This window comes from Streptomyces niveiscabiei (assembly GCF_033794345.1).
Taxonomy (GTDB): Bacteria; Actinomycetota; Actinomycetes; order Streptomycetales; family Streptomycetaceae; genus Streptomyces; species Streptomyces niveiscabiei.
Genome location: NZ_JARAYJ010000014.1, coordinates 1 through 56,266 on the forward strand (window position 1 = coordinate 1; position 56,266 = coordinate 56,266).

General features: G+C 71.4%; 51 protein-coding genes and 2 pseudogenes (1 of these 53 cut by a window edge). 29 read left to right on the forward strand and 24 right to left on the reverse strand.

The annotated features are described in order from the left end of the window. Positions 1–127: 127 nt before the first annotated feature. Complete coding sequence (locus PV682_RS20650; protein ID WP_319731890.1) at positions 128–1,708, forward strand: GMC family oxidoreductase; 1,581 nt, start codon at positions 128–130, stop codon at positions 1,706–1,708. Positions 1,709–1,724: 16 nt separating this feature from the next. Here the strand turns inward: PV682_RS20650 and PV682_RS20655 are convergent, their stop codons facing one another. Continuing rightward, positions 1,725–2,486, reverse strand: a complete 762-nt coding sequence (locus tag PV682_RS20655; RefSeq protein WP_319731892.1) for a DeoR/GlpR family DNA-binding transcription regulator — start codon at positions 2,484–2,486, stop codon at positions 1,725–1,727. A 90-nt stretch (positions 2,487–2,576) separates the two neighbouring features. Here PV682_RS20655 and PV682_RS20660 point away from each other — a divergent pair, with 90 nt between their 5' ends. The 3 genes from PV682_RS20660 (at position 2,577) to PV682_RS20670 (ending at position 5,509) form a co-directional block, all read left to right on the forward strand. Then, on the forward strand, positions 2,577–3,794 hold the full coding sequence (locus PV682_RS20660) for an MFS transporter (RefSeq protein WP_319731894.1): 1,218 nt from the start codon (positions 2,577–2,579) through the stop codon (positions 3,792–3,794). Between the two features lie 75 nt (positions 3,795–3,869). Then, a complete protein-coding gene (locus PV682_RS20665; protein ID WP_319731896.1) occupies positions 3,870–4,859 on the forward strand; it encodes an LLM class flavin-dependent oxidoreductase in 990 nt (329 codons plus the stop codon). Positions 4,860–4,888: 29 nt separating this feature from the next. After that, complete coding sequence (locus tag PV682_RS20670; RefSeq protein ID WP_319731898.1) at positions 4,889–5,509, forward strand: HAD family hydrolase; 621 nt, start codon at positions 4,889–4,891, stop codon at positions 5,507–5,509. 27 nt (positions 5,510–5,536) lie between these two features. On the opposite strand, the pseudogene PV682_RS20675 reads toward PV682_RS20670, so the two are convergent. Then, positions 5,537–5,776: pseudogene (locus tag PV682_RS20675) on the reverse strand (class II aldolase/adducin family protein); the annotation flags it as partial. Between the two features lie 134 nt (positions 5,777–5,910). On the opposite strand from PV682_RS20675, the gene PV682_RS20680 reads away from it, so the two are divergent. From PV682_RS20680 to PV682_RS20715, 8 genes are all read left to right on the forward strand, one after another. Then, complete coding sequence (locus PV682_RS20680; RefSeq protein ID WP_407705709.1) at positions 5,911–6,336, forward strand: alpha/beta fold hydrolase; 426 nt, start codon at positions 5,911–5,913, stop codon at positions 6,334–6,336. A gap of 477 nt (positions 6,337–6,813) precedes the next feature. Further along, the gene (locus PV682_RS20685; RefSeq protein WP_319731900.1) at positions 6,814–7,968 is read left to right on the forward strand and encodes a MalY/PatB family protein; all 1,155 of its coding nucleotides are present in this window, start codon (positions 6,814–6,816) and stop codon (positions 7,966–7,968) included. A 171-nt stretch (positions 7,969–8,139) separates the two neighbouring features. After that, a complete protein-coding gene (locus tag PV682_RS20690) occupies positions 8,140–8,748 on the forward strand; it encodes an RICIN domain-containing protein (RefSeq protein WP_319731902.1) in 609 nt (202 codons plus the stop codon). Positions 8,749–8,848: 100 nt separating this feature from the next. Further along, a complete protein-coding gene (locus PV682_RS20695; RefSeq protein WP_319731904.1) occupies positions 8,849–9,733 on the forward strand; it encodes a PLP-dependent cysteine synthase family protein in 885 nt (294 codons plus the stop codon). Continuing rightward, on the forward strand, positions 9,730–10,452 hold the full coding sequence (locus tag PV682_RS20700) for a serine O-acetyltransferase (protein WP_319731906.1): 723 nt from the start codon (positions 9,730–9,732) through the stop codon (positions 10,450–10,452). The genes PV682_RS20695 and PV682_RS20700 overlap by 4 nt, the downstream gene beginning before the upstream one ends. Next, positions 10,430–11,581: a MalY/PatB family protein gene (locus tag PV682_RS20705; RefSeq protein WP_319731908.1), complete on the forward strand. Its 1,152-nt coding sequence runs from the start codon at positions 10,430–10,432 to the stop codon at positions 11,579–11,581. Before PV682_RS20700 ends, PV682_RS20705 begins: the two co-directional genes overlap by 23 nt. Before the next feature lie 4 nt (positions 11,582–11,585). After that, positions 11,586–12,278, forward strand: coding sequence for an aspartate/glutamate racemase family protein (locus tag PV682_RS20710; RefSeq protein ID WP_319731910.1), 693 nt, complete (start codon positions 11,586–11,588; stop codon positions 12,276–12,278). Further along, a complete protein-coding gene (locus PV682_RS20715; protein ID WP_319731912.1) occupies positions 12,275–13,759 on the forward strand; it encodes a hypothetical protein in 1,485 nt (494 codons plus the stop codon). The genes PV682_RS20710 and PV682_RS20715 overlap by 4 nt, the downstream gene beginning before the upstream one ends. Before the next feature lie 11 nt (positions 13,760–13,770). Here the strand turns inward: PV682_RS20715 and PV682_RS20720 are convergent, their stop codons facing one another. From PV682_RS20720 to PV682_RS20730, 3 genes are all read right to left on the reverse strand, one after another. After that, positions 13,771–16,413, reverse strand: coding sequence for a tetratricopeptide repeat protein (locus tag PV682_RS20720; RefSeq protein WP_319731914.1), 2,643 nt, complete (start codon positions 16,411–16,413; stop codon positions 13,771–13,773). Between the two features lie 170 nt (positions 16,414–16,583). Beyond that, a complete protein-coding gene (locus tag PV682_RS20725) occupies positions 16,584–17,531 on the reverse strand; it encodes an NmrA/HSCARG family protein (protein ID WP_319731916.1) in 948 nt (315 codons plus the stop codon). Positions 17,532–17,647: 116 nt separating this feature from the next. Beyond that, positions 17,648–17,998 (reverse strand): ArsR/SmtB family transcription factor, encoded by a 351-nt coding sequence (locus PV682_RS20730; RefSeq protein WP_055723790.1) that lies wholly within the window; start codon positions 17,996–17,998, stop codon positions 17,648–17,650. 104 nt (positions 17,999–18,102) lie between these two features. Here PV682_RS20730 and PV682_RS20735 point away from each other — a divergent pair, with 104 nt between their 5' ends. Further along, positions 18,103–18,507, forward strand: a complete 405-nt coding sequence (locus PV682_RS20735) for an ASCH domain-containing protein (protein WP_319731919.1) — start codon at positions 18,103–18,105, stop codon at positions 18,505–18,507. A gap of 341 nt (positions 18,508–18,848) precedes the next feature. On the opposite strand, the gene PV682_RS20745 is transcribed toward PV682_RS20735, so the two are convergent. Then, entirely contained in the window at positions 18,849–19,523 is a 675-nt protein-coding gene (locus PV682_RS20745; protein ID WP_319731921.1) for a TetR/AcrR family transcriptional regulator, read from the reverse strand. A 256-nt stretch (positions 19,524–19,779) separates the two neighbouring features. Between PV682_RS20745 and PV682_RS20750 the strand changes: the two genes are divergently transcribed. Together PV682_RS20750 and PV682_RS20755 are read left to right on the forward strand one after the other, a co-directional pair. Further along, the gene (locus tag PV682_RS20750; protein ID WP_319731923.1) at positions 19,780–20,196 is read left to right on the forward strand and encodes a hypothetical protein; all 417 of its coding nucleotides are present in this window, start codon (positions 19,780–19,782) and stop codon (positions 20,194–20,196) included. Between the two features lie 284 nt (positions 20,197–20,480). Further along, a complete protein-coding gene (locus PV682_RS20755; RefSeq protein WP_319731925.1) occupies positions 20,481–21,737 on the forward strand; it encodes an FAD-dependent monooxygenase in 1,257 nt (418 codons plus the stop codon). Between the two features lie 313 nt (positions 21,738–22,050). On the opposite strand, the gene PV682_RS20760 is transcribed toward PV682_RS20755, so the two are convergent. Together PV682_RS20760 and PV682_RS20765 are read right to left on the reverse strand one after the other, a co-directional pair. Next, on the reverse strand, positions 22,051–22,845 hold the full coding sequence (locus PV682_RS20760; protein ID WP_319731927.1) for a maleylpyruvate isomerase family mycothiol-dependent enzyme: 795 nt from the start codon (positions 22,843–22,845) through the stop codon (positions 22,051–22,053). Between the two features lie 331 nt (positions 22,846–23,176). Then, positions 23,177–23,353 (reverse strand): hypothetical protein, encoded by a 177-nt coding sequence (locus PV682_RS20765; RefSeq protein WP_319731929.1) that lies wholly within the window; start codon positions 23,351–23,353, stop codon positions 23,177–23,179. 75 nt (positions 23,354–23,428) lie between these two features. Here PV682_RS20765 and PV682_RS20770 point away from each other — a divergent pair, with 75 nt between their 5' ends. The 4 genes from PV682_RS20770 to PV682_RS20785 all read left to right on the forward strand — a co-directional run bounded on the left by PV682_RS20770 (position 23,429) and on the right by PV682_RS20785 (position 27,251). Continuing rightward, positions 23,429–24,325 carry an alpha/beta fold hydrolase gene (locus tag PV682_RS20770; RefSeq protein ID WP_319731931.1) on the forward strand — a complete coding sequence of 299 codons (897 nt, stop codon included), beginning with the start codon at positions 23,429–23,431 and terminating at the stop codon, positions 24,323–24,325. A gap of 45 nt (positions 24,326–24,370) precedes the next feature. Beyond that, positions 24,371–25,420 (forward strand): NAD(P)/FAD-dependent oxidoreductase, encoded by a 1,050-nt coding sequence (locus PV682_RS20775; RefSeq protein ID WP_319731933.1) that lies wholly within the window; start codon positions 24,371–24,373, stop codon positions 25,418–25,420. Positions 25,421–25,464: 44 nt separating this feature from the next. Beyond that, positions 25,465–26,469, forward strand: a complete 1,005-nt coding sequence (locus PV682_RS20780; protein ID WP_319731935.1) for an NmrA family NAD(P)-binding protein — start codon at positions 25,465–25,467, stop codon at positions 26,467–26,469. Between the two features lie 131 nt (positions 26,470–26,600). Next, positions 26,601–27,251, forward strand: coding sequence for a TetR/AcrR family transcriptional regulator (locus PV682_RS20785; protein ID WP_319731937.1), 651 nt, complete (start codon positions 26,601–26,603; stop codon positions 27,249–27,251). A gap of 407 nt (positions 27,252–27,658) precedes the next feature. Here the strand turns inward: PV682_RS20785 and PV682_RS20790 are convergent, their stop codons facing one another. Then, positions 27,659–28,402: a TetR/AcrR family transcriptional regulator gene (locus tag PV682_RS20790; RefSeq protein ID WP_319731939.1), complete on the reverse strand. Its 744-nt coding sequence runs from the start codon at positions 28,400–28,402 to the stop codon at positions 27,659–27,661. Positions 28,403–28,537: 135 nt separating this feature from the next. On the opposite strand from PV682_RS20790, the gene PV682_RS20795 reads away from it, so the two are divergent. Then, complete coding sequence (locus PV682_RS20795) at positions 28,538–30,169, forward strand: MFS transporter (protein WP_319731941.1); 1,632 nt, start codon at positions 28,538–28,540, stop codon at positions 30,167–30,169. A gap of 272 nt (positions 30,170–30,441) precedes the next feature. Here the strand turns inward: PV682_RS20795 and PV682_RS20800 are convergent, their stop codons facing one another. Then, positions 30,442–31,212, reverse strand: coding sequence for a methyltransferase domain-containing protein (locus tag PV682_RS20800; protein WP_319731943.1), 771 nt, complete (start codon positions 31,210–31,212; stop codon positions 30,442–30,444). A gap of 48 nt (positions 31,213–31,260) precedes the next feature. Between PV682_RS20800 and PV682_RS20805 the strand changes: the two genes are divergently transcribed. From PV682_RS20805 to PV682_RS20815, 3 genes and pseudogenes are all read left to right on the forward strand, one after another. Then, positions 31,261–31,731, forward strand: coding sequence for a MerR family transcriptional regulator (locus PV682_RS20805; RefSeq protein WP_319731945.1), 471 nt, complete (start codon positions 31,261–31,263; stop codon positions 31,729–31,731). A 119-nt stretch (positions 31,732–31,850) separates the two neighbouring features. Continuing rightward, positions 31,851–32,459: pseudogene (locus tag PV682_RS20810) on the forward strand (quinone oxidoreductase family protein); the annotation flags it as partial. 148 nt (positions 32,460–32,607) lie between these two features. Continuing rightward, a complete protein-coding gene (locus PV682_RS20815; protein WP_319731947.1) occupies positions 32,608–32,958 on the forward strand; it encodes an SH3 domain-containing protein in 351 nt (116 codons plus the stop codon). A 3-nt stretch (positions 32,959–32,961) separates the two neighbouring features. Here the strand turns inward: PV682_RS20815 and PV682_RS20820 are convergent, their stop codons facing one another. The 3 genes from PV682_RS20820 to PV682_RS20830 are packed head-to-tail and all read right to left on the reverse strand — an operon-like array spanning position 32,962 to position 35,288. Beyond that, on the reverse strand, positions 32,962–33,990 hold the full coding sequence (locus PV682_RS20820; protein ID WP_319731949.1) for a threonine aldolase family protein: 1,029 nt from the start codon (positions 33,988–33,990) through the stop codon (positions 32,962–32,964). Next, positions 33,987–34,625, reverse strand: a complete 639-nt coding sequence (locus PV682_RS20825) for a TetR/AcrR family transcriptional regulator (protein WP_319731951.1) — start codon at positions 34,623–34,625, stop codon at positions 33,987–33,989. The genes PV682_RS20820 and PV682_RS20825 overlap by 4 nt, the downstream gene beginning before the upstream one ends. A gap of 54 nt (positions 34,626–34,679) precedes the next feature. Further along, positions 34,680–35,288, reverse strand: coding sequence for a TetR/AcrR family transcriptional regulator (locus PV682_RS20830; RefSeq protein ID WP_319731953.1), 609 nt, complete (start codon positions 35,286–35,288; stop codon positions 34,680–34,682). A gap of 128 nt (positions 35,289–35,416) precedes the next feature. Between PV682_RS20830 and PV682_RS20835 the strand changes: the two genes are divergently transcribed. Further along, positions 35,417–36,022, forward strand: coding sequence for a TetR/AcrR family transcriptional regulator (locus PV682_RS20835; RefSeq protein WP_319731955.1), 606 nt, complete (start codon positions 35,417–35,419; stop codon positions 36,020–36,022). 1 nt (position 36,023) lies between these two features. Here PV682_RS20835 and PV682_RS20840 read toward each other — a convergent pair whose 3' ends face one another. The 3 genes from PV682_RS20840 to PV682_RS20850 form a co-directional block, all read right to left on the reverse strand. Then, positions 36,024–36,692, reverse strand: a complete 669-nt coding sequence (locus PV682_RS20840; RefSeq protein WP_055719238.1) for a type 1 glutamine amidotransferase domain-containing protein — start codon at positions 36,690–36,692, stop codon at positions 36,024–36,026. Positions 36,693–36,765: 73 nt separating this feature from the next. Beyond that, the gene (locus PV682_RS20845) at positions 36,766–38,379 is read right to left on the reverse strand and encodes an ABC transporter substrate-binding protein (RefSeq protein ID WP_319731959.1); all 1,614 of its coding nucleotides are present in this window, start codon (positions 38,377–38,379) and stop codon (positions 36,766–36,768) included. 1 nt (position 38,380) lies between these two features. Then, positions 38,381–40,522, reverse strand: a complete 2,142-nt coding sequence (locus PV682_RS20850; RefSeq protein WP_319731961.1) for a hypothetical protein — start codon at positions 40,520–40,522, stop codon at positions 38,381–38,383. Between the two features lie 128 nt (positions 40,523–40,650). Between PV682_RS20850 and PV682_RS20855 the strand changes: the two genes are divergently transcribed. After that, positions 40,651–41,454 carry a GNAT family N-acetyltransferase gene (locus PV682_RS20855; RefSeq protein WP_107103864.1) on the forward strand — a complete coding sequence of 268 codons (804 nt, stop codon included), beginning with the start codon at positions 40,651–40,653 and terminating at the stop codon, positions 41,452–41,454. Here PV682_RS20855 and asnB read toward each other — a convergent pair. Beyond that, a complete protein-coding gene (asnB, locus tag PV682_RS20860) occupies positions 41,441–43,282 on the reverse strand; it encodes an asparagine synthase (glutamine-hydrolyzing) (protein ID WP_319731964.1) in 1,842 nt (613 codons plus the stop codon). The genes PV682_RS20855 and asnB overlap by 14 nt on opposite strands. A 311-nt stretch (positions 43,283–43,593) precedes the next feature. On the opposite strand from asnB, the gene PV682_RS20865 reads away from it, so the two are divergent. Then, the gene (locus PV682_RS20865; RefSeq protein WP_319731966.1) at positions 43,594–43,785 is read left to right on the forward strand and encodes a hypothetical protein; all 192 of its coding nucleotides are present in this window, start codon (positions 43,594–43,596) and stop codon (positions 43,783–43,785) included. Between the two features lie 4 nt (positions 43,786–43,789). Here PV682_RS20865 and PV682_RS20870 read toward each other — a convergent pair whose 3' ends face one another. The 6 genes from PV682_RS20870 to PV682_RS20895 all read right to left on the reverse strand — a co-directional run bounded on the left by PV682_RS20870 (position 43,790) and on the right by PV682_RS20895 (position 52,824). Beyond that, complete coding sequence (locus tag PV682_RS20870) at positions 43,790–44,644, reverse strand: bifunctional methylenetetrahydrofolate dehydrogenase/methenyltetrahydrofolate cyclohydrolase (protein WP_319731968.1); 855 nt, start codon at positions 44,642–44,644, stop codon at positions 43,790–43,792. Positions 44,645–44,691: 47 nt separating this feature from the next. Further along, positions 44,692–47,130 carry a GcvT family protein gene (locus tag PV682_RS20875; protein ID WP_319731970.1) on the reverse strand — a complete coding sequence of 813 codons (2,439 nt, stop codon included), beginning with the start codon at positions 47,128–47,130 and terminating at the stop codon, positions 44,692–44,694. A gap of 192 nt (positions 47,131–47,322) precedes the next feature. Then, a complete protein-coding gene (locus PV682_RS20880; RefSeq protein WP_319731972.1) occupies positions 47,323–48,279 on the reverse strand; it encodes an ABC transporter substrate-binding protein in 957 nt (318 codons plus the stop codon). Then, positions 48,276–50,252, reverse strand: coding sequence for an ABC transporter permease (locus tag PV682_RS20885; protein WP_319731974.1), 1,977 nt, complete (start codon positions 50,250–50,252; stop codon positions 48,276–48,278). Before PV682_RS20885 ends, PV682_RS20880 begins: the two co-directional genes overlap by 4 nt. After that, entirely contained in the window at positions 50,249–51,325 is a 1,077-nt protein-coding gene (locus PV682_RS20890; protein ID WP_319731976.1) for a quaternary amine ABC transporter ATP-binding protein, read from the reverse strand. The genes PV682_RS20885 and PV682_RS20890 overlap by 4 nt, the downstream gene beginning before the upstream one ends. 29 nt (positions 51,326–51,354) lie before the next feature. Further along, on the reverse strand, positions 51,355–52,824 hold the full coding sequence (locus PV682_RS20895) for an aldehyde dehydrogenase family protein (RefSeq protein ID WP_319731978.1): 1,470 nt from the start codon (positions 52,822–52,824) through the stop codon (positions 51,355–51,357). 234 nt (positions 52,825–53,058) lie between these two features. On the opposite strand from PV682_RS20895, the gene purU reads away from it, so the two are divergent. Both purU and PV682_RS20905 read left to right on the forward strand, forming a co-directional pair. Beyond that, positions 53,059–53,931, forward strand: a complete 873-nt coding sequence (gene purU / locus PV682_RS20900; protein WP_055718142.1) for a formyltetrahydrofolate deformylase — start codon at positions 53,059–53,061, stop codon at positions 53,929–53,931. A gap of 113 nt (positions 53,932–54,044) precedes the next feature. After that, positions 54,045–54,203, forward strand: a complete 159-nt coding sequence (locus PV682_RS20905; protein WP_319731980.1) for a hypothetical protein — start codon at positions 54,045–54,047, stop codon at positions 54,201–54,203. Positions 54,204–54,243: 40 nt separating this feature from the next. On the opposite strand, the gene betA is transcribed toward PV682_RS20905, so the two are convergent. Continuing rightward, the gene (betA, locus tag PV682_RS20910) at positions 54,244–55,914 is read right to left on the reverse strand and encodes a choline dehydrogenase (RefSeq protein WP_319731981.1); all 1,671 of its coding nucleotides are present in this window, start codon (positions 55,912–55,914) and stop codon (positions 54,244–54,246) included. Between the two features lie 151 nt (positions 55,915–56,065). Here betA and PV682_RS20915 point away from each other — a divergent pair, with 151 nt between their 5' ends. Beyond that, positions 56,066–56,266 carry the beginning of an IclR family transcriptional regulator gene (locus tag PV682_RS20915; RefSeq protein WP_319731983.1) on the forward strand. 597 nt of this gene lie beyond the right edge of the window, so only the first 201 of its 798 coding nucleotides appear in the window; it begins with the start codon at positions 56,066–56,068; the stop codon falls past the right edge of the window.

The following is a 56,266-nucleotide window of genomic DNA, read 5'->3' on the forward strand; positions in this document are numbered from 1 at the left end:
TGAACGGGGCTATCCAGGACGGCTCCGACGCCGTGATCACACCAGCCACACCAAGATCATCCCACCCGTGACCAGCAGTTACGGGACAAGCCTTAGCCTCTCCAGAAACCAGCTTCTTGGAGGCGAAATGGCCAGGGAATCGTACGACTACGTCGTCGTCGGGGCCGGGTCGGCCGGCTGTGCGGTCGCGGCCCGGCTGTCCGAGGATCCGGACGTCACGGTCGCGCTGATCGAGGCGGGACCCCCGGCCAGGGGCCGCCTGTTCGAGATCCCCGCCCTGTTCTCGCAGCAGCTCAAGACCGCGTTTGACTGGGACTTCGAGACGGAACCCGAGCCGCGGCTCGGCGGACGCCGCGCCTACCTGCCCCGCGGCCGGTCGGTCGGCGGCACCAGCTCGATGAACACGATGCTGTACGTCCGCGGCCACCGCTACGACTACGACACGTGGGAGCGGCTCGGCAACCCGGGCTGGGGGTACGACGACGTCCTGCCGTTCTTCAAGAAGTCCGAGGACAACGAGCGCGGGGCGGACGACTTCCACGGTGTTGGCGGCCCCCTCACGGTCAGCAACCCCAACTCCGTCCACCCGCTGCTGACGGCATGGGTCGAGGCGGCCCAGGACGCGGGCCACAAGTTCAACGCGGACTTCAACGGAGTCGAGCAGGAGGGCGTGGGCTACCACCAGGTCACGCAGCGGAACGGCCTCAGGTGCAGCAGCGCGATCGCGTTCCTGGAGCCGACCGCGGGCCGTCCGAACCTCACCGTGCTGCCCTCGACGACCGCTCTGCGGCTGAGCCTCGACGGCGCGCGGGCCACCGGCCTGGAGGTCGACCGGCTCGGGACCGTCCGGACGATCCACGCCGACCGGGAGATCGTGCTGTCCCTCGGCGCCTACAACTCGCCCCACCTGCTCCTCCAGTCCGGCGTCGGTCCGGCCGGCGAACTGGCCGCGGGCGGGATCACCCCGCTGCACGACCTGCCGGACGTGGGCCGGAACATGCAGGACCACACCGGGTGCTTCATCAGCTTCTTCAGCGACACCGAGCCGCTCCTGGGGCCGGACACCTCCGCGGAGGAACGGCTTCTGCGCGAGCGGGGCACCGGCCCGATGGCGTGGAACGAGACCGGCGGCTTCTTCAGCTCCGGCGACGACGTGCCCGCCCCGGACATCCAGGTGCACGCGGCGCTGGGCATCGTCCGCGACGAGGGTCTCGCCGCGCCGCTGGAGCCGGGCATGTCGTTCGGGCCTTACGTGGCGCGGCCCGCGAGCCGCGGCTCGGTGCGGCTGCGGCACTCCCACCCCTACGCCAAGCCGCGCATCTTCCACAACTACCTCGACGATCCCGACGACCGCCGAAGGCTGCGCGAGGGCGTCCGGCTGTGCATGCGCATCGCCCGTGAGCGGCGGCTGACGTCCCTGCTGCGGTCGGACCTGCGCGGGGCGGCCGAGGCCGGGCTCGCCCCCGTGTCGGACCGCGACCAGGACATCGACGAGTTCATCCGCACGCAGTCGTTCTCCTTCTACCACCCGTCGGGCACCTGCATGATGGGCAAGGTCGTGGACCACGAACTGCGGGTGCGCGGGCTGGAGAACGTCCGGGTGGCGGACACGTCGATCATGCCGGCCCTGGTCACGGGGAACACCAACGCTCCCGCGATCATGATCGGCGAGCGGGCCGCCGCGTTCATCCGGGCGTCCGCGGGCTGAGGCCCGGGACGCGAGGTCAGACGGTCCGGACGACGGTTCCGGCGGCTTCGAGCGCGGCGACCTCCTCGGCGGCGGCGGTGGTGTCCGTGACGAGGGTCTGCACGAGGTCGGCAGGGCCGACCCAGGCGTAGGCGGTGTGGCCGAGCTTGCTGCCGTCGGCGGCGGCGATCACACGGCGGGCGGAGGCCATGCCCGCCTTCTTCACCGCGGCGTCGTCGAGGTCGTAGGCGGTCAGGCCGTCGGCCGCGGTCAGCCCGCAGCAGCCGATGACCGCGGTGTCGAAGCGCAGGGCGGCCAGGGAGGCGAGGGTGAGGGGCCCGGTGAGGGCTCCCTCGGAGGTGCGGGGCTGTCCGCCGGGCACGACCAGGGTGGCCGGACCGGGTGTCTCGGCGAGCAGGTGGATGGCCTGGAGGGAGAGGGGCATCACGGTGACGGGCCGCTCGCGCAGGAGACGGGCGACCTCCAGGCAGGTGGTGCCGCTGTCCAGCAGGACGCTCTCGCCATCGGCGACCAGCGCCGAGATCTCGGCAGCGATCCGGCGTTTGGCCTCGACCGCCTCGTGGGCGCGCAGCGCGAAGGGGGGCTCCTCGCCCCGCAGCAGCAGGGTGCGGGCCCCGCCGCGGACGCGCTCCAGGACGCCCTGGGCGGCGAGGGTGTCGAGGTCCCGCCGGATGGTCATCTCGGAGGCACCGGTCAGTTCCGCCAGTTCCTGGACCGTGGCGCCTCCGGAGTCCCGGACGACCTTCGCGATCAGCCCGTGCCGGTCTGCGTAGCTCATACGGCGATTGAACACCATGAAGAAACGAACACGTGATGTGTTCATTTACTCGACTTTCAAACACAGCAAATGTTCGTTACGGTGTTCGGCATGGAACGTTCCCTGCGAGCCGCCCGTGTGGCGACCTACGTCTACTTCGTCCTGTGCGGCACCTTGATGGGCACCTGGGTGGTGCACATCCCGGCGGTCGAGGAGCGCGTCGGCATCAGCCACGCCGCGCTCGGCGGCCTGCTGGTGGTGCTCGGGGCCGGGGCCTTCGCGGGCATGCAGGTGGCCGGTCCCCTGACCGACCGCCTCGGCACCCGCACCGTGGTCCCGGCCGGGGGCGTCCTGTGCGGCGTGACCCTGTTCCTGCCCGGTCTGGCCCAGGACCCGTGGACGCTCGCCGCCGCGCTGCTGGTCTTCGGGTTCTGCAACGGCTGCCTGGACGTGAGCATGAACGCCCACGCCGTGCACGTGGAGAAGGCGTACGGCCGCCCCGTGATGTCCGGCTTCCATGCCACGTTCTCCGTCGGCGGTGTCCTCGCGGCGCTCGCCGGCGCGGGCGCGGCCGGCCTCGGCCTGCACCCGGCCGTGAGCATGGCCGCCATGGGAGCCGCGGGCGTCGTCGTCGCCCTGGCCTCGGCCCGCGCCCTGCTGCCCGCCGCCCGGAAGCCCGGCCGCAGGGCGGCGACCGACGGACGCCGCACCACCCCCGGCCGGGTCTGGCTGCTGGCCGGGCTGGCACTGATGGTCATGCTGTGCGAAGGCGCCGCCAACGACTGGAGCGCCCTGCACCTGAAGGACGTCATGGGCGCGCCCGCCACCACGGCCGCCTTCGCCTACGGCACCTTCGCCGCCGCCATGACCCTCGGCCGGCTGCTCGCCGACCGTCTCGTCCTGCGGTTCGGTGCGGTGGCGATCCTGCGGTACGGCGCGAGCGTGGCCGCCGTCGGCATCACCCTGGTGACCGTCGGCCCGTGGATGTGGGCCGTGTTCACCGGCTGGGCGCTGTTCGGCCTGGGCCTGTCCGGCTGCATCCCGCAGCTGTTCAGCGCGGCCGGGCACACCGACCCCTCCGCCGCCGGGGCCAACGTCTCCCGCGTGGCCGGGCTCGGCTACGTCGGCATGCTCGCCGGCCCCGCCGTGATCGGCTGGCTGACCCACCTCGTCTCCCTCGACCACTCCTTCGTCCTGCTGGCACTGCTGTGCGTGACCACCGCCGTGGGCGCCCGGGTCCTGCGCACCGACCCGGTCGTCGTCCGCCGGGGCGACAGGGCGGCGGCCGACGGCGCCCGCGAGCACGAGACGGCGGGCAACCCCCACTGACCGCTTGTGCGGCACGGTCCCTGACAACCGTGCCGCACAAGCACTCCCCCACCCGGCCGACCGAAAGAGCCCCCGATGTCCGAGTCCCCCGCACACCCCGCACACGGCGGCGTCGGTGTCATGCTTCCGCTCGATCTCCCGGTGGCCGAGGTGCTGCCCTACGTCCGGCGCGCCGAGGAACTGGGCTTCGACCAGGTCTGGGTCGTGGAGGACCTCGGCTGGCGCGGCGGCGTCGCCCAGGCCGCCACCGTCCTGGCGTCCACCACGAACCTCACCGTCGGGATCGGCATCATGCCCGCCGGCGCCCGCAACGTGGCCTTCGCCGCGATGGAACTGGCCACCCTCGCCCAGCTCCACCCCGGCCGGGTCATCGCCGGGATCGGCCACGGCATGCCCGCCTGGATGCGCCAGGCCGGCGCCTGGCCCGCCAGCCCGCTGACCCTGATCAAGGAGTACGCGAGGGCGCTGCGCCTGCTCGTCGCCGGTGAGCCCGGCCCCGAGAACGGCCGGTACGTACGCTGCGAGGGCGTCGTCCTCACCGAGATCCCGGACATCGTCCCGCCGGTGATCCTGGGCGTCCGCGGCCCCAAGTCGCAGGCGGTCGCGGGCGAGGCCGCCGACGGACTCCTGCTGGCCGAGCCGGCCGCCCCCGGGTACATCACCGCGTCCCTGCGCAACCTCGGCCCCGCCGCCGGGAACGCTCCGGAGATCGTCGTCTACGACGCCGCCGCCGTGGACGACGACGAGGACGCGGCCCTGACCCGGGTCCGCGCGGCCCTGGAATCGGTGGGCGAGCCGCAGTGGGCCGCGCACATCGACCCGCTGCCGTTCGCCGAGGAGCTGCACGCGCACCGCGCCGCCAGCCCCGACGGCCGGCACTTCGCGCGGACGATGCCCGCCGAGTGGGTCCGGGCGCTGAGCATCGCCGGCACCCCCGACCAGGCCCGTGCGGCGATCGACGCCCGCCACGCGGCCGGCGCGACCAGCGTCGTCCTCGCGCCGGCGGGCCCCGGCCGACTGGCCGCCCTGGACTCGCTGGCCCGCGCCCTCCCCCACCGGCACTGACCGCACACCCCGAGCCCCCGAGGATCCGCATGTCCACCGACCGCCGCAGCATCGTGCTCTTCGACCTCTTCGGGGTCATAGCCCGTCACCAGCGCCCGGGCGCCCTGGAGAAGATGGCCGCCCGCTGCCGCACCTCCGCCGACGCCTTCGCCACGGCCTACTGGACCCACCGCCCGCCCTACGACGCCGGCCGGCACACCGCGTCCGCGTACTGGACCGACGTCCTGCACGCGCTGTCCCGCCCCGCCGACGCGGACACGATCGAGGAGCTGCGGCTCACCGACATCGACAGCTGGTCCCGTGTCGACGAGAGCATGATCACGTACGTGCTCGGGCTGCGGGAGCGCGCCCGGGTCGCGCTGCTGTCCAACATCCCCGCCGACCACGCGGACGCCTTCCTCGCCGCCCAGCCCTGGCTGAACGACCTCGACCACGTGGCCTTCTCCGGCCGGATCGGCGCGGCCAAGCCCGACCCGGCCGCCTTCCAGTACTGCGTCGTCGCGCTTCAGTCCGCGCCGGCCGACTTCCTCTTCGTCGACGACCGCGAGGAGAACGTCCGCGCGGCTCGGGCGGTCGGCCTGAACGGGCACGTCTTCCGCGGCCGGGACGGACTCGCGGAGGTCGTCGACCCCTGGCTGCGCACCCGCTGAGGACGGGTACCGCCGGGCCGAGCTCGCGCCCGGGCTGAGGGTGTGCGGGGCGATGTCGGCCGCGGCCCCGCGGATGATCGCGTGCTCCAAGGACTTGCGGGCGGTGGCCCCCCAGGTGAACGGCCCGTGGTTCGCCACCAGCGCGGCCGGGACCCCGACCGCCCGCTGGTCGTCCTCCTCCAGGAAGTCCACGATGACGCGCCCGGTGTTGGGCTCGTAGTCCTTCGCGCACTGCTCCGCGGTCAGGTCCGGGGTGAGGGGCGCAGGTGGCCCCCAGCGACCTCGCCGTCCGGCAGCCGGACCGTCAACCAGGCCTTCGAGGACGGGGGGACGTGTGATCGCCATCGACATGCCCGGCTGGGGCAAGAGCGACACCGCCGTGCCGGGCGACCGGCGACCACGTGGAGGCGCTGGAACTGGCGATGGACGCGCTCGGACTGGACCAGGTCGCCATCGTCGGCAATTCGCTGGGCGGAAGGACGGCGCTCCGGTTCACGGCGCACCATGCGATGGTCGCGGCGTTCGCGTACGACCCGGCGCTCACCGAGGACGCCGGCCTCGCCCGCCCCGACCACCTGGAGAACATGAGGCTCACGCTGTCCACCGGGGATCTCAACGGCCCGCCGCTGCTGGCCGAACTCACCGTGCCCACGCTGATCGTGCAGGGGCGCAACGACCGCGCCGTCCACTTCGAGAACGCGCTGCGGCTGATGTTGATGATCCCGTCCTCCCGGCTGTACCTCATCAACAACTGCGGCCACTGGGCCCAGATGGAACACGCCGAGGAGTTCAACCGCGTCGTGCACGAGTTCATCTCGGCACACTGACCCCCTCGGAGCGGGCGGCGTCCTGGCACCGACTGAGCGGGGGAAGGAAATCTGCGAAGCGACCGGACGGGCCGTCGAACCACCGGGACGCCGAGACGCTGCGGATGCGGCTGAAGCCGAGGGTGCGGACGAAGACGATGAGTCACCCCGCACAGTGCATGAATCCCATGCAGGATTGCCGGTTCAGGGCAACGGGCAGGTCGGCATCCTCGGTGACAGCAACGATTTCCCGCTCGATGCGGGTGCACGGGCGGCCGAGCGATGCCGGGCCTCGGCGAGCAACTGGCCGGCGACTCACGCCTTGGCGAACCGCACGGCCCCGCGAGAGAGTCCCGGTCGGTCGACGCGTGGGGGGTGGCTGGCCCCTACGCGCCTCCCGCTGGCCATGGCCCCCTTCGTCCTTTCCGCACCGGCTGCCTGCGGGCTCGGCGTGAAAGGGACGGGTGATCCGTCCCGCCTCTCGCCTAGCTTGGCTGCATGGAGAACACGAACCCTCTGCGGCAGGTCCCCCTCGGCCGGCTCCGGCGTCGTACGAGCATGAAGTGGCGGACGTATCCGCGGGACGTCCTGCCGATGTGGGTCGCGGAGATGGACGTCGATCTGGCGGAGCCGGTCGCGCGGGCGCTCACGGACGCGGTCGCGCTCGGCGACACCGGGTACCCGGTGGGGACGGCGTACGCCGAGGCGCTGGCCGGGTTCGCGGGCAAGCGGTGGGGGTGGGAGGGGCTCGCGGTGGAGCGTACGGCGATCGTGCCGGACGTGATGCTGGGCGTCGTCGAGATGCTGAAGCTGGTGTCGGACCCCGGGGACTCCGTCGTCGTCAACTCCCCTGTGTACACACCGTTCTACCAGTTCCTCGGCAACATGGACCGGACGGTCGTCGAGGCCCCGCTCAGCGCGGACGACCGCCTGGATCTCGCCGTTCTGGAGGAGACGTTCGCACGGCTCGCGGCAGAGGGCGGCCGGCCCGCGTATCTGCTGTGCAGCCCGCACAACCCGACGGGTACGTTGCACACGGCCGAGGAGCTGACGGCGGTGGCGGCGCTGGCGTCGCGGTACGGCGTGCGGGTCGTGGCGGACGAGATCCACGCGCCGGTCGTCGCGGCGGGCGCGGCGTTCGTGCCGTACCTCGGTGTGCCCGGCGCGGAGAGCGGGCTGTCGCTGATGTCCGCGTCGAAGGCGTGGAACCTCGCCGGGCTCAAGGCGGCCATCGCCGTCGCGGGACCCGGCGCGGGGGACGATCTCGCGCGGCTCCCGGAGGAGGTCGGCCACGGCCCCAGTCACCTCGGCGTCATCGCGCACACCGCCGCGCTGCGGGACGGCGGGGAGTGGCTCGACGCGGTCCTCGCGGGGCTCGACGAGAACCGGCGCCTCCTCGCCGGGCTCCTGGCACGGCACCTTCCCGCCGTGCGGTACACCCCGGCGCAGGCGACGTACCTGGCCTGGCTGGACTGCCGCGCGCTGGGCCTCGGCGACGACCCGGCGGACGTCTTCCTCCGGCGCGGGCGGGTGGCCCTCAACTCCGGCCCCGCCTTCGGCACCGGGGGCGCCGGCTTCGTGCGGATGAACCTGGCGACGTCCCCGGAGAACGTGGCGGAGGGGGTGCGGAGGATGGCGGCGGCGCTCGACTGACCGGCGGGACGGGTGAGGCCGGCGGGGCCGGCGTTCCCCACCGGACGCACCGGAAACACACAGGCTTGGCCTGTTCGCGCGTGCCGCGTGCTCGTCCCGCTGTGCTGAGGTGACCCCCGTACGGGATTCGACTTGTGCGACATGGACCGACCCCAGCGACAAGGAGAGCACATGCCCCGCACCGGACGCTGGGCCGCGGTGACCGCCGCGGCCTTCGCCACCGCTCTGGCCTTCACGCCCTCGGCGAACGCCGCCACCCCCTCGACGAGCGCGGCGCCCCCGTCCCAGCCCGTCCACTGGACCGCTCCCGCCCCGGGCCTGGCCGCACCGGCCCTGAAGAAGGTCCTCGACCTGCCCGTGCGCATCACCAACGACTTCGCGAACCGCCCCACCACCCAGTGCCTGGACGTCGACGCGAACGGCGGCGGCAACGGCACGATCGTCCAGGTCTGGCAGTGCAACGGCACGACCCAGCAGCGCTGGTACCTGTGGAACAACGGCGCGCTGGAGAGCTACCGCTTCCCCGGCAAGTGCCTGGACGCCGACACCAACGGCGGCGGCGCCAACGGCACCAAGGTCCAGATCTGGGACTGCAACAACACCTCGCAGCAGAGCTGGTCCCACCCGGCCGGCGACCGCGCGATCTACAACGCCCGCTTCTACGGCGGCGGCAACATCGTCCTGGACCGCGACGCCAACGTCTGGGGCAACGGCGCCCGCGTCCAGCTCTGGCAGAAGAACTTCCAGTCCCAGCAGTGGTGGGACGTCTGGGCGGACTGACGGGTCCGGGAGGGAGGGCGGAATTCCGGTGCGCCTGAGCGGAATGGCGGGCCGCCCTTCCTCCCTTGATGGTTACCATGCGTAGTACTACGCTCTGTTCATGTCGGACACCATTCTTCCCACACCACTGCTGGAAGTACTTCCGAACACTTTCCTGAAGTGCGAGTTCCTGCATCCCGGCCGGAGCCATAAAGCGCGAGTGGCGCGTGCGCTGATCGAGGACGCCGAGCGGCGTGGGGTGATCGTACGCGGTGGTGGGACGGCGCTCGTCGAGCGGACCGGTGGAAATCTGGGGATCGGTCTCGCGCTGGAGGCACGATTACGGGGCCATGAACTCGTCCTGGTCACCGACCCGGGATATTCGAGGATCAAGAAAGAGATCGCGGGCCGGCTGGGTGCGAAAGTGGTGGACCGGGGGATCAGCCATCCGGACTGCGCGGACAATGAGGCGGCCGTCCAGTCGATCCTGCGCGCGGCTCCCGGGCGTTTCCACTATCTGAACCAGTTCGGAAATCCGGCGAATCCCGCCGCTCATGAGCAGGGGACGGGGGCGGAGATCCTGGCGCAGCTGATCGGCCGCGGGCATGGGCGTGACACGCGGGTGACGCTGGTCAGCGGGCTCGGCACGGGCGCGACCGCGCGGGGTGTCTCGTCGGCCCTGCGGCAGTGGTTCCGGGAGGTGGAGGTGGTCGGGGTGGAGCCACCGGACTGCGATCTGCTGGCCGACCGGCACGGCGAGCACGGCCTCCAGGGGTTCTCGGTGGGGCAGCCGGCGCCCTTCTTCCCGAGCGGGGAGCTGGCCGCAGTCGTCCCCGTCACGGACGGGGAGGTGGCGGCGGCCGGGACGAGGCTGTTCGAGGAGCACCGGGTGTTCGTCGGCCCCAGCAGCCACGCCAATTTCGCGGCCGTGCTCAAGAGCCGCCCGGCGTCGCCGGGGAACGTCCTGGTCTCCTTTCTCTACGACCGCGGGGAGGACTACGAGTGAAGGACACCGTGCCGGTGCGCAGGGTCGAGGCGGACGTCAGGCGGATCCTGCGCCGGGTGGGCGGGGATCTCGCGCGCGGCGGGCTGACGCCGGGGGCGGCGCAGGAGCTGACGGCCGACGTCCCGCTGCGGGTGCTGGAGGATCTGTACGCGCTCGTGGCCAGGGATCCGGCGGCGAGGTCGAGCCCGGTGTACGCGTACGAGAGCTATCTGAGTTTCCGCGCGCTGCTGGCACACCGGGTGGCTCACGAGTTGCACCGGTTCGCGGTGGCCCTGGCGCAGGACGGGGGTGTCCTGGTCGCCGCGCGGCGTATCGCGGAGTGGGCGAAGCGGGAGAGCGGGGTGGAGATCCATCCCGCGGCGGTGATCGGCAGCCGTGCGGTCATCGACCACGGTTACGGGACGGTCATCGGGGAGCAGGTGCGGATCGGCAGCGACTGCTACCTGTTGCAGAACGTCGTGCTCGGCAGCCGGGCGATCAGGAGCGGTCCGGCGCAGTGGGTGGGCCGGCGTCATCCGCGGATCGGGGACCGCGTGGAGTTCGCCGGGAACGTGTCCGTGTTCGGGCCGGTGACCATCGGGGACGACTGCCGGATCGAGTCGGGTGCGCGGGTCACCACCGATGTGCCCGCCGGGTCGCGGGTGCGGGTCGTGTCGGTGCTCCAGGTGACGCATCGCGGGGTGCGGGGTGCGGAACATGCCGCTGATCGCGCTCACTGACGACGAGTTGCGGGCGGGGCGCGGGCTGAAGTGGGGGCGCGCCCCGGACGGGGTGATACCGGCGGACGTCGCCGAGCTGGACTTCGCGGTGGCGCCGCCGATCCGGGCGGTGCTGTCGGCGGCGGTGGACCGGTCCGGTTTCGGCTATCCGGACTACACGGGCGGGGCTCCGGTGCGGCTGGCGGAGGTGTTCGCCGAGCGGACGCGGCGTCTTGCGGGGTGGTCGCCGGATCCGGGACGGGTCGAGGTGTGCGCCCAGGTGGCGCAGGCGCTGTGCTGCGCGGTGCTGGCCTTCACCCGTCCGGGTGACGAGGTCCTGGTGCACAGCCCGACGTATCCGCCGTTCCTGGAGGCGATCCGGTCGCTGGGGCGCCGTGCGCTGCTGCTGCCGGTGGGGGAGGCCGGCGGGGACGGGTGGGCGGCGGTGGAGTCGGCCGCGCGGCTGCGGCTCGTCGTGCTGTGCCAGCCGCACAATCCGACGGGCCGGGTCTTCGGCCGGGCCGAGCTGGAGAGGCTGGCCGATCTGGCGGTGCGCAGGAACGCGGTGGTGTTCGCCGACGAAATCCACGCGGAGATCGTCTATCCGGAATCGGAATTCCTGTCGATCGCTTCCGTACGGAATGCCGCCGAACGTACGATCGTCTTCACCTCCGCCGCGAAGAGTTTCAATGTCGCCGGGTTGCGCTGCGCCGTCGGCCACTTCGGCAGTGACGAGCTGCGCATCCGGTTCCAGAGACTGCCGTGGCACCTGCGCAGCGGGGCGAGCGTGCTGGGTATCGCGGCCACGATCACGGCGTGGGAAGCGTGTGACGACTGGCTGGATCAATTGAAGGCACAATTGGCCATCAATCGAACCAGAGTGACGGAATTCATGTCGGATTTCGCACAGATTCGGTACACGCAGCCGTCCGCCACCTACCTTTGCTGGATGGATCTGGGAACCGTTCTCGGTTCCGGCGCACACCATCTCCTGGCAAAGTCGGCAAAGATCTCCCTCCAGCCTGGTAGCGTTTTCGGCGCCTCGTTGGAGAGTTTTGTCCGATTCAATTTCGGCACGTCCGAGGCACGCCTCGATTCACTGCTGGAAAGATTTGGCCGCGCGCTGGAGTCGTGCGGTGGGAAAGGGTGAGGGAATGAAGGTCATCGGTCTCCTCGGCGGTATGAGCTGGGAGTCGACGGCGTACTACTACCAGGAGCTCAACCGGGGAGTCCGGGAGCGCCTGGGCGGTCTGCACTCCGCTCCGTGCGTGGTGCACTCCGTCGACTTCGCCGAGATCGAGAAGATGCAGGCCGACGGCGACTGGGCGGGGGCCGGGAAGTATCTGGCCCAGCGCGCCCACCAGTTGGAGCTCGCCGGCGCGCAGTGCGTCCTGATCTGCACGAACACGATGCACCGTGTCTACGACGCCGTCCAGGAGGGGCTGGGCGTGCCCGTGCTGCACCTCGCGGACGGGACGGCGGACGCGCTGGAGCGGGCGGGTGTGGAGCGGGTCGCGCTGCTGGGTACGCGTTACACGATGGAGCAGGACTTCTACCGGGACCGGCTCACGGCCCGCGGACTGAAGGTCCTGGTGCCGGAGCCGGAGGGCCGCGACAGCGTCCACCGGATCATCTACGAGGAACTGTGTCTCGGCCAGGTCCTCGACTCCTCCCGGGACACCTACGTCCGGATCATCGAGTCCCTGAAGGCCCGCGGGGCCGAGGCCGTCATCTTCGGCTGCACCGAGATCGGGCTGCTCCTCGACGAGGAGACGAGTCCGCTCCCGGTCTTCGACACCACTCTCATCCACGTGCGGTCGGCGCTGGACTGGGCACTGCGGCCGTGACCGCGCGGGCTCGCACGGAGTCCCTCGACCGGCTGGACGCCACCCTCAGGTCCCGGACCGGTCTGCGGCTGCGCCTCGTGTGCCCCTCACAGGAGTTCAGCGCGCGGGAGATGTCCTTCGGCTCGGGCCGCTGGCTGTCGTCCTCCCGCGGGCTGTGGGAGTCGCTGCGGGTGGCCGGCGAGTCCGATCTCGCCGTCGTCATGCTCCAGGCACCGGCGGTCGGCGCGGAGGTCGAGAACTATCTCCTGGACCTCGTGCCGGCGGGCCCGGCAGCCGCCGCGGACCGCCGGGCCCGGCATGCCCTGATCGAGATCGACGACGACGGCGAGCGGCACCTCAGCGAGAAGGTCCTCGGCGACCCGCACCTGCTGCGGCGGCTGGCCCGCACCGTGGCGCTGGCGCGCCGTGCCGGACACACCGTGGAGGGCCTCGCGTGCTTCGCCTCCAGTGCCCGGATGGCCTCCCTCGCACACGCCCTGGACACCGAACTCCTCGAAGCCGACACGCGGTTGCTCGGCTGGGGACACAAGTCGGGCAGCCGCCGGCTGTTCCGGGCGGCGGCCGTACCGCACCTGCCGGGCTCCTACCTGCCCGACCACGACGTGGCCTCCCTCGCGGCCCGGCTCGCGGGACTGGTCCGCGTCCACGGCCCCGGGCGGTGGGTCGTCAAGCTCGACCACGGTTTCGGCTCCGGGCACGGCAACGCCGTGGTCGCCGTCGACGACGACCGCCCCCACGCCGTCGAGCGGGACCTGCGGGCCACGCTGCGTCCGATGGGCGCGGGCGTGCGGCGTACGGAGTTCCTCGGCCGGGTCGGCGAGGTGGGTGCCGTCGTCGAACGGCACGCGGGGGACGGGCTCGCCCACCCGAGCGCGCTGGCCCACCTGGGCCGGGACTCCCGCGTGGAGCTGCTCGGCGCGCACGACCAGCTCGTGGGAACCGCGGGCGATTTCCTCGGCTGCCGCTATCCGGCGCGGGCCGGTTACCGCGACGCGGTCGAGCGCGAGTCCCTCAAGGTCTTCACCGCGCTCACCGCGCTGGGCGCCTCGGGCCACGCCGGCGTCGACTTCCTCGCGACCCGCACGGCGCTGTACGCCACCGAGGTCAACCTCCGGCAGACCGGCAGCACCCACCCCCACCGCACGGTGCGCGCGGTCCTGCCGCTCGACCCGTGTACGCCGGGCCGGCTGGTGAGCCGTGACGGCCGCGCCGTGTGCTTCCACGCGACCGACAGCGTCCTGTCCCCGTCCTGCCGGGGCGTGCCGACCGCGTCCTTGCTGGCGGCGTTGCGCGCGTCCCCGCGGCTGCGGCTGGACCGCGAGGCGGTGCGGGGTGTCGTGCCTCATCTGTGGCCCGCGCTGGGGCGGTTCGGGAAGATGGGGGTCACCGCCGTCGGGCGGTCGGCGCAGGAGTGCGAGGAGTCGGTGCGCGCGTTCGGTGAACTCCTGGACTCGCTGGGCGAGCCGGGCGCCGGTGCCTGACGCCCCGCCCCTCACGCGCGTCGTCCGCCCCTGCGCAGCATCTCCCGCGCGCGCAGCGTCCGGGGGTGGTCTGCGCCCAGCACCCTGGTGAACCCGTCGAGCACGGCCCGCAGTTCGGCCTGTGCCTCGGCGACCGAGCCCAGGCAGTACAGCGCCGCCGCGTGGTTCGAGCGGGCGTTCAGCGCCGAGGGGTGCGACGGTCCCCGGCGGCGCGCGAACCCCTCCAGCGCCGCCCGGAGTTCGGGTTCGGCCTCGGTGTACCGGCGCAGGCCGAGCAGGACGACGCCGAGGTTTCCCCGGCTGCTCAGGGTCGAGGAGTGGTCGGGGCCGAGCACCCGTCCGAACCCCTCCAGGACGACCCGCTGTTCGGCCTCCGCCTGGAGCGTCTTGTCCTGTGCCAGCAGCAGCGCGGCGAGGTAGTTGCGGCTGGTCAGCGTCGACGGGTGGTCGGGTCCCAGCAGTCTCACGAACGCCTCCAGCACGGACCGGTGCTCCTTCTCCGCCTCCGCCGTCCGTCCCAGGGTCTGGAGCACGACGGCGAGGTTGCTGCGGCTGATCAGCGTCGAGGGATGGTCGGGTCCCAGGATCCGGGCGAAGTCGTCGACGACGGCCCGGTGTTCGCGCTCCGCCTCGACGACCTTGCCCCGGGCGTGCAGGACGACCGCGAGGTTCTCCCGGCAGGTGAGGGTCGAGGGGTGGTCGGGGCCCAGGACGCGCGCGTACCCCTCGTACACGGAGCGGTGCATCCGCTCGGCCTCGCCGAGCCGTTCGACGGCGTGCAGGACCAGGGTGGGGCTGCCCCGGCTGGTGAGGGCGTCGGGGTGGTCGGGGTCGAAGACCCTGGTGCTGGTGTCGAGGACGGCGTGGTGTTCGGCCTCGGCGTCCTCCAGCCGGCCGAGGGAGCGCAGGACGGCGGCGGTGTTCGGGGTCGCGTCCGCCTCGCCGAGCAGCCGCTCGTAGGCCGCCAGTACGGCGCAGTGCTCCGCCTCGGCCTCGGCGACCTGGCCGAGGTCGTGCAGGACGAAGGCGTGGTTGTTGCGGTTGGTGAGCGTCGCGGGGTGGTTCTCCCCCAGGTCGCGCATACGGGCCTCGCTGACGATGCGGTGCTGTGCCTCCGCCTCCTCCAGCCGGTCCAGGTCCCGCAGGGCGAGGGCGAGGTTGTTGCGGCTGACCAGCGTCGCGGGGTCGTCGGGCCCCAGGACCCGCACCCGGGCCTCCAGGACCGCCCGGTGCTCGGCCTCGGCCTCCCGCAGCCGGCCCAGCACCCGCAGGACCGCGGCGTGATGGCCCCGGCTGGTCAGGGTGTCCGGATCGTCCTCCCCCAGCGAGCCGATCCGCGCGTCACGGACCGCTTCGTACGCGCTCAGCGCGATGACGTACCGGCCGTGCGCGCGGGCGATCGTACCGATGCGCATCGCGTCGGCGGCGTCCGCGAAGCCCAGTGCCGCGGTCAGGACGGTGTCGGAGACCGGCGAGGTCGTCTCGTCGACGAGGTAGTCGTACACGTCGAACGTGTCCGGGCCGAGCGGGGTGAGCAGCGCCGTCGTGGTGCGCACGTCGGTCGCCCACTGCCACGCCTGGGCCACGGGCTCACCGGGGTACGGCGTCCCGCCGCGCTGGGGCAGGTAGTGGACGGCGAGTTCCTCCAGCGCGGCGCGGGGCAGCGCGGCGGTGACGCCGGCCCTGCGGCAGTCCACCGCGGCCGAGACCAGGGCCGCGCCCCGCACGTGGTCCCCGCCGTCCCGGGCGGCGTGCCACAGGTGCAGCAGTTCAGGACCCGCCGAGAGGTACTCCGCTATGCCGAACCGGTCGGCGTGGTCCAGGGCAGCGCCGATGCGGGGGTCCCAGGTGCGGGTCGCGGCCCGGTCGCGCTCCGCCGCCGAGAACATCCGGGGCAGGTCGATGCGGTGTGCCAGCGCCAGCGCGTCGAGGACCTCCCGGTTGAGGGGGCGTGAGCCGTTGTCCGTGCGCAGGTACGTGTCCAGTTCGGACGCCCTGATCGTGGCCAGGACGACCCGGTGCTGGCCCTTCGTGTCGAGGAACCGGGTGAGCAGGTTCCTCGACAGGCCGCCGTCCCCGAGGAACCGCTCCAGGTCGTCCAGCCACAGCACCGCACGCGGCCTGCCTTCCGTCCGCTCGATCGCGTACGGCAGCGCCGTGCGGGTCTGCGGCGCGATCAGCGTGTGCTGCGGCAGCGTCGCCGTGAGCCCCTCGTAGGCGGCCCTCGACTTGCCCGCCGTCGAATCCCCGACGATCAGCACGAACGCCCCGGCCGCCGCGAGATGTTCACGCAGTTCGTCGTCGATGTCCCGGGGCACGTACGGCGGTTGGCTCGTCGTCGTACGGCTCGTGCTGCGCCGTGCCGCGTGCACCCCGAGCAGCCGCGCGTCGGCCACGGCGCGGACGACGGGAAGTTCCCCGCCCGTCGTCAGGCAGCCGTCCCGGACGAACGCCGCGGTCTCGCGGTCCTTCTGGAACCGCTGGAGCAGGCCGTCCTTCCAGAAGCCCACGAAGACGGCCGCGACGGCCGCCAGTCCGACCGCGCTGGCGGCCATCGCCGGCGACGTGAGTTTCGCCGCGGCGAGGATGCCGGGCAACGCCACCACGACGGCCGCGCCTGTCGCCAGCAGCACCGGCCTGATCTGCCTCGCCATGATCCCCCGCACCGGAAATGGGCGACGACTTCGGATACATCCGACTAAAACACCGCCCGACTTTCCTGGCCAGGGCTTCGCGGGAGCACTATTGACTTTTCCTGGAACTCCTGAAACGCCTTGCTCGTACGGTCACATGAGAGGGGGGAGAAGCCCCGGAAGATGACACGTCACCCACTGAACTTGCCCGCGTTCTCCGCCAGCCACGCGTCGAAGCTCCGCAGCTCCGGGTTGATCTCCCGCAGCCGGGCCAGATCGCGCGCGCCCGTGAACTCGCGGTCGAAGTCGCCGTAGTACTGGAACATGTTGCCGATCTCGTCCCCGGCGGGGATGCCGAGGGAGCGGAAGACGTCGTACGGCACCGGCTGGAACCGCACCGGCTCGCCGTACACGGTGGACAGCTTCTCGGCGTACTGGGCGCCCGTGAGGTGGTCGCCCGCGAGGCCGATGGTCTCGCCGATGTACTGTTCGCCGCCCTTGAGCAGGGCGAACGCGGTGCGGCCGATGTCCTCGACGTCGACGCCGGACAGGAGCTTGCCGTCCTCCAGCGGGAGGCTCAGGGTGAGGACGCCGTCGTCGCCGCGCTGGGGCGCGAAGGGACCGAGGAAGCCCTGGAAGTAGTACGTGGTGTTGAGGAAGGTCGTCGGCACGCCCGCCTCGGTGAAGAGCCGGTTGCCCGCGCCCTTCGCGTCGAAGTGCGGGACGTTGTAGGAACCCTGGAGGACCGGCATCCGTTCGTCCGTCAGCGGCAGCAGTTCGCGGGTGTCCTCCAGCGTCGACCAGACGACGTGCCGCAGCCCCGCGGCCCGCGCGGACCGGGCCAGCACCTCGATCTCGGCGGTCTCCTTCTCCGCCGACATGTGCGCCCAGAAGTTGGTGACGAGGAACGCGCCGTACGCGCCCTCGAACGCCGCGCGGACGCTCGCCTCGTCGGTGAAGTCCGCCCGTACGACCTCGGCGCCGAGCCCGGCGAGTTCCCTGGCGGCGGGCGCTTCGGGGTCGCGGGTCAGCGCGCGGACGGTGAAGCCGGACTCCGGGTCCGCGAGGACCGCGCGGGCGAAGCCGCCGCCCTGTGCGCCCGTGGCTCCGGCGACCGCGATGACCTTGTTGCCGTTCATGGTGCTCCTCCGAAAGGTCGTTGTTGACGCTTCAACCAGAAGCCTAGGACCCTCAAGATGACGCGTCAACCACATCGCGGGCATGAAGAAGCCACCGACACCCGTTCGGGCCGGCCTCAGCGGTTGCGGGACGCCCCCGGAAGCGGCGCCCGGAGATCCGCGAGAAGCTCCGCCTGCCCCGCGAGGACACCGGAGAGAATCTCGCGGGCGACCCGCAGCAGCTCGGCGATACGCGGGTCCGTCAGCGAGTAATGGACGGTCGACCCCTCTTTGCGGGTCACCACGAGGTTCGCCCGCCGCAACACCGCGAGCTGCTGGGACAGATGCGCGGGCTCGATCCCGACCTCGGGAAGCATCTCCGCGACCGAGTGCTCACGCTCACTGAGCAGTTCGAGCACACGGATACGGGCGGGATGCCCGAGCGTCTTGAAGAACTCGGCCTTCAGCTGGTACAGCGGCGTACTCACCGGCCCGCCACCTCTCGCATCCACCCGTTCGCCACGAACATGCATGGTAACAACCTTGACGGCTGCCGAATCCGGCGAACGCCGACGGCGAGAGGAGATCACCGATGACATGGCCACGGGTCGACGGGATGCGGACACTGGAGCTGGGCACCCCGGGCGACATGCGGGTCTGGCTCAACTCCCTGGCCCTGTCCGGCCGCAAGACCACGACGACCGGCCTCTTCGACGACTACGCCAAGGAGGACGAGCCCCTGGAGACCACCGGCGAGCGCCTCGCCCTCGTCGACACCGACGGCCGCCCGGTCGGCACGGTCGAGATCACGTCCGTGGCCGTCATGCCCTTCGCCGAGGTCCCCTGGGAACACGCCGCCGCCGAGGGCGAGGGCGACGCCGACCTGGCGGCGTGGCGGGCGGGGCACCGCGACTACTGGGAACGGGCCGGTACGCCCGTCGACGACGAGACGCTCGTCGTGTGCCCGGCCTTCCGGCTGGTGAACGCCACTCCCTGAGACTCACGGCCGCCTCCAGACGCCCTCCGCCCGCCGCATACGCGGAGGATCTGACGCGAGCCGAACCGGGAGGGACATGCGGTGGCCCCTTGCACCGTCGAGCGCCTGATGCGCGAGCTCGGCGTCCAGGGTGCGGCGCGCGGCCCCGATCACCGCCGTGCGGCAGTGTCCATGCCCGGGCCATCCACGAACTCCGCACCGAACTGGACCGGCTGGAAGTGTCCTGGCGGTTCACCTCGGCGTCGGGGTACGCCGCCGGCTTCCCCCGCAGTCCGGCGGAGTCATCGCCGCAGCGGAGGAAGTTGACGACGATACGGCCGACGCGTGAGACGGTCGCCGTGTCACGCGGGCGTCTCCGGCGGGGCCGTGTCGCTGGACGGCTCGGCGCCTTCGCGGCGGTGGCGCGGGCGGGGCAGCAAGGCGAAGGCGCTCTCCGCTATCGAGGTCAGGCGGTCGGGGCTGTGGCCGTACGCGCCTACGACGTCGGTGCCGCGGATGATGGTCAGCAGAAGGTAGGCGAGGTCGTCGGGGTCCGCGTCGGGGTCGATGTCGCCGTTGCGCTGCGCCGCTCGCACGCACTCGGCCACCGCTGTCCGGACCACGGAGAAGCAGTCGCCGGCCAGGCGTTGCACCTCGGCGTCGGAGGCGCCGATCTCCAGGGCCATCTTGGCGGCGAAGCAGGCCGCCGCCGTCCGGTCGGAGGCGGGGGGCATGTCGGCGGCGAGCGGTACTCCGTGGACGGCGCGGAGCAAGTACGCGTGCAGTCGTTCCAGGGCGCCCTCGTCCGGTCCGGCGAGCGCGTTCCGCGGCCCCTGCGACAGCCGGGTGAAGTAGCCGGCCATCGCCTCCAGCAGCACGCCGTGCTTGCCGTCGAACGCGGCATAGAGGCTGCCGCGGCCCAGGCCGGTGGCGGCGCTGATGTCGTCGACGCTCGTGCCGTTGTAGCCCGAGGCGCGGAACTGCCGCTCGGCGGCATGCAGGACGTGGTCGCGGTCGAAGCTTCGTGGTCTGGCCATACATCGACGGTAAAGCCGACCCATCGCATTTGACAACTCAGTACAGAACTATCTAGGTTCCTGACTGTTCAGTCCATAACCGTCCTGAGCTCGCCGGGCAGGCTCGGTTCGGACTGGCTGATGACGTTCAGGGCGTCGCGCGCAGCTCGACGCAAGAGTGAGCCAGCCGATGAAAGCTGCTTCAGAAGCAATCCTTCGGAGGGCCTCATGACCGCGGTCAGTACGGACAACGCCGCACCGGAAGGCACGAGATCCCGTGATTGCTGCTGAAGAGACGTTCGACGGCACGTTGCCGTATCCCGCCCGCTTCAACGGGGCGGCCGGCTTCCGCCGGCACTACGTCGACGTCGGCAAGAGCGAGACACCGCAGGACCGCACGTACGACGCGAACGAACACATTGCGTTCGAGCAGATCCTCGGAAACGCGGGTCGCACCATCGCCCACCTGCTGATCGACCTGCACCATGCCGCCCGACCCGAGATCGCCACGCCGACCTGGATCCGCGCGTACTCCAGCCCCTTCCCCCGGCAGGTCCTGGAGGGCCCGCAGGGCACCGCGCTGCTGCCCGAGTACGTGATCCCGTCGTTCAGGCTCAGCCACCCCGACGCACCCGTGGTCGAGGTCCCGGGCGCCGGCCACTTCCCGACCGAGGACGCTCCCGGCACTCCTTGAGCTGTTCCTCCAGACGACGTCCGGCGCGCGTACCTACCCCAACGCCTTCCGAAGCAGCTCCGCGATCTCGGCCCGTCACCCGCTCGCCTCACCTTCAGCGGTGAGGAAACCCATCAGATTCCCCGCCTGGAAACTGATCAGTTCTCAGACGGTTTTCAGTCATGCCCAGCAAGCAAGCGGCAGGAGCGTCGCGCCGAGGGCAACGCCACCCTCCTCGACTTCCCCGCCCGCCTCGCCGACTCCACAGCCTCGGCTTCCTGAACGGCCGACCCACCCCCCACCAGATGGAGGACACGACAATGCCGGAGCACAATCCCATGGACAAGAACACGACATCGCGACAGCGGGCCCTGGTGGTCGGCCTCGGGATCAGCGGGGCCGCCTCCGCACTGCGGCTGCATCGCGCGGGCTGGGACGTCGTGGTGCTGGAGAAGGCCCCCGAGCGGCGCCGCGGCGGATACTTCCTCGCCCTGTTCGGGGCCGGGCTCGCCGCCGCCGAACGGCTGGGCTTCGCCGATGCGGTGCCGAATCGCATCGCTCCGGAAAGCGTGAGCTACGACGTCGCCCGCACGGGCCGGCGCCGCCGCGGTGTGAGCTACGCCGATGTGTTCGGCGGATCTCGGCTGGTGGTGCGGGGCGACATCGAAGACGCGGCCTTCACCGCCCTGCCCGACGAGGTCGAGATCCGGTACTCGACCGTGCCGGTCGCGCTGGACCAGTTCCCCGACGGGGTGGACGTCGAGATCCGCGACCTCACGACGGAGGCGAGGACCATCGAACGGTTCGACCTGGTGGTCGGGGCGGACGGACTGCGCTCGACGGTGCGCCGGCTCGCGTTCGAGCCCGAGCAGAGCCCGATCCGTCGGCTGAACTACATGATCGCCGTGTACAGCCTGCCCGAGCCGATACCCGGCTACCGCCCGCAGGACGGGCTGGTCATGGCCGAGGCGGGCCGGTCGGTGTGGGTGTTCCCGTTCGCCGACCGTCTGCCGACGGTGATGTTCTCCTACCGCACCGACAACGTGGACGCCGAGTTCACCCGGCCGGCCATCGACTCGCTGCGCGCCGCCTACGGCCCCGAGCCCACCGGCTCCACGCTCGGTTGGCTGCTCGACCAGTTCGAGAAGGCCCCGGACCACCTGTTCGACTCCGCCGAGCAGGTGCACCTCGACCACTGGCACCGCGGCCGAGTCGTGCTCGTCGGCGACGCCGCGTGGTGCCTGACCGTCTACTCCGCCATGGGGGCATCCACCGGCATGGCCGGGGCGGACCTGCTCGGCACCATGCTGGAACGCCACCCCCACGACGTGCCACGAGCGCTGCAGGACTGGGAGGACCACCTGCGCCCGTTCATCACCCACCATCTCGGCAACGCTGTGAGCCAGCGCAGCTTCTTCACCCCGGGCAACCGCGCCGAGTTGCTGCTTCGGTCCGCGATGGTCCGCCTCGCCCGGCTGCCGATCGCCGGCCGGCTGCTCGCCAGGACGAGGACCAACAGCGCGCGGATGAAAAGCCTGGACATCGCCGCCATCGCAGCGTGAGTGGAGTTCCTCGAATACGAGCGGGAGAACGAGGTCGCCCGGGCCCGCAACGTCGTCCGCGTCGAGGGTGGCGACTACCGAGGCCTGCCGCACGGGCTGCACGTGATCCCGGCCGGGACGGCGAGTCGGGGACGTGACCCGGTGGTGTGCACGCAGAGAGCGCCTTCCCCCGTGAGACGGCAGAAGCCTTGGACAAGCCCTGTCGTCCCAGGTCAGAAGGCACTCTCTCGTTGTCGCCAATGATCCGGACACGCGCCCGGGTGAAACGCGCGGGCCAGGGCGTGTTCCCGTGCCCGTTGCCTTGCCGCCGGGCTCAGAAGCCGGGGAAGACCCTGCGCAGGTCGTCGAGGGTGACGGTGTCGCCGGTGAGGGTCACGGAGGACGGGGTGTGGGCGGGGGCGTGCCGGCCGGTGACGAGTCGCAGCCACCACTCGGCGGGGGCCGTCAGCACGGCGTCGGCGTTCTCGGGTTCGCCGGTGAGCGCGACCGTCTCGCCGACCGAGAGACCGAAGGCGCGCTCGGGTGCGGTGGTGTGCACCGCGACGGCGACGGGGCGGTTCTCCAGGGCGTCCGCCTTGCCGAGGAAGCCCAGCAGCAGGCCGGCCTGGTCGAGGAGCGGCCCGGTCGTGGCGGACGCCAGGGGCGTCGACGGGTCGAAGGCCACCTCGACGTCCCACGAGTGGTGGGCGACCTCGCTGAGCCGGAGCCCCGCCGCGGTCGCGACGTCCACCGGCGCGGGCAGGAAGCCGAGGTCGATCCGCAGGTCGCTGCGGGTCCCCGCGTCGAGGCCCTCGTAGCGTTCGACCAGCGCCTGGTCGGCGGTGACGAAGCCTTCGGCGCGCTCGGCCGGGGTCATCGCGTCCCAGCGGGCCCACACCGACTTGTTGAAGTCGCCGTCGGGGGCACCCGTACCGCCCGTCGCGCCCTCCAGTGCGGCCAGGCCTATTTCGGCGCCGCTGCCCAGATGGCTGAGCACCTGGGAGACGTCCCACTGCGACGCGCCGGACGGGCGGGTGAGATCGGCGGCGGTGAGTCCGTGCACCACGGCGGCGAGGTGGTCGTGCCCGCTGCGCAGGGCGTCGATGATGCGGTCTGTGGCTTCGGTCATGTTGTTCTCCCCAATGGAGGCGATCTGATTCGGTGTTGTCGTCACACGATTGTCGGTGTCACACGGCGGTCTGGTACGAGCGCTTGGAGAAGCCGACCGGGTACCCCTTGCCGGTGGTCCGCACCGACCGGTCGGGGTGCGCGGCGGTGCACAGGGTGATGAACGGCGGGATGGAGTGGTCGAGCCCTCGGCCGGCGTGCTGGTGAACCGGTTCGCCGTCCGGCGCGGTTCCGGCGAGAGGCTGCCGCGGCCCAGGTCGCCATACACCGACGGTAAAGCCGACCCACCGTATTTGACAACCCAGTACAGAACCATCTAGGTTTCTGACTGTTCAGTACACAACGGTCCTGAACTGCCCGGACAGGCTGCGTGCGCACTTCGCGACGGCGAGTTTCACCGCCGTACCGGATCTGCACATCACGAACGTCGGGCTGTCCTGCATCTGCCGCGGTGTCCACGAGTCCTCGCTGTCGAACCTGAGCTGGGTGCTCAGCGCGTACGCGATCACCTGCGCCGCTTACTTGCTACTTGGTCCGAGCTTGCCGGACCAAGATGCCGCGAAGGCGGCTTGGAGGGTGAAGTCATGACACAGGTGCCCCAGGCGGCCGACCGTGTCCGTCATCGGACGGTTCAGGCAGGCGGAGTGGAGGTTCCGGTCCTTGAGGCCGGCAGCGGGCCGCTCGTCGTGTGCCTCCATGGGTTTCCCGATCATGCCGCCAGCTGGACAGGGATCCTTGAGCGCCTTGCGCGGGAGGGGTACTGGGCGGTCGCGCCCGCACAGCGCGGATACTGGCCCGGCGGCGCGGCCCCCGACGGCTCCTACCGCATCACCGCGACCGGCCAGGACGTCCTGACCCTGATCGAAGCGCTCGGGCGTGAGCAGGCGGATCTCATCGGCCACGACTTCGGAGCCGCGGCGGCGTACGCGGCTGCGTGCCTCGACGCGAGGCGTGTCCGCAAGCTGGTCACCATGGCGGGGCCCCATGGCCGTCAGACGATGACCGCGTGGGTCAATGACGGTGACCAGCAGCGACGCAGCTGGTACATGTTCTTCTTCCAGACAGCCCTGGCGGAGGCGGCCATCGAGCTCGACGACTTCGCCTTCATCGACCGGCTCTGGCGGGAGTGGTCGCCCGGCTATGAGCTGCCGGACGCGGAGCGGGCCGCGCTCAAGGAAACCCTGGGTGCTCCCGGAGTCCTGACCGAGATCCTGGGCTATTACCGCCAGTTGTTCACGCCGCCGCCCGCGGACGAGGCGGCCCGAGCCCTGGAAGCCCGGGCGTTCGGTGCCATCACCGTCCCGTCGCTCTACCTCCACGGGGCCGACGACAACTGCTTTTCCGTGACGGTGAGCGACGGCATGGACGACCTGTTCACGAACGGCTTCGAACGCGTCGTCATACCCGGCGCGGGGCACTTCCCGCATGTCGAACAGCCCAAGACGGTCGCCGACCACATCCTGGACTTCCTGAACCGCTGACCTCCCCCCTTCCGACCACCCAGAACTCGAAAGGTCGACCGAACCATGACTGACAAGGAAAGGCAGGAGGCCACGGCTGTGACGACTCCTCCGTACGAGAGCGACGCGCTGGCCGAGGGCACCGTCGACGCGGTGGTGATCGGCGGTGGCGCCGCGGGGCTGAACGGTGCGCTGATCCTCGCCCGCTCCCGCCGCTCGGTCGTCGTGATCGACAGCGGCTCCCCGCGCAACGCGCCCGCCGAGGCCGTGCACGGCCTCCTCGCCCTGGACGGCACCCCGCCGTCCGAGATCCTCCGGCGGGGCCGGGAGCAGGTGCGCCAGTACGGCGGACGTGTCGTGCACGGCGAGGTCGTCTCGGCCGAGCCCGCCGCCCCGTCGGCGGACGGGGACCTGCGGTTCACCGTCACCCTCGCCGACGGCCGCGGCATCACCGCCCGCCGCGTCCTGGTGGCCACCGGCCTGAAGGACGTGCTGCCGGAGGTGCCCGGGCTCGCCGAGCACTGGGGGCACAGCGTGCTGCACTGCCCGTACTGCCACGGCTGGGAGGTGCGCGACGAGTCCATCGGCGTCCTCGCCACCGGACCGGTCTCCATCATCCACGCGTATCTGTTCCGTCAGCTGACCGAGGACCTGACCTACTTCACCCACGGCACCGACCTCGACGAGGACAGCCGCGCCCGCTTCGCCGCCCGCGGCATCCGCGTCGTCGACACCCCGGTCACCGAGGTCGTCGACGACGAGGGCGGTGCCCTCGCCGGGGTGCGCCTGGCCGACGGCCAGGTCGTGGCCCGCCGCGTCATCGCGGTCGCCGCGCCGATGCAGGCCCGCACCCAGGGCCTGGAAGGCCTGGGCCTGCCGGTGCTGGACCTGCCGAAGGGCCGCGGTTTCGCCTCCGGCACGGACGGCACCACCGAGGTGCCGGGCGTGTGGGTGGCCGGCAACGTCACCGATCTGGTCGCCCAGGTCGGGGCCTCCGCGGCGGCCGGCGCACTCGCCGGCGCCGACATCAACAGGACGCTGGCCATCGCGGACGCCGAAGCCGCCCTCCAGACGATCGCCGGCAAAAGCCCGCAAGGGGTCACCGGACGGTCTTGAAGCCCGGAGATCTCGACCCACCCCACCAGACGGAGGACACAACAATGACGGAACGCAATCCCATTCTGATCACCGGCGCCGGCGGCCAGATCGGTGGCGTGAGCAGGCTGATGGTCGACATGCTGCTCGAACAGGGCCACCCGGTGCGCGCGTTCGTGCGACGGGACGACGAGCGCGCGCAGTCGCTGCGCGAGGCCGGGGCCGAGGTCTTCGTCGGCGACCTGCTCAAATTCGCGGACGTGGCCGCCGCACTGAAGGGTGTCAAGCGCGTCTACTTCAGCATGAGCCTGTCGCCGTACTACGCCGATGCCCTCACCCTGATGGCCGCGGCGGCGCGAGCCCAGGGCGACATCGAGGCCTTCGTGCACATGTCGGACTACGAGCAGGTGTACATGACGCTCGAGAAGATGACCACACCGGACGAGGAGCGGCGTTCCTGGCTCGGCGGACTGGCCACGGACTGGTCACCGCAGCAGCGGGCGCACTGGGTCTGCGAGCAGGTGCTGGACTGGTCCGGCCTCCCGGCCGTCAACGTGCGTGCGACCCTGTTCGTCGAGAACGCCATGATCACCTGGATGCAACAGGGCCCGCTGAGCAACGGTGAACTGCGCCTGCCCTTCGGCGACCAGCGGCTCGCGCCCATCGCCGCTCACGACGTGGCGGAGGTGTGCGTGAAGATACTGGTCGACCCCGCACCGCACATCTCGAAGTCCTACGAGCTCACCGGTCCTGAGCTGAAGGACATGTACGGGTTCGCTGAGGACTACGCAGCCGCGCTGGGACGCCAGGTCGCCTACATCCCCGAGGAATTGGAGGCCTGGCACGAGGCCTTCGTGGACGAGACCTTCCTGCGGGAAGCCCTGGGCGACTCTGCGGCCCAGCACGTGGCGGAGCACATGAAGACCCTGACCAGGCTGGTCGCCGGCGGGCGGTACGACGTCGTCACCGACCAACTGGAAACCCTGCTCGGGCGCCCGCCGCGGACCATGCGGTGGGCGTTGCAGAACAACGCTCACATGCGCGAGCTGGCGGTTGCCCCGAACCACTGAGCGCTCCGGAGCAGAACACGAGGTGGGGCGGGCCCGCGTGAGGCAGCGGCCACCGGGGCGTGGAACGAGGGCTTCGGCTCGGCGTGACAAAATAGAGGGCCCGTCCGTCCTTTGATGCTGCGAGGTTCTCCGTGAGCAAGCCCGTGGGCCGCGAGCCGCTGCGCCGTAATTCGCGGTCCAACCGGGCGCGCATCCTGGCCACGGCCCGGGAGGAGCTGGGGCGGAACCCCGATGTCACGCTGGAGGAGCTGGCGCGGGCCGCCGGGGTCGTCCGGCGCACCCTCTTCGGGCACTTCCCGGGGCGGGCGGCGCTGCTGGAGGCGCTCGCCGAGGAAGCCGCCGAGACGTTTCGGAACGCGATGGAGGCCGCGCCGGAGCCGGGGGAGTCGGCCGAGCGGGCCTTGGCGTGGTTCGTACTCCGGCTGTGGCGGGTGGGAGACCGCTACCGCATGCTGGTGGCGCTCACCCGGCGGGACCTCGGCTCCGAGCGCTTCGCCGAGGTGCTCGCGCCGGCCCGGGAGGCCGTCATCGGGATCCTGGAGCGCGGGCAGCGGGACGGCGTTTTCCACTCCCGTCTGTCGCCGCCCGTGCAGAGCGCAGGTCTGATGGCGTTGATCGTGGCTCTGGTGGAGTCCGTCAACACCGGCGCGCTGGAGGACGACGGGCACCGGATCGCCACGGCCACCCTCATCGCGGCCGGTGTGCCGGAGGATCGGGCGAGCGCGGTGGTCGAGGAGGTTGCGTCGGCGATGGCCACGGCTCCTTTGTCCGACGGCACCTGATTCCTCTCCGGCCGACCCGTTCGACGAGGTGTCCCGGGCGTCCTCGCGGCGGAAGGTGACCGACTCGCCGAGCAACGTCTCGCCGGCCTCGGGCAGGGCGACGCCGCCCGCGACCTTGAAGTCCCTGAAGGGATCCGGGCGGGACCGTAGCCCCGGGTCAGTTCCAGGCCCAGGGCGTCGGACAGGTCCGTGTACGACGGAAGGCGGTCGCCTCCGCCGAGCGGGCCCGGGCCTCGCCGCTGCCGCCTGACTTCGTCAACCCGTCGATCCGCGGGGCGAGTTCGGTCACCGGCAGCGGGCCGTCGGAGCGTCGGCGGGTCCGTGCGCGTACGAGAACTCGCACCCCTGGTCACGGTCGTGGTCGGGGCGGACATGCGTGAGTGCGAGCGGGGTACGGGGACGGGGTTTCAGACGGAGCTCGGGGGCGACCCGGACTTCCGCACCTGATCGACCTTCGCGGCGGCGGTGTCCGGGGCGACTCCGGCGGCGATGAGGACGGCGGTGGCGGCGCCGGTGCCGTCGTCGGACCACAGCCCGCAGTCGGCGCAGTCGAGCAGAGCCAGCAGTTGGGCCTCGATGGCTCGGCCGAGCGGGTCGGGCGGGACGGTGGCCTGGAAGACGCCCTGTCGGCGGCCGTGGACGAAGACCCTCGTGGCCATGGAGCGGGCGGGAGTCAGCAGTTCGTCGACGCGTGCGCGTGCGAGGTCATGGCCGCGGGCCAGCCGGATGAGGGCGCGGTAGCGGTCGCCGACGGGCCACACCATGAGGACGAATCGCACCAGGTCCGAGACGGCGTCGGGGGTCGGGGCCGGGGCACCCGCGACGGCGCGCCGGATCGCCTCCGCGGCCTCGGCGGCCAGGCCCTCGACGAGCGCGGCCCGGCAGGCGAAATGGACGTACACGGTACGCCGGGCCACACCGGCGGCAGCGGCGATGTCCTCCAGGCGGCTGTCGGGGTCGCGGGTCAGTTCCCGCCGAGCCGCGTCGAGGATCCGGGCACGGGTGGCCCGTGCGTCCCGACGCTGTGCCGAAGTGGAGGTCGAAGTCTGCGCGGGGGACGAATTCGGAGCAGGAGGGGGTGGCGTCTCGTGGGAGCGGGCCGGAGACCGTTCCGGCCTCGTCGTCGGTGTTCGTGCTGGTCGGCTGGTCACGTCGGTACCTCTAAGGCGGGTGGGAGGAGGGAGCCATCGCGATAGTTGCACATCGAGGGGCAATAAACTATTGTGCACATCGATGGGCAATTAAGTACTTCCGCTCATCCGCCCGTCCCCTCTCAGGAGCTACTGATGCCCTTCCTTGCAAACACCCCCGTGGAGAAAATGACCGGGCCGTACGCGCGGCGCTGGTGGGCGCTGCTCGTGCTGTGCCTGAGCCTGCTGATCACGGTGATGGCGAACACGTCGCTGATCGTCGCCGCCCCCGACATGACCACCGACCTGGGCCTGAGCAGCAGTGATCTGCAATGGGTCGTCGACAGCTACACCGTTCCGTACGCGGCGCTGATGCTGGTGCTGGGCGCGATCGGCGACAAGTACAGCCGACGCGGCGCGCTGGTGCTGGGTCTGCTGGTCTTCGCCGCCGGTTCGGTGATGGGGAGCCTGGTCGACGAGACCTCGCTGGTCATCGTGGCCCGCGCGATCATGGGAATCGGTGCCGCGGTCGTGATGCCGGCCACGCTGTCCCTGGTGGTCGCGACCTTCCCCCGCAGCGAGCGGGCCAAGGCCATCACCGCCTGGGCCGCGACCTCCGGGGTGGCGGTGGCCGTCGGCCCGCTGGTCTCCGGCTGGCTCCTTGAGGGCCACGCCTGGGGCTCGACCTTCCTGATCAACGTGCCCATCGCACTCGTCGCCGTGGTCGGCGCGCTCGCCCTGGTACCGCCGTCGAAGGCGCAGGGCATGGCCCGGATCGACTACGTCGGCGGCCTGCTGTCGATCGTCACCGTCGGCTCCCTGATCTACGCCGCCATCGAGGGCCCGCACGCCGGCTGGGGCGCCGGCCCGGTCACCGCCGCCGTCCTCGCCGGCGTGGGTCTGGCCGCCTTCGTCGTCTGGGAACTGCGCCACCCGCACCCGATGCTGGACGTCCGCAAGTTCGCGCTGCGGCCCTTCACCGGCTCGATGCTCGCGGTGATGTTCTTCTTCTTCGGCATGTTCGCCGTCATCTACTACTCGACCCAGTTCCTCCAGTTCGTCCTCGGCTACGGCGCCCTGGACACCGGGGTGCGGCTGCTGCCGCTGGGCGGTGCGGTGTTCCTCGGGTCCGCGGTGACCGGGGTCCTCGCCCCGAAGCTGGGGGTACGGGTGATGGCCGTGACCGGCATGACCATCGGCACGGCGGGCATGTTCCTCCTCACCCAGATCGACAAGGGGTCGACGTACGGGGACTTCCTGGTGCCGCTGATGATGCTGGGCCTCGCGCTCGGCCTGGCCATCTCCCCCGCGACCGACACGATCATGGGCTCCTTCCCCGAGTCCGAGCTGGGCGTCGGCGGCGGTGTCAACGACACCGCGCTGGAGCTGGGCGGGGCGCTGGGCATCGCGGTGCTGGGCTCGCTGCTGGGCACGGCCTACCGGGACGAGCTGACCGACCTGGTGGGCGACCGGCTCCCGGCGGAGGCGATGGAGACCGCCAAGGACTCGGTCGGCGCCGGCCTGGCCGTCGCCCAGCGCGTCGCGCAGGATCCCTCCGCCGGACCCCAGCAGGCGCAGGCCGCCGTGGACGCCGTCCACCAGGCCTTCGCCCACGGCGTCGCCCAGACCAGCCTCATCGGCGGGATCATCATGGCCGCCGGAACCGCGATCGTCCTCGCGGTCCTGCCGGGCCGCCGCGCCCTCGCCAAGCACAACACCGAGCCGGGGACCGGGACGACGGCGAGCGAGGCGGCGCCTGTGCGGGAGCACACCGGGTCCACCCGCTAGAGCGCACACCGGGCCCACCTGCTGGATCGCCGGCGGGACGTCCACCGGACAGACCACCGGGCACCGCCTCTGCCGGATCACCCGCCAGGCACGTCGAGCAGGAGTGCGGCGGCGCGAGACGCGCGGGGCGCGGGCGGGGTCCACGGTCCACCGCCACGCGGTTCCTCTGCCGGAACACCTCACCGTCCTCGGCCTCCGGGCCGCCCCCGGGCTCTCCTGCGGGGCGGCCCGGAGGCCAAGGGCCGTGAGGTGACAGCGGCGGTCCGCACTCCCTAGGCGGAAGCGGCGGCCACGAAGAACGGAAGGGCGATGAGGAAGCGGTCGGCCTCGGCGCGTCGGCGCTGTTCGGCGAGCCACGCATCGGCCTGGTCGCGGCCGACGGCACCGCTCACGCAGGCCCACTCGGCGAGCATGGCGGCCAACGGCAGCATCGCGGGATCGGTGAACACGCTGGTGTGCACCTCGACGGTGACGTCGTCGAAACCGCCGTCCAGGAGCAGGCCCCGGTACTGGCGGCCGGCACGGGGCGTGCCGAACAGGTCGGCGCGGGCGTGCACGATCGTGCGGGTCAGCTCCGGGTCGTCGGAGTCGACCATGACGGCGTCCCAGTCCTGCCCGACCAGGACGATCCTGCCGCCCGGGCACAGGACGCGCCGCGCTTCCGCCACCGCGCGCCCCGGCTCCCGAAGGGTGTGGAAGACCTTGTCGGCACGGTAGCCGCGCACACTTCCGTCGGCGAACGGCAGATCCTCCGCCCCCGCCTCCGAGAACTCGGCCGCGGGCCACCGCTTCCGGGCCTCGGCCAGCATCCACGGATCGGGATCCACGCCCACCGCGCGGACGCCGCGCTCGGCCAGCTCGGCGACGGCCCGCCCGGCACCGCAGCCGATGTCCACGACGGACGAGCCCGGGACGAGAGACAGCAGTTCGTAGGAGCGCGCCCGCAGCAAGCCGGCGCTCGGCATCTGGTCCATCGCGTCGAGGAGTGCCTGCATGGCCTCGGTGCGACGGTGCTTTTCCACCGTTTCCTGGTTCTTGGACATGGGCGCCAGGCTAGGAATTCATGTCGACATGAAGTCAAGCGGAGACCCATGAAGTCAAGCGGAGACGGCAACGCGAGCGCGATGGGCATCGGCGCCCTCGCGGCACGGTTCGGTCTCGCCCCGCACGTCCTGCGGCACTGGGAGTCGGTGGGCCTGCTGCACCCCGCACGGGACGCGGGCGGACGCCGCCGCTACGGCCCGGACGACCTCACCCGCGTGGCGACGATCCTCATCGGCAAGGCGGCCGGCCTGGGCCTGGACACCATCAGGAGCCTGTCCGCCACCTCCGAACGCGCTGCCCGGCACGAGATCCTGCGCGCCGAGGCCGACCGGCTCCGATCGAGGATCGCCGCGGCCCGGGCCTCGCTGGAGCTCATCGAGTGTGGCCTGAACTGCGAGTGCGAGGACGTCACCCAGTGCCCGGACTACCGGCGGCTCATCGCCGAGCAGGTCGGCTCACGGGTGCCGGCGCGCAGGCGGGCACGGGGCGGAAAGCCGCCTGCCCAGCGGGGCGACTGAGCGCGAACCGGGCGCCCGAGAAAGGGAGTTCAGTCCCGCAGTACCAGATCGAGCAGCCCCGGAAAGCTCACGTCGAACTCCTCCCGCCGCAGCCGGTCGACACCGAGACCCCCGACCCCTCCCCCGGCCAGGAGGTCGCCGCGTTCCTCCCCGGCGGCGGCTACGCGGAGACCGTCCGCGCCGAGGCCACCGCCACGGTCCCGCTCTCCGAGGGCCTCGGCCTGCGGACGGCGGCGACGCTCCCCACCGTCCTGCCCACAGCGCACGCCCTCCTCCACGAGGTCGGCCGCCTGCGCACCGGCGAGACGGTCCTCGTGCACGGCGCGGCGGGCGGCATCGGCACGGTCGCGGCGGACGCCCTGCGCGCCACCGGCGGCAAGGGCGTCGACCCGGTCGGCGGCGAGACCCTCCGGCAGGGCCTGGAGGCCCTCGCGCTGTACGGCCGCCTGGTGTCCTTCGGCAACGCGTCCGGCGCCGAGCCCTGGCGGGCCGGGGTGCCCGAGCTGGGTGCGCGGGGGCGTTCCGTGTCGGCGTTCACCCTCCTCGGCCTCGCCGCGTCCGCGCCGGACGAGCTGCGCGCGCTCACGGAACGGGCGTACGCGAAGGTGCTCGACGGCACGGTGTCCCTGCCGGTGACCGCCGAGTTCCCGCTGGCGGAGGCGGCTCGGGCGCACCAGCTGCTGGGCGGGCGGGCGTCGACGGGGAAGCTGCTGCTGCGGGTCGCCGGACAGCGGCACGCCAGATCCGCACGCGCCGGGCCGTGCGCCTCGGCTCCCGGCCGTGACGGCACGTTTCGAAGAAGATCAAAGCTTTTCTCCGAGCGGGTCGGCCCATGTCACAGTGCATCGCGAAACGACCACCGTCACCGGAGGAACGATGAAGAACCTCACCAAGGCGCTGACCCTGACCGCCGCCACCGCCGCCTGCCTCGCGCTCGCGACCGGTCCGGCCTCCGCCGCCGCCATGGTCACCACCTACGAGGCCGTCAACGTCCGTGACCAACCCGACTCCCACAGCCACAAGGAGGACGTGTACCCCGCCAACTTCACGGTCCTCGGCCTGTGCTGGCAGTGGGGCGAGTCGATCACCGACAACGGCTACACCAATGACGTCTGGGTCAGCACCGGCAGAAAGGGAGACCGCTACTCGTACTGGATCAGCGCCGTCTACCTCAAGGGTGACAAGTACGCGAACATGGTCTGGGAGGACAACTGCGGCAACCGCTGACCGTCAGGAAGCGTGCCGGGTCGCCGCGCCGATCAGCGCGTCGACCTGCGCCTTTGTCGTCGCGAAGGACGGGACGAGGCGTACGACGCCCTGTCCCCAGCGGTCGTGGTAGAAGACGAACCCGTCCGCGAGGAGTCCGTCGATGACCTGCTGCGGGAAGCGGACGAAGAGGATGTTCGCGTCGGCCGCGCCGAGGAGTTCGACGCCGGGGATCGCTTTGAGGCCGTCCTGGAGGCGGGCGGCCATCGCGTTGGCGTGGGCCGCGTTGCGCAGCCAGAGGCCGTCGGTGAGGTAGGCGTCCAACTGGGCGGCCTGGAAGCGCATCTTGGCGGTGAGCTGTCCGGCGCGCTTGCCGCGGAAGGCGAGTTCGGCGGTGCGGGAGCGGTCGAAGACGACGATCGCGTCGGCCGTCATCGTGCCGTTCTTGGTCGCGCCGAAGGACAGCAGGTCGACCCCGGCCTTCCAGGTCAGCTCGGCGGGGGTGCACCCGAGGGAGGCGACGGCGCCGGCGAACCGCGCGCCGTCCATGTGCACCCGCAGCCCGGCGTCCTTGGCGATGGCCCCCAGCTCCCGTACCTCGTCGAGGGTGTAGACCGCACCGGACTCGGTGGCCTGCGTGATGCTGACGACGGACGGTTCGACGCTGTGCACGTCACCCGCCTTGTGGCGGACGGCGGCGCGCAGTTCGGCGGGGTCGATCTTGGCGTCGGGGCCGCCGAGGGACACGAGTTTGGCGCCCGCCGTGTAGAACTCGGGCGCCCCGCACTCGTCGTTGTTGACGTGGCTCTCGTGGTGGCACAGGACGCTGCCCCAGGGCGGGGTGAGCGTGGCGAGGCTGAGCGCGTTGGCGGCGGTGCCGGTGGAGACGAACAGGACGTCGACGTCGCACTCGAAGAGGTCGGCGAGCCGGCGCCGTACGGAGGCGGAGTGGTCGTCGGCGCCGTACGGGAGAGCCGGGCCGGTGGCGGCCCGGGTCATCGCCTCGGCTATCTCGGGGGAGGCGGCGGCGGTGTTGTCGCTGCTGAAGATCATGCGTGGGGCTCCTTGGCGGCGTGGATCAGGCGGCGGAGGGCGTCGAGGTAGACGTCGTGGTCGGTGACGGCGGGGACGATCTCGGCCAGGTGGGCGGTGAGGACGGGGAACGCGTCGGGGTCGAGCGCGGCCAGCGCGCGGCGGGTGGTGGCGCGGGCGGCGGCGGGGTCGCGGTGGTCGACGAAGCCGGCGCTGCCGAGGGTGAGGAGGTACAGGGACCGGTACGTCGTGATCGCCTCGGTGGGCGTCATGCCGGCGGCGAGGCTGTCGGCGAGCTGCGGTTCGGTGAGGCGCGCGAGGAGGTTCGGGCCGAGCCAGGGGCGGGTGCCGCGCAGGGCGAGGAGGCCGGGGTGGGCGACGAGGAGCCGGTAGAGGGCGGTGAACCGGGTCTCGGTCACGGTCGCCCAGTCGCCGGTGGCTTCCGGGAGCCGGGCCGCGAGGTGGTCGAGGCACAGGTCGAGGAGGCCTGCGAGGTCGGTGCAGCGGCGCTGCAGGGAGGCGAGCGAGATGTCGAGCCTGGCCGCGAGGGCCCGGAAGGTGAGCGCCTCGGGTCCGCCCTCGTCGACCAGGCGGAGGGCGGTCTCGGCGATGCGGGCCGGGGTCGCGCGGTCCAGGGACGGGGAGGTGCGGGACATGCGGGTCAGCGTACGGTACAGCGTATCGCCGAACAAGCATGCCCGCTGCCGGGGTCAGCTCTCCGCGGACCGCACCCCGTTCAGGAACAGGTCCAGGAACCGGTCCCGCGTACCCGCCGCGCTCACCCCGCGCTGGTGCGAGATGTGCGAGCTGAAGTTGGTCAGCGCGGCGGCGAAGGACTCGGCGGCGACGGAGCGGTCGAGCCCCGGCCGCAGTTCACCGCGCCGCTCGGCGTCGTAGAGGACGTCCTCCATGACCGCGAGCGGCTGGTCCACGCAGTCGCGCAGGAAGGTGGCGTACAGCTCCGGGAAGTCGGGGAACTCGAAGGAGCACCGGTAGACGATGAGCCACTGGGGGCTCTCCAGGGTCTCGGCCATCTTGTCGTACAGGATGCCGAGGTCCTGTTCGAGGCTGCCGGTGCGGGGCGGGTGGATGCAGCCGGAGAGGCTGCTGAGCGCCGCGAGGACCAGGTCGTCGCGCTCCGGCCAGCGGGAGTAGAGCGTGCGCTTGGCGACCTTCGCGCGGGCGGCCACGGAGTTGGTGCGGAAGCCCGCGACGCCGGTCTCGGCGAGTTCGTCGACGGCCGCTTGCAGGATGCGTTCGTCGGCGCCGGGGTCACGGGGTCGGCCCGGTCTCGCGGCGGGCGGTGACGTGGTCGGCATGCGTGTCCCTTCCGGCGGTGCTCGGGTCCAGTCTTACAGGTGGCAGGTTTCACGACCGAAACGGTTTCGTATTCATCTATGTCCGCGATAGCGTGGAGGCCGGGACACCAAGTGAGGGGACGGTGGCCATGACCGGACACCCGACGACCGCAGCGCCACGCTCACGCCGCAGCCGCATCGGCCCGGAGCGCGAGGCCGAGTTGTACGACGCCGTCCTGGACCTCCTGCGCGAGGTCGGGTACGAGGGGCTCACGATGGAGGCGGTCGCCACCCGCACCCGGTGCAGCAAGGCGACCCTCTACCGCCAGTGGGCGGGCAAGCCGGAGCTGGTCGCGAAGGCGCTGCGCCACCAGAAGCCGGTCACCCTGGCCGACATCGACACCGGTTCCCTGCGCGGCGACTTCATGACCCTGATCGACCGGATCGACGACCACCGCATGGCCGAGGACACCGCGCTGATCCGGGGTCTGACCTACGCGGTGCACACGCACCCGGAACTCCTGGCGGCGCTGCGCCGCCTGCTGATCGACCCCGAGGTGTCCGGCCTCGACACGCTGCTCGCCCGAGCGGTCGAGCGCGGGGAGGTCCCCCCGGACACCCCCGCGCTCGACTACGTCGCGCACCTGATGGTGGGCGCGCTGGTCACCCGCCCCTTGATCGAGGGAACCCCGGCGGACGCGGACTTCCTGCGCCGGTACGTCGACTCGGCGCTGTTTCCCGCACTGGGACTGTGACTCAGCCGAGCTTCTCGTTGAGCAGCGCGGCGAGCGGCGCGGAGGACGCCGGGTTCTGCCCGGTGAGGACGTTGCGGTCGGTCACGGTGTACGGCGCCCAGGGCGCCCCGGACTCGACCCGCAGCCCCGCCTCGGTGAGCCGGTCCACCAGCAGCCACTTCGCCTTCTCGGCGAACCCGCCGATGCGCTCCTCCTCGTTGGTGAAGGCGGCGACCCGGTACCCGGCGAACGCGTTCGTGCCGTCGTCCTGCACGGCCGCGAGCAGCGCCGCCGGACCGTGGCAGACGACGGCGACGGGCATGCCGGAGCCGACCGCGCGGGTGAGCAGCGCGCCCGAGTCGGTGTCGACGGCGAGGTCCTCCATCGGACCGTGTCCGCCGGGGACGTACACGGCGTCGTAGTCCTCCAGCGTCACGTCGGTGAGGGCGATGGGCTCGCGCAGGCCGGTCGCCTTCTCCAGGGCGGCCTTGATCTCGTCGGAGTCGAGGCTGTTGGCGTCGACCGGGGAGATTGCGCCGCCGGGGGTGGCGACGGTGATCTCGTGGCCGGCGGCCTGGAACGCCTCGTAGGGGACGACCGCTTCCTCGGCCCAGAAGCCGGTGGGGTGGGTCGTGCCGTCGGCCAGGGTCCAGTGGTCGGCGGCGGTCATCAGGAACAGGATCTTCGCCATGGTGTGCTCCTCGGTGCGGGGGATGTACCGACGAGACTAGTTGCAATCACCACCGATGTACCAATGGAGCCGCTCATCCGCGCGCGTTGCGGCACATGTCCTCCGTCAGCGGGCGTCCGGTCGGCCAGGCGATCGCCTGGAACGCCAGGGTCCCCTTCCCGGCCTTCCCGGCGGCCGGCGGGACGAGCCGGACGACGGCGACCGCCTTGTCGTACGGCGTCCCGTCGCTCTTCAGGCAGATCCAGCCGCTCGCGCCCTCCACCTTGGACTGGCCGCGCAGCCGCCGCCAGGTCTCCTTGATGTCGGCGAGCGCCGGGACCGTGCCCTTCTCGTCGACGCGGTCGGCGATGCCGGTGACGGCGGTGGTGGCCGCGTCGAACATGGTGATCGTGCGGCCGTCGGTGAGGTCGACGGTCCCGATCCGTGTCTGCTCGCCGATGAGGCCGGTGAGTTTCGCGAGGTCGTCGGGGGAGCCGCCGGTCGCGGGGCGGCCCTTGGTGCCGGCCTTCCACGCGTCGGGGTGGGTGATGGTCGCGTACTCGACGGTCAGGCCCGCACCCCGGGTGAAGGCGCCCCAGTCGAGGTTCGGGTCGAGGGTGATCGTCGAGGCGCCGGAGACGGTGACGACGCGGATCGGGCGTTCCCGGCAGCCCCGGTCGCCGAGGGCCCTGATGAGGTTGGCGAGGGCGGGGGGCCGGCCGGCGAAGTAGACGGTGGTGGCCTTCGAGTCGCACACGTTGCCGACCATCTGCCGGAAGTCGCGGTAGAGCACCTTCTGGGCGTCATACGTCTCGGGGCCGCCCGCCGCGCCCTTGGTGACCTCCTGGAACGCGTCGCGCAGGGACCGGGAGTACAGGTCGTCGCTGTTCTCGTCCTGGATCAGGAAGGTCTGGGACCGGTCGCCGCCGAGGTAGTGGCTGAGGGCCTGGGCCTGGTCGCGGTTGGAGGGGACGACCTTGACGAGGCCGGGGTAGCGGTCGGCGCCGTCGTTCGCGAGGTCGGTCGCGGTGATCGGCCCGCCGACCACGGGGATGCCCTTGTCCTTGGTCAAGTAGCCGATGGTGTCGGCGTTCTGACGGATGCTCAGGTTGAAGCCGAAGACGACCCGCAGCCGGTCGTCCGTACGGGTCATCTCCCCCAGCCAGTCGGCGACCCGTCTCCCGTGGTCCATGGCGCGCCCGGGGTTGGCGAGGACGAGCCGGACGCCGATGTCGGAGTCGTCGACCTTGTTGGCCCGGTACTGGGCGAGGTAGGCGCCCTGCACCTCGCGCAGGATCTGGTCCCGGTCGGCCCTGCTGTCGGCGGCCGGGGTCATGGGGATCATCAACGCGACGGTGGCGTACGGCTTCTGACCGTCCGTCACCTCGTCGTTGAGGTCCTTGATGGCCTTCGACACCTGGTCGAGCTCGGCGATGTAGACGTGGCCGCCGTCGCTGACGCCGACGCACTGCCCGTCCTCCTTCACGAGCCGCTGGTTGCCGCTCTGGCAGTAGTCGGGGAGCCCCACGGCCCACACGGCCACGGCGACCGCGCCGAACCCGAGCAGCGCGCACGCCCCGAGGAGGACGCCGCGCACGACGGGCACGAAGTGGGCCCGCAGCACCAGCCAGACGCCGGCGCCGAGAGCGAGGAGGAGGACGATCGGCCCGCCGATCAGTACCGGCGTCGGCCAGAACTCGGGTGCCACGTCAGTGTTCCCTTCTGGCGGTGGGCAGTTCGGGGACGCGCCGCCCCTGGGCGAGCAGGACGGGCCAGCGACGGGCGGCGTCGGCGGTGGCGAGTTCCTCCTGGCCGCCCCGGTCGTCGTACGCGATGTCGAACCCGTTGAGCAGTTGCCGCAGCCGGTTGTCGGGGCTCTCCGGGTCGTCCGTGTAGAGGGAGGAGAGCGTCGAGACCCCCCACAGCAGGTCCAGGAGGCGGCCGATCGCGCGGTGGCGGTCGTCGTGGCGCGGTCGCTCGGGGTGGGAGCCGCACGCCGTGCACAGCGCGGCCGTCCGCGGCAGCCGGCCGCCGTACCCGTCGGGAGGGTGCGGGGCCGCGCACACGGTCTGCACGGTGGCCAGCCAGCCGAGCCGGCCGGTGTCACCGAACGCCGTGTGCAGGCCGGCGACGGCCTCCTCGCGGCGGCCGAGGGCCAGGGTGTGGTGCAGGTGGGGCGCGCTGCCGGGCGCGTACCGGTCGCGGGCGGCGGTGTGCAGCGCGGTCCAGCGGGCGGCGCCCGCCTCGGTGCGCAGGTGGTGCAGGAGGAGTTCGCGCAGGGTGCGGTCGCCGATCGCCGGGTGGGCGGCGTCCGGCCAGGCCGCGCGGTACCAGTGGTCCTCCTTGAGGAGGTCGCGGACGCGGTGGTACTGGTCGGGGTCGTGCCCCGGCAGGTGCGGTACGTCCTCCGGGCGCAGCGCCACCGCCCACGGCAGGAGGGCGTCGATCAGGTCGCGGTCGGGGACGAGGTAGCGCAGCAGCGCGGCGGTGACGGTGCCGTCCTGGTCGGTGCCCGCCGGGGGCAGGCTCAGCAGGGCGGGGCCCAGCTCCTGGGGTCCGGCGCGCAGGAGGGCGGCGCGGCGTCCGGTGCGCAGGGTCTCGCGGGCGGCCTCGATCAGCGGGTGCGCGCAGCCGGCCCGGCCGGCGCCGATCTGCTCGACGAGGTTGGGCAGTCCGCGCGGGCAGGGGGTGCCGAGGGCGGTGGCGATGCTGTCGGCGCCGAGGGCCGGCGCCTGGAGCCACACCTGCCAGGCGTCGCGGGCGTCGCTGCGGGGGCTGTGCCAGACGAGGGTGCCGAACTGCGGGACGCTCAGCGGGTGGGGGTGCTTGGGGGTGGCCGGCCGGGGCCGGGCGGCGAGCCGGGTGGCGACGATCACCGGGCGGGTGACCTGCTCGCCCCGCGCGTTCTCGGGGCCCGCCGCTCTCGCGTAGGCGGTCAGCAGGAGGTCCAGGAGACGGCTGCCGGTGGGGGTGTGCGTGTTGTCGAGGAGGATCAGCGGCAGGGGTCTCACCCGCCAGTGTCTTCGCCGGTAGTGGGCGTCGATGTCGGCGAGGAACGCGGCGCTGAGGCGGCTCTCCAGGTCGCGGCGGGCCTGCGCGGGGACCTGGAGGCGCAGGCTCAGGAACACCCAGTCGAGGAGTTTCCTGATGCCGGAGCCCGGGATGGCGAGGAGTTCCTCGTCCCACCACTTCAGGGCCGCCTGGTCGAGCTTGGCGCCGCCGCGCTCCCCCGCCTGCCCGATGATCCGCTGGAGGAGTTCCTCGACCGGGCCGAGTCCCGGCGCGAACGACGTGACCAGGGGGATCGCCGCCGACACCCACGCGGCCAGCGTGTCCCACATGGGGCGTTCGCCGGCCAGGGCCTCCTCCAGGGCGCGCAGCCGGTGTTCGAGGCGCTGGAGGTCCGCGAGCGCGGGGCCGTCCGGGTGGCCGGTGTGCTCGGTGTCGAGGGGTTCGTACAGGGTGGTGGCCGCCATCAGGCCGTAGGTGAAGCGGGGGAAGTCGACGCGGCCGAACTTCGGTACGTCCACGTTGAGTTCGCGCACCAGCCAGCCGAGCGCCGCGAGCGGGCGGGAGGTCAGGGGGTTGGCCTGGTCGGGGGGTGGGGCCATGCCGACGGGCTGGGCGCCGGGCATCGGCCACTTCGCGACGTGCAGGCGGCCCACATGGGCGTCGTGCAGCTGCTCGCAGACGGCCGTCCGGCCCGTGCCGCGTCCGCCGTACACGGTGATCACCGGGGCGCCGCGCGGGTAGCCGGACGCGGCTCCCGTACCGCGCGGCCCCAGGCCCACGGCCGCGGGGACGAACGTGTCGACGAGTTGCTCGTACCCGTGGAGTACACGGTGCGCCATCCATACCCCCGTGAGATGCGCGCGCTGTGGGGTGACCCCTGAGATCACGTCAATTCTCCCTCAATACGGGGATGTTGGCGCCGTTGTTGCTTCACTGGGGTGGTTACGAACAAGTGAAAGGGGCTTTTGTGTACGACCTCACGGAGTCGATCGAGTCGATGGAGCAACTCGCCGCGGGCTGGCGGACGTTGACGCTCGACCGGAATCCGGACTCCGACGTCCGCGACCTGCCGGGGATCGCCGTGCGGTGGGCCGACAGCCGGTTCCTCTTCTGGAACTGCGTCACGCTCACCGAGTCCGAGGTCCAACCCGCTTTGCTGGAGCAGCGGTTGGCCGAGGCTGCGGACGTCATGCGGGCCAAGAAGCAGGGCGGGTTCCTCTGGGTCTTCGAGGACCTGCTCTCCCCCGAGGCCCGTACGGCTCTCGCGCCGGCCGCCGAACGGGCGGGCCTCGCCCACGCGTTCCCCGGCACCGGCATGGCCGGCGACCTGCTGCCGCTGCCCGAACCGGCCCACCCCGAGCTGACGTTCGTCCGGGTCACCGACGATGAGCAGCTCGCCGCGTACGCGGACCTCAACTCCCGCGCGTACGGCTTCGACCCGGCCGACGGGCGGGACGGGCTCGTCGGGTCCGCGCTGTGGAAGAGCGGCGTGTACGCCTACCTGGGGCTGCGCGACGGGGTCCCCGTGACCTGCGCGGCGACCGTCGAGACGGACGGGTGCCTCTTCGTCGTCCTCGTCGCGACCGACCCCGCGTGGGAGCGGCGGGGATACGGGGAGGCGGTGACGCGCAAGGCGTTGTACGAGGGCGGCCGGGCCACGGGGCTGACCCGGGCCACCCTGCACGCGACGGCGGCGGGGGCGCCGGTGTATCCGAGGATCGGGTTCCGGGCGAACTCGCCGATGTCGTTCTGGGCGCTCAGTTCAGACTGAGTTCCGGGCGGTACATCTCCAGCCAGAGGGCCAGGTCGAGGGCGCGTTCCAGGCCGCGTCGTTCGGCCTGGCCGCTCACCGGGGCGGTGCGGTGGGCGACTTCGTGGAGGCGGGTGCGGTCGACGAGGTCGAAGACCGGGTGGGAGGGGTTCGTGAGGAGGTCCTTGGCCTGGGCGCGCAGGGCGGTGGCGTAGGCCGGGTCCTGGGTGGAGGGGTAGGGGCTCTTGACCCTGTCGTACACCGACCTGGGCAGGAGGTCGGCGGTCGCCTCGCGCAGGAGGCTCTTCTCGCGGCCGTCGAAGGACTTGAGGGACCAGGGGGTGTTGTAGACGTACTCGACGAGGCGGTGGTCGCAGAACGGGACGCGGACCTCCAGGCCGACGGCCATGCTCGCGCGGTCCTTGCGGTCGAGGAGGATGCGGACGAAGCGGGTGAGGTGGAGGTGGGACATGCGGCGCATGCCGTACTCGAAGTCGCTCTCGCCGTCGAGGCGCTGGATGTCCTTGACCGCGCCTTGGTGGCTGTCGGCGACGTAGCCGTCGAGGTCGAGGGCGGTGAGCAGGCCGGGGGCGAGGGTCTCGGCGTCCTGGCCGAAGTGGCGGCCGAAGCTGACCAGCCAGGGGAAGGTGGTGCCCTTGCGGGCCTCCTCGTCGAAGAACTGGAGGTAGCCGCCGAAGACCTCGTCCGCCGACTCGCCGGAGAGGGCCACCGTGGACTCCGCGCGGATCGCCCGGAACAGCAGGTACAGGGAGGCGTCCATGTCGCCGAAGCCGGCGGGCAGGTCGCGGGCCCTGATGACCTTCGCGCGGATCTCCGGGTCGGCCAGGGTCTGCGGGTCCAGGACGATGTCCTGGTGCTCGGTGTGCGCGGTGCGGGCGACGTCGTGGACGAACGGGGTGTCGGGGGTGCCGCGCAGGTCGTCCGCGACGAAGTGGTCCGCCTGGCCGACGAAGTCGACGGCGAAGCTGCGCACCTTCTCGCCGTGCTCGCCGAGTTGGCGGGCGGCCAGCGCGGTCATCGCGGAGGAGTCCAGGCCGCCGGAGAGGAGCGTGCAGCGGGGGACGTCGGCGACGAGCTGGCGGCGGACGATGTCGTCCAGGAGCTCCCTGACCGTCGCGATCGTCGTCGCCCTGTCGTCGGTGTGCTCCCTCGTCTCCAGCTCCCAGTACACGCGCCGGTGCAGGCCCTCGCGGTCCACGGTGACGACGGTTCCGGGCTCCACCTCCGCCATGCCGTCCCACACCGCGTGCCCCGGCGTCTTCACCATCGTCAGCAGCTCCCGCAGGCCGTCGAGCGTGACGCGGGGGCGGGCCAGGGGGTTCGCGAGGATCGCCTTCGGTTCCGAGCCGAAGAGGACGCCGTCCGGGGTGGGGTAGTAGTAGAACGGCTTGATGCCCATGCGGTCCCTGATCATCACGAGCTTGCTCTGCCGGGCGTCCCAGACCGCGAACGCGTACATGCCGTTGAGGCGTTCGGCGACCTTGTCGCCCCACTCCAGGTAGCCGTGCAGGACCACTTCGGTGTCCGAGTCGGTCGTGAACCGGTGCCCCCTGGCCTCCAGTTCGCGGCGCAGCTCGGTGAAGTTGTACGCCTCGCCGGAGTACACCATCGCGACGTTCCCATGAGGCGTCGCGAAGGTCATCGGCTGCCGACCTCCGGGCAGGTCGATGATCGCGAGCCTGCGATGCCCGAGCCCCGCCGGCCCCTCCGCCCACACCCCCCGGTCGTCCGGTCCCCGGCACTCCATCGTCTCCGTCATCGCATCCAATATGGCGCCCTCGTCCCGCAGTTCACGGTCGAACGACACCCAGCCGGCGATGCCACACATAACGTCCTCCACTCCACGCCCGCTACCGGGCACCCCGTCTCACCAGCGTGTATCCACGCCGGAAGCACACCCGCATCGGGAACAAGTTGTAACTACCACTCACTTCCGAGCGTGCGCCGCGCGTGACCGCTGGTCAACATCACCGAAATAAAGACGCCTTGAGCAACCATCTGCTTTCGGACGGACTTTGCCGGGGCGAGACCCGCACCCCCGCACACCACCGGGGTGCGCCCACCGGGAACCGGCCATGAGCAAAAACTTCCCCACGTGAGGGGAGGAAGCGGGGCCGCCGATGCCGGTCCCGGCGGAGGATGGCCCACCATGTCACCAACGTCGCCGGGGACGCCGACAGCGCCCAGGTCCGGTCGAAGGGCCTGGGCGTGCTGGTCGACGGGTCCTGCGGGTCGGTGACCTATGACGACACGGTGGTTCGTACGGCGGACGGCTGGCGGCGGCTGTCGGCTCGCCGGGTTCCGTTGAACGGTGCCGCGGAACCCGGCTGAGAAGTCACGCCGCGTTCCGCTCCGCCGCCTCCACCACGTTCGCCAGGAGCATCGCCCGGGTCATCGGGCCCACTCCCCCGGGCATCGGGGCGAGCCAGCCGGCGGTGCGGGCGCAGTCGGGGTGGACGTCGCCGACCAGGCCCGAGTCCGTGCGGGTGATGCCGACGTCCAGGACGGCCGCGCCGGGGCGGAGCATGTCGGGGGTGATCAGGGCGGGGACGCCGGCGGCGGCTATGACGATGTCGGCTTCGCGGACGTGCCAGGCCATGCCTTTGGTGCCGGTGTGGCAGAGGGTGACGGTGGCGTTCTCGGAGCGGCGGGTGAGGAGGAGGCCGAGGGGGCGGCCGACGGTGACGCCCCGGCCGATCACGCAGACGCGGGCGCCGGCCAGCGGGACGTCGTGGCGGCGGAGGAGTTCGACGACGCCGCGCGGGGTGCAGGGCAGGGGCGCTTCGACGCCGAGGACCAGGCGGCCGAGGTTGACGGGGTGGAGGCCGTCCGCGTCCTTCGCCGGGTCCATGCGTTCGAGGACGGCGTTCGCGTCCAGGTGCGCGGGGAGCGGGAGTTGGACGATGTAGCCGGTGCAGGAGGGGTCGGCGTTGAGCCGGTCCACCGCCTCCTCGACCTGTTCCTGTGTCGCGTCCGCCGGAAGGTCGACGCGGATGGAGGCGATGCCGACCTGGGCGCAGTCCCGGTGCTTGCCGGCGACGTACGCCCGGCTGCCGGGGTCGTCGCCGACGAGGACCGTGCCGAGGCCGGGCGGCGGCGCGCCGGTGGCGGTCAACTTGGTGACGCGGTCGGCCAGTTCGCTGCGGAGTGCGGCGGCGGTGGCCTTGCCGTCGAGCAGTCGCGCGGTCATCGTGCTCCGTCCCGTCCCACGGTCGTCGTGCACTGCCATCGCCCCGCTCACCCGCGCAGCCGGGACATGGTGGGGTCGAACAGCGGCTCCTCGGCGACCACGGCCTCCACCCGCCGGTCGAAGTAGCCGATCCGCAACTCCGTGCCGGGCACGGCGAGTTCGGCGGGGAGCCAGGCGTACGCGATGCCCTTGCCGATGGTGTAGCCGTACGCGGCGCTGGTGACGTACCCGACGGCGCGCTCCCCGTCGTACACGGGCTCCTTGCCGAGGACGACGTCGTAGGGGTCGTCGATGGTCAGGCAGGTCAGCTTCCGTCGCACGGAGGTCTTCCGGCGTTCCAGCGCGGCCTTGCCGATGAAGTCGCCCTTGTCGAGTTTGACGGCGAAGGAGACGCCCGCCTCGTAGGGGTCGTGCTCGTAGGTCATGTCGGTGCCGAAGGAGCGGTAACCCTTCTCCAGGCGGAGGCTGTTGAAGGCGCCGCGCCCGGCGATGACGCCGCCGAGGGGTTCGGCCGCGCGGCGGAGGGTGTCCCAGAGTTTCAGGCCGAGGTCGGCGGTGGTGTAGATCTCCCAGCCGAGTTCGCCGACGTAGGACAGGCGCATCGCGGTCACCGGGACGCTGCCGATGTGGGCCTGCTTCACGCGGAAGTACTTGAGGCCCTCGTTGCTGAAGTCGTCGTCGGTGAGGGGCTGGAGGACCTTGCGGGCGAGGGGCCCCCACAGGCCGATGCAGCAGGTCCCGGCGGTGATGTCGCGGACCTGGACGGTGCCGTCGGCGGGGAGGTGGCGGGTGAGCCAGTCGAGGTCGAGGTTGCCGTTGGCGCCGATCTGGAAGCGGTCGCGGGCGAGGCGGGCCACGGTGACGTCGCTGCGGATGCCCCCGTCGTGGTCCAGCAGCAGCGTGTACGTCACCGAGCCGACCGACTTGGCGACCTTGCTGGTGGTCAGCGTCTCCAGGAAGGCGCCCGCGCCGGGGCCGGTGACCTCCAGGCGCTTGAGCGCGGTCATGTCGTACATGGCGACGGTCTCGCGGGTGGCCTGGGCTTCGGCGCCGACGATCGGGGACCAGTACTGGGCCGCCCAGTCGTTCGGGGTGGGGATGGAACGGCCGTCCACGAGCGCGGAGTTGGCCTCGTACCAGTGGGGGCGCTCCCAGCCGTTCGCTTCCAGGAAGAACGCGCCGTGCTCCTGCTGCCGTTCGTAGAAGGGGCTGGTGCGGATCGGGCGGGGGTCGCCGGAGGGCTGGAGGGGGTGGAGGATGTCGTAGACCTCGACGAAGTTCTGGCAGTCGCGGGCGAGGACGTACTCCGGGGTGAGCTGGTGCGGCTCGAAGCGGTTGACGTCGCACTCGTGGAGGTCGAACGAGGAGCAGTACCCGTCGACGAGCCACTCGGCCATCGCGCGGCCGACGCCCGCCGAGTGCGTCACCCACACGGCCTCGGCGACCCAGAACCCCTTGACGTCCCGCGACTCGCCAAGGAGGGGGAAGTTGTCGGTGGTGAAGGAGAAGAGGCCGTTGATGCCCTCGTCGACCTTGGCGTCCTTGGTCGCGGGCAGCAGGGACTGCGTCTCGGTCCAGGCGTCGGCGAAGTCGTCCTCGGTGAACTCCAGGACCGACGGCATGGGTTGCTCGTCGTCGAAGGTGAGGATGTCGTCGGCGGAGACCGGCATGGGGCGGTGGCCGTAGTAGCCGATGCCGATGCCGTCGTAGCGGTCGCGGTAGTAGAGGTCGGCGTCCTGGTGGCGCAGGATCGGCCGGACGGCCTCCTCGGTCTGCCCGGCGAGCGCGGGGACGGGGCCGGTCCAGGCGAGCTGGTGGGCGAGCGGGGTGAGGGGGAGGTTCATGCCGGCCATGCGGGCGATCTTCGGACCCCAGATGCCGGCGCAGCACACGACGATGTCGGCGTCGAGGTCGCCGTGGTCGGTGCGGACGCCGGTGACGCGGCCGGCGTCCTGGAGGATGTCGAGGACCTCGTGCCGGGCGAGGAAGCGCACCCCGTTCGCGGTGGCCCGGCGGATCTGGGCCTCGACGGCGAGGACGGCCTTGGCGAGGCCGTCGGTGGGGACGAAGAGGCCGCCGAGGACCTGGGCGCGGTCCAGCAGGGGGTGCTTGGCGACGCACGCGTCGGCGTCGATCAGCTCGGCGTCGACGCCCCAGGCGGTGATCCAGCCGTGCCGGCGCTTCAGCTCGGCGAGGCGCTCGGGCGTGGTGGCGACTTCGAGGCCGCCGACCTGGAGGAAGCAGGGCTTGCCGTCCACGTCGAGGGAGCAGAACTTCTCCACCGTGTAGCGCGCCAGCTCGGTCATCGCCTTGGAGGAGTTGGTCTGGAAGACCAGCCCCGGGGCGTGCGAGCTGGAGCCTCCGGTGGCCGGGAGCGGACCCTGGTCGACCACCGTCACATCGGTCCACCCGCGCTGCGCGATCTCGTCCGCGAGCGCGGCGCCGACGACGCCTGCTCCGATGATGACCACTCGGGGTCCCGTCATCGCCGCACCTCCGATTGAGTTGCTTCGTACGCAACGCACTTCAGGTTGCGCAACTCAATGTGCCCGGCACGCAGAGGGGTGTCAAGAGGGCCGGTGACGCGGGAAAACGCCCCCTCTCAAGGAACGGAAAACGCCAACGCCCGGCAGGCGGAGCGCACTTGGGCACTCCGCCTGCCGGGCCTCACACCAGGGTCACTTGAGCCAGGCGGCCACCTTCCCCCGGTTCGCCTCGACCCACTTCTTCGCCGCCGCCTCGGGTGTCATGCGGTCCACCGCGATGTACTTGGCGACGATGTTCTGGTCGTCGTTGGTCCAGTTGAAGTTCTTCACCAGGTCGTAGGCGGGCGAGCCCGACTTCGCGAACCGCACGCTGACGATCTTGTCGAGGTCGTACACGGGATAGTCGCAGGCGATCTTCTCGGCGTCCGCGTCGCAACCGGCCTTGTACGCGGGGAGGTCGACCTTCACCAAGGGGACTTCCGTCATGAACCACTGCGGCTCGTAGAAGTAGCCGATCACCCATTCCTTGTTCTTCTCGGCCTTGCGGTACGCCTGGATCAGCGCGGTCTCGCTGCCCGCGTACACGACCTTGAAGTCCAGCTTCAGGTTCTTGACGAGCGCCTCGTCGTTGGTGACGTACGACGGGTCTCCGTCGAGGAGCTGTCCCTTGCCGCCGGACTCGGAGGTCTTGAAGTTGGCCGCGTACTTGTTCAGGTTCTCCCAGTTCGTGATGTCGGGGTGGGCCTTGGCGAGCCACGGCGGGACGTACCAGCCGATGACGCCCTTGTTGCCGGTGGAACCCGCCGAGACGGCCGTCTTCTGGCCGCCGATGTACTTCGCCTTGAGGTCGTCGTGCCCCCAGTTCTCCAGGACGGCGTCCACCTCGCCGGTCCCGAAGCCCTGCCAGGCGATCTCCTCCTTGAGGTCCTTCTGGACGACCTTGCAGCCCAGGTCGTTGGCCGCGACGTACGCGACGACCGCCGCGTCGGCCTGGTAGCCGACCCAGGGGTTGACCGCGAGGTTGAAGGTGCCGCAGGTGCCGTGGGCGCCCGCGGCCGGGGCCATGTCGCTGACCTTGGCCCACCCGCACCCGGTGAGGGTCAGCGACAGCGCGGCGCCGCCCAGTACAGCTCGCCTCAGTCGTGTCATCGGCTCGTCCTCCGTGCGGCGGCCTGCGTGATCCGGTCGAACATGACGCCCAGCAGCACGATCGCGAGCCCGGCGGCGAGCCCCTTGCCGTACAGCTGGCCCTGCGAGAACCCGGCGACGACGTCGTAGCCGAGCGCGCCCGCGCCGACCAGGCCGCCGACGACGACCATCGACAGGACGTAGATCAGCCCCTGGTTGGTGGCGAGGGTCAACGCGCCGCGCGCCATGGGGAGCTGGACCTTGGTGACGAGCTGCCAGGTCCCGGCGCCGGCCGAGGTGGCCGCCTCCACGGTGGTCTCGGGGACGTTCCGCACCCCGTCCGCGATGATCTTGATGGCGACGGGGGCGGCGTACACCACGGCGGCGACGATCGCCGTGAACCGGGTCGCGCCGAACAGGGCGAGGAAGGGCACCAGGTAGACGAACGGGGGCATGACCTGTGCCGCGTCCAGGGTGGGGCGCAGGACGCGGTCGACCGTGCGGCTGCGGCCCATCCACACGCCGAAGACGACGCCGAGGAGCATCACCATGACGGTGGCGACGGCGGTCGAGGCGAGCGTCGTCATGGCGTCGGACCAGACGCCCGTACCGATCAGGAGTCCGACGCAGACGGCCGCCGTGATCCCGGCGCGTACGCCGCCCAGGACCGTGCCGAGGCCGGCGAGGGCGAGGGCGACGAGCCACCACGGGGAGTCGGTCAGGAGGGTCTGGAAGGGGTTGAGGAGGCCGGTGGTGACGGCGTCGCGGAAGCCGTTGGTGAGGCCGGAGAGGTGGTCCTGGGCCCAGGTGGTCGCGGAGTCGGCGGCGCTCGCGAGCTTCTCGCCGGTCTGTCCGCCGCCGGGGAACTGGGCGGCCCAGACGTAGACGTGGGAGACGTAGATCATGAAGGCGACGCCCGCCGCGCCGGCCGCGAGGAGGTGGGGGCGCCACTTGAAGGTCGTCCGGCCCCGTTCGGCGGCGGCCGTGGTGACGCGGTCCAGGACGATCGCGAGGACGACGATGGCGAGGCCCGCGTTGAACGCCGTACCGACGTCGAGGGACTGGAGGGCCTGGACGACGGTCTTGCCGAGGCCGGGCGCGTCGATGAAGGCGGCGATGGTGACCATGGCGAGCGCGGCCATGATGGTCTGGTTGACGCCCATCACGACCGTGCGGCGGGACATGGGCAGCAGGACCTTGCGCAGCGCCTGTCCCCGGGTCGCGCCGAGGGACTCGGCGGCCTCGACGGTGGTCGGGGGGACCGCGCGGATGGCGTGGGCGGTGATGCGGATCGCGGGCGGGGCCGCGTAGACGACGGTGGCGATGGTCGCGGAGGCCGGGCCGATCAGGAAGAACAGGGTCAGCGGGGCCAGGTAGACCATGGTCGGCATCGTCTGCATGAAGTCGAGGAACGGCGTCAGGATGCGGTCGACCCGGTCGGAGAGCCCCGCCCACACGCCCAGCGGGATGCCGACCAGCAGGGCGAGGAGGACTGCGGAGAGGGTGAGCGCGAAGGTGTCCATGCTCTCCTGCCACAGACCTTGCAGCCCGAGGAAGGTGAACCCGGCCGCGGCGAGGAGCGCGACCCGCCAGTTCCCGACGGCCCAGGAGACGAGGGCGACGATCCCGACGACCCCGAACCAGCCGATCTGCGGGACGGGCCGGCCGTCCGGCGGCTGGGAGATCAACTCCTGGACGAACACGACGAGATGGTCGATCGCCGTGCGGATGTCGTTGAAGAAGTACTGGAAGAGCGGGTTGTTGTCGCGATTCGCGCCGATCGAGTCGTTGACGTCGTTGAACCAGCGGTGCAGGTCGGTGAGATCGGCCGCCGCGAGCGACAGGGTCTGTTCGCCCTTGAGGACGGCGAACAGCAGCAGCCACGCCGCGAGGATGGCCGCCACCAGCCGGGGCCGGGTGATCCTGCGCGCTGACGGCGTGTCAACTGCCGTTGGCTGGGCGGAGTCTGTGGGTTTCTCCAGGACCGTCGTCATCGCCCGGCCACCACCGCGAGGATCTCCTCGTCCCCGACGATCCCGAGCAACTGCCCGTTCTCGACGACCTTCACGGGCTTCTCGGCGGCGAGCACGGCCCGGGTGGCCTCGCGTACGACGACGTCGGGGCCGAGTTCGGGGCCGTCGAGGGCGTCGTCGTCCTGCGCGGGGCGCATGATCCAGCGCAGGGTGAGGACGTCCCCGCGCGGCACGTCCCGCACGAACTCCTTGACGTAGTCGTCGGCCGGGGCGCCCACGAGTTCGTCGCCGGTGCCGCACTGGACCATCTTGCCGTCGCGCATGATGAGGATGCGGTCGCCCAGTTTGAGGGCCTCGGAGAGGTCGTGGGTGATGAACACCATGGTCTTGCCGACCTCGTGGTGCAGGCGGACGACCTCGCTCTGCATGTCGCGGCGGATCAGGGGGTCGAGCGCCGAGAAGGGTTCGTCGAAGAAGAGGACCTCCGGGTCGCCCGCCAACGCCCGGGCCAGGCCCACGCGTTGCTGCATGCCGCCGGACAACTGGTCGGGGTAGGAGTTCTCGTAGCCGGACAGGCCGACCAACTCGACGACCTCCAGGGCGCGTTTCATCCGCTCGGCGCGGCCGGCGCCCCGGATCTCCAGGCCGAAGGCGACGTTGTCGACGACCTTGCGGTGCGGGAGGAGGCCGAAGTGCTGGAAGACCATGGAGAACTTGCGGCGGCGCAGTTCGCGCAGCCGGGCCGGGTCGGCGTCGCGGATGTTCTCGCCCTCGAAGACGATCTCGCCCGCGGTGGGTTCGATCAGCCGGGTGAGACAGCGCACCAGGGTGGACTTGCCGGAGCCGGACAGGCCCATGACGACGAAGACCTCGCCGGGGGCCACGTCGAAGCCGACGTCGCGCACGGCGGCCGTACAGCCAGTGCGGTCCATGAGTTCGCGGCGGCCGAGGCCGCTCAGTTCCTCGGAGCCGGGGACCTGGTCGGCCTTCGGTCCGAACACCTTCCACAGGTCACGCACGGAGATGACCGGCGTACCGTCCGAGTCCTTGGGTGTGCCGCGCCGCTGGGGCACCTCGGTCTGTGTGGGGAGCACAGTCGGACCTCTTTTCAGGTGTCCCGGCCTCAGCCGCTGAACCAGCGCTGAGGCCGGGGTCGGATGTTCTGCCAGATGTGTTTGGGCTCCCGGTATTCGTCCAGGCCGGTCGGTCCCAACTCCCGGCCCACTCCCGAGCGCCCGAAGCCACCCCATTCCGCTTGCGGCACATAGGGGTGGTAGTCGTTGATCCACACGGTGCCGTGGCGCAGCCGCCGGGCGACCCGCTGGGCCCTGCCCGCGTCCTCGGTCCACACGGCGCCCGCGAGGCCGTACTCCGTGTCGTTGGCGATGCGTACGGCGTCGTCCTCGTCCGTGAAGCGCTCCACGGTCAGGACGGGCCCGAAGGACTCCTCGTGCACGACGCGCATGTCCTGCGTGCAGGCGTCCAGGACGGTCGGCGGGTAGTAGAAGCCGTCCGCGAGCGCGGGATCGGCCGGGCGCTCGCCGCCGCAGCGCAGGACGGCGCCCTCGGCGATGCCCGCCGCGACGTACGCCTCGACCTTCGCGAGGTGCTGCGCGGAGATCAGCGGGCCGGTCTCGGCGTCCGGGTCGAACGGGCCGCCCAGGCGGATGAGTCGGGCCCTGCGGACGACCTCGTCCACGAAGCGGTCGTGGAGGGAGTCCTCGACGATGAGGCGGGCGCCCGCCGAGCAGACCTGGCCCGAGTGCAGGAAGACGGCGGTGAGCGCGAAGTCGACGGCCGTCTCGAAGTCGGCGTCCGCGAAGACCACGTTGGGGTTCTTGCCGCCGAGTTCCAGGGCCGTCTTCTTGACGGTCGCGGCGGCGCTCGCCATCACGCGCTTGCCGGTCTCCACGCCGCCGGTGAAGGAGACCAGGTCGACGTCGGGGTGGTCGGCGAGAGGGGCGCCCGCCTCGGCTCCGGCGCCCAGGACGAGGTTCGCGACACCCTGCGGGAGGCCGGCCTCGTCGAGGGCCCGCATCAGGAGGATCGCGGTGGAGGGGGTGAGTTCGCTGGGCTTCAGGACGAACGTGTTGCCCGCGACGAGGGCCGGGGCGACCTTCCAACTGGCCTGGAGCAGCGGGTAGTTCCACGGGGTGATCAGTCCGCAGACCCCCACCGGGGCGTACTCGACGCGGCTGATCGCGTCGTCGCGGCCGGTGTCGATGACGCGGCCGGCGGAGGTGCCGGCGAGGCCGCCGTAGTAGCGCAGACAGGAGACGACGTCGGCGATGTCGTACTCGCTCTCCACGAGGCGCTTGCCCGTGTCGAGGGACTCCGCGCGGGCGAATTCCTTCGCGTCCCGCTCGATCAGGTCCGCCGTGCGCAGCAGGACCGCGCCCCGGTCGCGTTCGGGAGTGTGGGGCCAAGGGCCGGCGTCGAAGGCCCGGCGGGCCGCCGCTATCGCCGCTTCCGTGTCCTCGCGGGCCGCCTCCGCGACCGTCGCCACGAGGGTTCCGTCGGCGGGACATCGGATCTCGCGGCGCCCCCCGGCGGCCGAATCCCGCCACTCGCCGTCCACGTACAGGTCTGCCACGCGCCGTGCCCTTCCGGAAGGAAATGCCCCGTATCGAGATTCGTTGCGCATAGTGCATCTGATTGCTTGTGGTGGAACACAGTGACGAACCCGCAGAGCGCCGTCAAGGGGTTCGCCGGTGACGATTTCGCCAACCGGGCAAGTGGCCCGGTGGCCTTGACCTCCCCCCACCCTCACCCGACCATGTTGCGTATCGCTCACCGCGTTGTGTCATGCGCATCAACGGAGGCCCGTATGTCTTCTCGTACACGATCCGGCCGTGAGTTCGTCCTCACCCTCTCCTGCCCCGACAGCGCCGGGCTGGTGCACGCCGTGAGCGGGTTCCTCGTCCGCAACTCCGGGAACATCCTGGAGAGTCAGCAGTTCGACGACCGGATGACCGGGCGGTTCTTCATGCGGGTCCACTTCGACGTGGCCGACCCCGCGTGCGAACTGGAGCCGCTGCGGCTGCGGTTCGGGCCCGTCGCCCAGGCGTACAACATCACCTGGACGCTGCGGGACGCCTCGACGCCGACCCGGACCCTCATCATGGTGTCCAAGTTCGGGCACTGCCTCAACGACCTGCTGTTCAGGGGGCGTTCGGGCGCGCTCAACATCGAGATCCCCGCGATCGTCTCCAATCACCGGGACTTCGAGGGGCTCGCCGAGAGCTACGGGGTGCCCTTCCACCACATCCCGGTCACCAAGGAGACCAAGCCCGAGGCCGAGGCGCGGCTGCTGGAGCTGGTGCGTGACCTCGACGTCGATCTCGTGGTACTCGCGCGTTACATGCAGGTCCTCTCCGACGACCTGTGCAAGCAGCTCGAAGGCCGCGCCATCAACATCCACCACTCCTTCCTGCCGAGCTTCAAGGGCGCCCGGCCCTACGACCAGGCGCATCTGCGGGGGGTGAAGCTGGTGGGGGCCACCGCCCACTACGTGACGTCCGACCTCGACGAGGGCCAGATCATCGAGCAGGACGTGACCCGGGTGGACCACTCCCTGGCCCCGAGGGACCTGGTGACGGTGGGCCGGGACGTGGAGGCGCAGGTGCTGGCCCACGCGGTCAAGTGGCACAGCGAGAGCCGGGTGATGGTGGACGGCAACCGCACGGTGGTGTTCCGTTGAACCGTCGCCCCCTACCGCCGAGTTGACGGCCCCTCCTATGATGGAGGGGAAACGCATCGGCGCCCGCCTGATCTGACGCGCGGGCCGGACGGGGGAAGAAGGGTGCGTGCCCGGTGTCGGTCGGGCTCCTCTCCAGCATCGCCGCCGTGTTCTACGGCTGCACTGTCTCGCTCATCGCTCTCACCGCCACGTTCTCCCGCAGCCATGCCCTGCGGCGTGAAGCGCGCAGCACACTGGCCGTGTTGGTGCCGGGGAGGCGGGACGACAGCTGAGCGGTGGGGGGAGCCGGGATCCGGCTCCCCCTCCATATCTCTAGCCCGCTTGTTTCTGCGCGTCCCGGTGGCGGTAGTACGCCTCCTGCGACGCCGGGAGCGGGGTCTTGCCCAGGATCAGGTCCGCCGCCTTCTCGGCGATCATCATGACCGGCGCGTAGATGTTGCCGTTGGTGACGTAGGGCATCACCGAGGCGTCGACCACGCGCAGTCCCTCGACGCCGTGGACCCGCATCGACGCGGGGTCGACCACCGCCATGTCGTCCGTGCCCATCTTGCAGGTGCAGGACGGGTGGAGGGCCGTCTCGCCCTCCTTGGCGACCCACGCGAGGATCTCCTCGTCGGAGGCCACGGACGGGCCCGGGGAGATCTCGCCGTCGTTGTAGGGGGCCAGGGCGGGCTGGCTCAGGAGCTTGCGGGCCACCCGGATCGCCTCCACCCACTCGCGGCGGTCCTGTTCCGTGGAGAGGTAGTTGAAGCGCAGGGCCGGGTGGACCCGGGGGTCCTTGCTCCTGATCTTCACCGAGCCGATCGCGTCGGAGTACATGGGGCCGACGTGGACCTGGTAGCCGTGGCCGCCGGCCGGCGAGGAGCCGTCGTAGCGGACCGCGATCGGCAGGAAGTGGAACATCAGGTTGGGGTAGTCGACGTCGTCGTTGCTGCGGGCGAAGCCCCCCGCCTCGAAGTGGTTCGTGGCGGCGGGGCCCTTGCGGAAGAGCCACTGGAGGCCGATGAAGGGGGCCCGCCACTTCGCCATGTACGGCTGCATGGAGACGGGTTGTTTGCAGGCGTACTGGACGTACACCTCAAGGTGGTCCTGGAGGTTCTCGCCGACGCCGGGCAGATCGTGTACGACGTCGATGCCCAAGGCGCTGAGCTCTTCCGCGTTGCCTATGCCCGAGACCTGGAGGAGCTGGGGGGAGTTGATGGCGCCGCCGCACAGGATGACCTCGCCGGCGCGGACCCGCTGGGCGGCTCCGGGGCCGCGTTCGTACTCGACGCCGACCGCGCGTTTGCCCTCGAAAAGAACCCGGGTGACGAACGCCCGGGTCTTCACGGTGAGGTTGGGGCGTTTGCGGACGGGCTTGAGGTACGCCTTGGACGCGGACAGCCGCCGTCCGCGGTGGACGTTGCGGTCGAAGGCGGCGAAGCCTTCCTGCCGGTAGCCGTTGACGTCGGGGGTGGGCGCGTACCCGGCCTGCTCGGTCGCCTTGAGGAACGCGCCGAACAACGGGTTGGTGGCCGGCCCGCGTTCGAGGACGAGGGGCCCGTCGTGGCCCCGGAAGGGGTCGTCGGGGTCGGCGGCGAGGCAGTTCTCCATGCGCCGGAAGTAGGGCAGGCAGTGCGCGTAGTCCCAGCTCTCCATGCCCGGGTCGGCGGCCCAGCGCTCGTAGTCCATGGGGTTGCCGCGCTGGAAGATCATGCCGTTGATGCTGGAGGAGCCGCCGAGGACCTTGCCGCGCGCGTGGTAGACGCGCCGCCCGCCCATGTGGGGCTCGGGCTCGGACTCGTACTTCCAGTCGTAGAAGCGGCTGCCGATGGGGTAGGTGAGTGCGGCGGGCATGTGGATGAAGACGTCCCAGGGGTGGTCGCTGCGGCCCGCCTCCAGGACCAGGACCCGGTTCGCCGGGTTCGCGGAGAGGCGGTTCGCCAGTGCGCTGCCTGCCGAGCCGCCGCCGACGATGACGAAGTCGTAGTGGGGTGTTGCCATGGTGCCTCGTCTCCCTCGCGCCATTGGTACGCCGGGAATGCTAGTGCTGAGCGCGCTATGCGCACCAGGTTGCGGTAAGCGCAACTTGGAACGAGTTTGCTACGGCCGTGTTGCTTGCAGCCGTGTTGTTTACCGCGCGTATAGTTTTGCTGTGAGCAACTACACCCCTGATACCGAGACGTCCACTTCCCAGGCCGGCGGGGTCCAGTCGGTCGATCGCGCGATCAGCGTCATGGAGATCCTCGCCCAACGCGGCGAAGCGGGGGTCAGCGAGGTAGCTGCGGAGATCGACGTTCACAAATCCACCGCGTTCCGCCTGCTCGGCGCGCTGGAGGCGCGCGGGCTCGTCGAA

Excerpts from the sequence above, each read along its gene's own strand:
- PV682_RS20865 (WP_319731966.1), top strand. The coding sequence starts at position 43,594 with ATGGCCCACCATGTCACCAACGTCGCCGGGGACGCCGACAGCGCCCAG.
- PV682_RS20840 (WP_055719238.1), bottom strand. The coding sequence starts at position 36,692 with ATGGCGAAGATCCTGTTCCTGATGACCGCCGCCGACCACTGGACCCTG.
- PV682_RS20850 (WP_319731961.1), bottom strand. The coding sequence starts at position 40,522 with ATGGCGCACCGTGTACTCCACGGGTACGAGCAACTCGTCGACACGTTC.
- PV682_RS20835 (WP_319731955.1), top strand. The coding sequence starts at position 35,417 with ATGACCGGACACCCGACGACCGCAGCGCCACGCTCACGCCGCAGCCGC.
- PV682_RS20825 (WP_319731951.1), bottom strand. The coding sequence starts at position 34,625 with ATGTCCCGCACCTCCCCGTCCCTGGACCGCGCGACCCCGGCCCGCATC.
- PV682_RS20805 (WP_319731945.1), top strand. The coding sequence starts at position 31,261 with ATGAAGTCAAGCGGAGACGGCAACGCGAGCGCGATGGGCATCGGCGCC.
- PV682_RS20720 (WP_319731914.1), bottom strand. The coding sequence starts at position 16,413 with ATGGCGAGGCAGATCAGGCCGGTGCTGCTGGCGACAGGCGCGGCCGTC.
- PV682_RS20780 (WP_319731935.1), top strand. The coding sequence starts at position 25,465 with ATGACGGAACGCAATCCCATTCTGATCACCGGCGCCGGCGGCCAGATC.
- PV682_RS20770 (WP_319731931.1), top strand. The coding sequence starts at position 23,429 with ATGACACAGGTGCCCCAGGCGGCCGACCGTGTCCGTCATCGGACGGTT.
- PV682_RS20820 (WP_319731949.1), bottom strand. The coding sequence starts at position 33,990 with ATGATCTTCAGCAGCGACAACACCGCCGCCGCCTCCCCCGAGATAGCC.
- PV682_RS20660 (WP_319731894.1), top strand. The coding sequence starts at position 2,577 with ATGGAACGTTCCCTGCGAGCCGCCCGTGTGGCGACCTACGTCTACTTC.
- PV682_RS20690 (WP_319731902.1), top strand. The coding sequence starts at position 8,140 with ATGCCCCGCACCGGACGCTGGGCCGCGGTGACCGCCGCGGCCTTCGCC.
- PV682_RS20685 (WP_319731900.1), top strand. The coding sequence starts at position 6,814 with ATGGAGAACACGAACCCTCTGCGGCAGGTCCCCCTCGGCCGGCTCCGG.
- PV682_RS20745 (WP_319731921.1), bottom strand. The coding sequence starts at position 19,523 with ATGGCCAGACCACGAAGCTTCGACCGCGACCACGTCCTGCATGCCGCC.
- PV682_RS20670 (WP_319731898.1), top strand. The coding sequence starts at position 4,889 with ATGTCCACCGACCGCCGCAGCATCGTGCTCTTCGACCTCTTCGGGGTC.
- PV682_RS20885 (WP_319731974.1), bottom strand. The coding sequence starts at position 50,252 with ATGACGACGGTCCTGGAGAAACCCACAGACTCCGCCCAGCCAACGGCA.
- betA (WP_319731981.1), bottom strand. The coding sequence starts at position 55,914 with ATGGCAACACCCCACTACGACTTCGTCATCGTCGGCGGCGGCTCGGCA.
- PV682_RS20795 (WP_319731941.1), top strand. The coding sequence starts at position 28,538 with ATGCCCTTCCTTGCAAACACCCCCGTGGAGAAAATGACCGGGCCGTAC.
- purU (WP_055718142.1), top strand. The coding sequence starts at position 53,059 with ATGTCTTCTCGTACACGATCCGGCCGTGAGTTCGTCCTCACCCTCTCC.
- PV682_RS20755 (WP_319731925.1), top strand. The coding sequence starts at position 20,481 with ATGGAGGACACGACAATGCCGGAGCACAATCCCATGGACAAGAACACG.
- PV682_RS20695 (WP_319731904.1), top strand. The coding sequence starts at position 8,849 with ATGTCGGACACCATTCTTCCCACACCACTGCTGGAAGTACTTCCGAAC.
- PV682_RS20705 (WP_319731908.1), top strand. The coding sequence starts at position 10,430 with ATGCCGCTGATCGCGCTCACTGACGACGAGTTGCGGGCGGGGCGCGGG.
- PV682_RS20880 (WP_319731972.1), bottom strand. The coding sequence starts at position 48,279 with ATGACACGACTGAGGCGAGCTGTACTGGGCGGCGCCGCGCTGTCGCTG.
- PV682_RS20875 (WP_319731970.1), bottom strand. The coding sequence starts at position 47,130 with ATGACGGGACCCCGAGTGGTCATCATCGGAGCAGGCGTCGTCGGCGCC.
- PV682_RS20800 (WP_319731943.1), bottom strand. The coding sequence starts at position 31,212 with ATGTCCAAGAACCAGGAAACGGTGGAAAAGCACCGTCGCACCGAGGCC.
- PV682_RS20775 (WP_319731933.1), top strand. The coding sequence starts at position 24,371 with ATGACTGACAAGGAAAGGCAGGAGGCCACGGCTGTGACGACTCCTCCG.
- PV682_RS20760 (WP_319731927.1), bottom strand. The coding sequence starts at position 22,845 with ATGACCGAAGCCACAGACCGCATCATCGACGCCCTGCGCAGCGGGCAC.
- PV682_RS20725 (WP_319731916.1), bottom strand. The coding sequence starts at position 17,531 with ATGAACGGCAACAAGGTCATCGCGGTCGCCGGAGCCACGGGCGCACAG.
- PV682_RS20710 (WP_319731910.1), top strand. The coding sequence starts at position 11,586 with ATGAAGGTCATCGGTCTCCTCGGCGGTATGAGCTGGGAGTCGACGGCG.
- PV682_RS20650 (WP_319731890.1), top strand. The coding sequence starts at position 128 with ATGGCCAGGGAATCGTACGACTACGTCGTCGTCGGGGCCGGGTCGGCC.
- PV682_RS20870 (WP_319731968.1), bottom strand. The coding sequence starts at position 44,644 with ATGACCGCGCGACTGCTCGACGGCAAGGCCACCGCCGCCGCACTCCGC.
- PV682_RS20665 (WP_319731896.1), top strand. The coding sequence starts at position 3,870 with ATGTCCGAGTCCCCCGCACACCCCGCACACGGCGGCGTCGGTGTCATG.
- PV682_RS20815 (WP_319731947.1), top strand. The coding sequence starts at position 32,608 with ATGAAGAACCTCACCAAGGCGCTGACCCTGACCGCCGCCACCGCCGCC.
- asnB (WP_319731964.1), bottom strand. The coding sequence starts at position 43,282 with ATGTGTGGCATCGCCGGCTGGGTGTCGTTCGACCGTGAACTGCGGGAC.
- PV682_RS20655 (WP_319731892.1), bottom strand. The coding sequence starts at position 2,486 with ATGAGCTACGCAGACCGGCACGGGCTGATCGCGAAGGTCGTCCGGGAC.
- PV682_RS20830 (WP_319731953.1), bottom strand. The coding sequence starts at position 35,288 with ATGCCGACCACGTCACCGCCCGCCGCGAGACCGGGCCGACCCCGTGAC.
- PV682_RS20735 (WP_319731919.1), top strand. The coding sequence starts at position 18,103 with ATGACATGGCCACGGGTCGACGGGATGCGGACACTGGAGCTGGGCACC.